Genomic DNA, 56,586 nt, shown 5'->3' with positions numbered 1-56,586 from the left:
GCGGCTACTTTCCGGGCCGCCGGCTCAAGAAGGTGGGCGACCTGCCGCGCGGCGTGATCCTGCAATGGCGGCGCTGGTGCCTCCATCCGCGCTACAGCGTGGGCGCCGAAGGCGATCTGGCGCTGCAGAGTTATGGGCGCGTGCGCTTCCCGGTGCTCGCGCTGTCGATCACCGACGACGAGCTCATGACGCTCGCCGGCACCGAAAGCCTGCTGAGCTTCTATGCCGGCGCGCCGCGCGCCATGGAGCGGATTGCGCCGGCCGACGTGCAGGCGCGGCGCATCGGGCACTTCGGTTTCTTCCGCGAACAGTTCAGCCGGAGCCTGTGGCCGAGCACGGTCGACAAGCTGCACCGGCTGGCCGCGCTTACCGCAGTGCAGCAAGCCGGCGTCCCGCACACGACTGCGTGACGCCATCCACCGGAGGCACACTGCAAATCATCATGAGCACGCAACACCCCTTCGACAAGGCCCTGGCCCTGCAGCACAGCGACATCCGCGCGGGTCACTTCACCGGTGCCACGAGCCCCGACTACTGGAACATGGTCGGCCCATTCGGCGGCGCCACGGCGGCCATTGCGCTGCAGTCGGTGATGCAGCATCCGGATGTGCTGGGCACGCCGATCGCGCTGACCGTCAACTTCGCGGCCGCGCTGGAGGCCGGCGCATTCGACGTGCAGGCCACGGCGGTGCGCACCAACCGCTCGACCCAGCACTGGACCGTGCAGATCACGCAGCCCGGCGCAGGCGGCGCGCCGAACATGACCACCACTGCCACCGTGGTGACGGCCGCGCGCCGCGACACCTGGGGCCAGAGCGACCTGCCGATGCCCGAGGCGCCCCGGCCCGAGACGGTCGAGCGCCTGAGCATCGGCCCGTCCGGCGTGGCCTGGCTCGACCAGTACGAGATGCGCCTGTTCAGCGGCCGCATTCCCGCGAAGTGGGACGCGAGCCTGCATCACAGCGAAAGCCGGCTCTGGCTGCGCGACGCGCAGGCGCGGCCGCTCGACTTTGCCTCGCTGGCCGCCATGAGCGACGTGTTCTATCCGCGCGTCTGGCTGCGCCGCGCCAAGCATGTGCCGGCCGGTACGGTGTCGATCACCACGTATTTCCATGCCGGCCCGGCGCAGCTGGCCGAGGTCGGCACGGGCTACCTGCTGTGCCGGGCGGCGGGGCAGCAGTTCTTCAACGGCTTCTTCGACCAGGCGGCGCATCTGTGGAGCGAGCAGGGCGTGCTGCTCGTCACCTCGAACCAGATCGTCTACTACAAAGAATAGCGATCGATGACTTCCATGCAAAAGACCGCACTCATCGTCGGCGCCGGCGACGCCACCGGCGGCGCCATTGCCCGCCGTTTCGCGCGCGAGGGCTATGCCACCTGCGTCACGCGCCACAGCCTCGACAAGCTGCAGCCGCTGGTCGCGCAGATCGAGGCCGTGGGCGGCCGTGCCCACGCCTTCGGCTGCGATGCGCGCAAGGAAGAGGAAGTGGTCGCGCTCGTCGAGCAGATCGAATCGACGATCGGGCCGATCGAGGTGATGGTGTTCAACATCGGCGCGAACGTGCCCGAGAGCATCCTGGCCGAGACCGCGCGCAAGTACTTCAAGGTGTGGGAGATGGCCTGCTTCTCGGGCTTTCTGAACGGGCGCGAGGTGGCCAGGCGCATGGTGGCGCGCGAGATGCCGAAGAGCGGGCATCGCGGCACGATCATCTTCACGGGTGCCACGGCCTCGCTGCGCGGCGCGGCCAACTTCGGTGCCTTCTCGGGCGCGAAGATGGCGCTGCGTGCGCTGGCCCAGTCGATGGCACGCGAGCTCGGGCCGCAGGGCATTCACGTCGCGCACGTGGTGGTCGACGGCGCCATCGACACCGAGTTCATCCGCAGCAATTTTCCCGAGCGCTATGCGCTGAAGGAAAGCGACGGCATCCTGAACCCCGAGCACATCGCCGACAGCTACTGGATGCTGCACTCGCAGCCGCGCGACGCCTGGACGCATGAGCTTGATCTGCGGCCTTGGTCGGAGAAGTTCTGAGATGATTTCGTGCTGTTCGATTCGTCGTGTTGTGTTTGAAGTTCTTCTTTCAGGGCGCGCTCCCGCCGACGGGGTACCTTGCTCCGCGAATGTCCTCCGGCCTGCGGCCTCCTCCTTTATTTCGCTGCGCAAGGCACCCCATCGACGGGAGCGTTGGACAGAGCGGTCGTTGATCGCAAGATCATTAGCAGCGTGCCCTGTGCACGCGCCCTGAACAACAGCGCCAAGAACAAGAGCACCTCATAAGGAGACCCCAATGACAAAAAAAGTCGAGTTCTATTTCGACTTCGGCAGCCCCGCCGCCTACCTGGCCGCCACGCAGCTGCCGCACGTGTGCGCCGACACCGGCGCCGAGCTGGTGTGGAAGCCCATGCTGCTGGGCGGCGTGTTCCAGGCCACCGGCAACCGGTCGCCGGCCGAGGTCGTGCCCAAGGCGCCGTACATGACCATCGACCTGCAGCGCTTTGCTAAACGCTACGGCGTGCCCTTCGTGCACAACCCGCACTTTCCCATCAACACGCTGCTGCTGATGCGCGGCGCCACCGGCATCCAGATGACGGAGCCGGCACGCTTCGGCGCGTATGTCGATGCCGTCTTCCATGCGATGTGGGTCGAGCCGAAGAACATGAACGACCCGGCCACCGTGGCCGCCGTCTTGCAGAATGCGGGCTTCGACGCCGCCGCCTTGCTTGCGCTGGCCGGCACGCAGGACGTGAAGGACCGCCTGAAGGCCGTCACGCAGGAAGCGGTGGCGCGCGGCGTGTTCGGCGCGCCCACCATGTTCGTCGGCGACCAGATGTTCTGGGGCCAGGACCGCCTGGATTTCGTGCGCGAAGCCCTCGACGCCTGATCGCGCCGCCATCAAAACCGTTTTATCCAAGGACCATTCCCATGAGCGACATCCTCGTCCACACCGAAGCCGGGGTGATGACCCTCACCTTCAACCGCGTCGACAAGAAGAACTCCATCACCAGCAGCATGTACGGCGAACTCGCCGATGCACTGGCCGCAGCCGAGGGCGATGCGGCCGTGCGCTGCGTGCTGATCCAGGGCGACCCCACCATTTTCAGCGCGGGCAACGACATCGGCGACTTCCTGAACGCGCCGCCCGCCGGCAAGGACTCGCCGGTGTTCCGCTTCCTGCGCGGCATCGCGGCCTTTCCGAAGCCCATCGTGGCTGCCGTGTGCGGCCCGGCCGTGGGCGTCGGCACCACGATGCTGTTCCATTGCGACCTGGTCTACGCGGGCGACAACGCGGCCTTCTCGATGCCTTTCGTGAACCTGGGCCTGTGCCCCGAGGCGGCGTCGAGCCTGCTGGTGCCGCAGATGCTGGGTTACCACCGCGCGGCCGAGGCACTGCTGCTGGGCGAGCCCTTCATGGCCGAGGCCGCGCTCGAAGTGGGCCTGGTCAACCGCATCGTGCCGCCCACCGAAGCCAATGCCATCGCGCAGGTGCAGGCCCGCAAGCTCGCGGCCAAGCCGCTGAGCGCGCTGGTCGAGACCAAGCGCCTGCTGAAGAAGGCGCAGATGCCTGCCGTGCTCGAACGTATGGACGAAGAAGGCGCGAGCTTCGGCCGCATGCTGCGCGAACCCGCCGCACGCGAAGCCTTTGGCGCGTTCATGGAAAAGCGCAAGCCCGATTTCTCCAAGGTTTGAGGCGCGTTTCGCGCTTGCCCGAAAACGGTGCATGCGTACACTGTCGCCGTGCAAGTTTTCGAGACAAGATCGCCGGCAACGTCCACCCGGCGCACGAATGATGCTACTGAAAAAGTAGCAATCGACACCACGCGCAGGCGTACTTTAGGCCTGCTCGCAGGCACCCTGGCCGCGCCTTCGCTGGCCTTGGCCCGCGTGCGGCCGCTGCGCATCGGCGTCATCGGTTCCTGGTCCGGCCCCTATGCCGCCGGGGGGCGCCAGTTCGATGCCGGCATGTCGGTCTGGCTCGCCGCCCACAACCAGCGCATCGCCGGGCGTCCGGTCGAGCTGCTGCGCCGCGACGTGCCCGGCAGCGCGCCCGAGCAGGCGCGCCGCCACGCGCAGGACCTGGTGGAGGGCGAACGCGTGGACCTGCTCGCGGGGCTGGACTTCAGCTCCAACGCCTATGCCGTGGGTGCCGTGGCCACGCAGGCCAAGGTGCCGCTGCTGGTGATGAATGCGGCGTCGTCGGGCATCACGGCGCGTTGCCCGTTCGCGGTGCGGGTGTCCTTCACCATCGCGCAGGTCACGATGCCGCTGGCGCGCTGGGCGATCCAGCAAGGGCTGCGCGACGTCTGCACCGTGGTGGCCGACTATGCCTCGGGTGTCGATGCCGAGAGCGCCTTCGTCTCGGCCGTCACCGCCGGCGGCGGGCGCGTCGGCGCGATGCTGCGCGTGCCGCTCAACACGCTGGACTATTCGGCCTACATGCTGCGGCTGCGCGAGCTCAGGCCGCAGGCGGTGTTCTTCTTCCTGCCTTCGGGCCAGATGCCCGCGACTTTCCTCAAGTTCTGGCGCGACCGCGGCATGGCCGACACCGGCATCCGCCTGCTCGCGACCGGCGACGCCACCGACGACCACTACCTCGAAGGCATCGGCGAGCTGGCCGATGGCCTCGTGACCAGCCACCATTATTCGTTTGCCCACGAGTCGGCGGCCAACCGCCGCTTCACCGACGTCTTCGGGGCCGAGTACGGCAGCCACCTGCGGCCCGGCTATTTCGCGGTGGCGGCGCACGATGCGCTCGCGGCGGCCGATGCCGCGATGAGTTCGCCGGCCGCGCGCAGCGGCTTGAGCGGCGAACGGCTGGTGGACGCTTTCCGGGGCCTCCAGCTCGAGAGCCCGCGCGGCCCGATCGAGATCGACGCCCACACGCGGGACATCGTGCAGGCCGTCTACATCCGCCGCACCGAGCGGCTCGACGGGCGCTGGGTCAACCGCGAGTTCGAACGCTTCGAGCGGGTGCGCGAGCCGGCGCTGTGAGCGCGCTCAGGGTTGCTGCTCGATCGGCCGGGGCCGGCCGTTGTCGTCGATGGCCACGTAGGTGAAGGTGGCTTGGGTCACCTTGACGTATTCGCCCTGCGCCTTGAAGCGCTCGGCGAAGACCTCGACCGTGACGGTGATCGAGGTGCGCCCGATGCGCACCAGCTTCGAATAGAAGGACAGGATGTCGCCCAGCCGCACCGGCTGCTTGAAGATGAATTCATTCACCGCGACGGTGGCCATGCGCCCCTTGGCGTAGCGTGCCGGAATGACCGAGCCGGCCAGGTCGCACTGCGCCATGACCCAGCCGCCGAAGATGTCGCCGTTGGCATTGACGTCGGCCGGCATCGGGATGACCTTGAGCACCAGCTCCATGTCGGTGGGCAGGCTCTTGAGGGTTGCGGCAGCGGCGGTGCTGGAAATATCGGACATGGGCACAATCTGGAACAAACGAAGCAACCACGATTGTCCCTCATGCGCCGCAGCGGCGAAGCCCTACCTCCTCCCCCCCACAGCGCCACCGGCCATGCGCCGGCGCGCAGCGACCGCTCCGACTGGGCGACGCTGCGCCGCCTTTTCCCCTATCTCTGGCAGTACAAGTGGCGGGTGATCGCCGCGCTCGGCTTCATGGTGGGCGCCAAGGTGGCCAACGTGGGCGTGCCGGTGCTGCTCAAGAACCTGATCGACACGATGACGCCCAAGCCGGACATGGCGCAGGCGCTGCTGATCGTGCCCATCGGGCTTTTGCTGGCCTACGGGCTGCTGCGCTTTTCGACCGCGCTGTTCGGCGAACTGCGCGAGCTGATCTTCGCCAAGGCCACCGAGGGCACGGCGCGGCAGATCGCGCTGGAGGTGTTCGGCCACCTGCATTCGCTGAGCCTGCGCTTCCACCTGGAGCGCCAGACCGGCGGCATGACGCGCGACATCGAGCGCGGTACGCGCGGGGTGCATTCGCTGATCTCGATGTCGCTCTACAGCATCGTGCCGACCCTCATCGAGCTGGCGCTGGTGCTCACCATCCTGGGCGTGAAGTTCGATTCGCTGTTCGTCTGGATCACGGGCGCGGCGCTGGTGCTCTACATCACCTTCACGGTCACGGTGACCGAGTGGCGCACCCAGTTCCGCAAGACCATGAACGAGCTCGACTCCATGGCCCAGAGCCGCGCGGTCGATTCGCTCTTGAACTACGAAACCGTCAAGTACTTCAACAACGAGGAGTTCGAGGCCAGGCGCTACGACGCCAGCCTGGACCGCTACCGCAAGGCCGCCATCAAGAGCCAGCGCACGCTGAGCATGCTCAACACCGGCCAGCAGCTGATCATCGCGACCAGCCTGGTGCTGATGCTGTGGCGCGCGACCTCGGGCGTGGTGGAAGGGCGCATGACGCTGGGCGACCTGGTGATGGTCAACGCCTTCATGATCCAGCTCTACATTCCGCTCAACTTCCTGGGCGTGATCTACCGCGAGATCAAGCAGAGCCTGACCGACCTCGACAAGATGTTCGTGCTGCTCGAAAAGGAGCGCGAGGTACGCGACGCGCCCGGCGCGCCGCCGCTCGCTGGCGCCGACTCCACCGTGCGCTTCGAGGACGTGAGCTTTGCCTACGAGCCCGCCCGGCCCATCCTCAAGCACGTGAGCTTCGAGATCCCGGCCGGCAAGACGGTGGCCGTGGTGGGCCCCTCGGGCTCGGGCAAGTCGACGCTCGCGCGGCTGCTCTACCGCTTCTACGACGTGCAGCAGGGCCGCATCACCATCGGCGGGCAGGACATCCGCGAAGTGCAGCAGTCGAGCGTGCGGCGCGCGATCGGCATCGTGCCGCAGGACACGGTGCTGTTCAACGATACGGTCGAATACAACATCGCCTACGGCCGCCCCGGCGCCACGCGCGAAGAGGTGGAAGGCGCAGCTCGCGCCGCGCGCATCCACGACTTCATCTCGGCCACGCCCAAGGGCTATGAAACCACGGTCGGCGAGCGCGGCCTCAAGCTGTCGGGCGGAGAGAAGCAGCGCGTGGCCATTGCGCGCACGCTGCTCAAGAACCCGCCGATCGTGATCTTCGACGAGGCCACCTCGGCGCTCGACTCGGCCAACGAGCGCGCCATCCAGTCGGAGCTCAGGAGCGCTGCGCAGGACAAGACCACGCTGGTGATCGCGCACCGCCTGTCGACCGTGGTCGACGCGCACGAGATCCTGGTGCTCGAAGCGGGCGTGATCGTCGAGCGCGGCACGCATGCCGAGCTGCTTGCGAAGCAGGGCCGCTATGCGCAGATGTGGGCTTTGCAGAAGAGCGAAGCCACGCCGCTGATGTAGCCCGACCATTTTTTGATATCGAGGAGTTCAGACGTGTCGACCAAGATTCCCCTGCTGGTGCTCAACAGCCTTTCGAGCGCCCACCAGGCCCAGATTGCCGAGGTCTACGACTTGACCTATGCCTTCGACCCCGCCGCGCGCGCCGCCGCCATTGCCGAGCACGGCAAGAAATTCCGCGCGGTGCTGACCATCGGGGTGATCGGCATCACGCCCGAAGAGATCGCGGCCATGCCGGCGCTCGAGCTGATCTGCTGCCTGGGCGCGGGCTACGAAGGCGTGCCGCTCGAAGTGACGCGCGCGCGCGGCATCGCCACCGCCAACGGCGCGGGCACCAATGACGACTGCGTGGCCGACCATGCCTTCGGCCTCTTGATCGGCATCGTGCGCGAGTTCCGCAAGCTCGACCGGCTGTGCCGCGAGGGCGTGTGGCGCGAAGCCATTCCGCAGCCGCCGAACGTGTCGGGCAAGAAGCTCGGCATCCTGGGGCTCGGCACCATCGGCCAGAAGATCGCGAAGCGCGCGGCTGCCTTCGACATGGAGATCGGCTATCACAACCGCAAGCCGCGCGAAGGCGCAGCGCACCGCTACTTCGATGACCTGAAGTCGCTGGCCGCCTGGGCCGATTTCCTGGTGCTGGCCGCGCCGGGCGGGCCTGCCACGCGCCATCTCGTGAATGCCGAGGTGCTCGATGCGCTCGGGCCGCAGGGCTACCTGGTCAGCATCGGGCGCGGCAGCGTGGTCGACACCGAGGCGCTGGCGTCGGCGCTGCGCGAGCACCGCATTGCCGGGGCCGGCCTCGATGTGTACGAGAGCGAGCCGAATCGTCCCGAGCCGCTGATTGGCCTCGACAACGTGCTGCTGACGCCGCACATGGCGGGCTGGTCGCCCGAGGCCACGCAGAAGTCGGTCGACCATTTCCTTGCGAATGCCGAAGGGCACTTCGCGGGGCGCGGCGTGTTGACCCCGGTCTGAGGCCTTGCTCCTTCCCCCGCTGGGGGAAGGCTGGGATGGGGGCGGGCAGGGCGCTCGATGGACGCGCCGCTTGCCCCCACCCCTGCCCTCCCCCGGGAGGGGAGGGAGTCACGCCAATACTGAAGGGCGATGAGAGCCCCAGCCGCAGGCCTGGTCGTACGCATGCCCCAGCCGCAGCACATCGAGGTCCGCATGGATCGGCCCCGCCAGCTGCAGCCCCATCGGCAGCCCGCCTTCGCCGAAGCCGGCGCGCACGTTCAGCGTCGGCAACCCGGCCAGCGTGAACGGCGTGACGATCTCCATCCAGCGGTGATACGTGTCGCTCGCCACGCCAGCGACTTCCTTCGGCCAGTGCAGTTCCGCGTCGAACGGGAACACCTGCGCGGTCGGCGCCAGCACGAAATCGAAGCGCTCGAACAACTTGAGGAATGCACGGTACACGTTCGAGCGGTAGAGCGAGGCCTGGTAGAGCGAGGCCGCATCGAGATGCCGGCTCTGCTCGATTTCCCACTGCGCTTCCGGCTTGAGCTGCGCGAACAGTTTAGGGTCGCTCAGGTAGGCGCCGAGCTTGCCGCCCACCAGCAGCTGGCGCAGCCGCAGCCAGGCGCTCCAGTTGTGCTCGCGCGGCACGTCGAGCGTGCAGGGCTCGACCTCGCAGCCGATGGCGCGGAAGGTGTCCAGCGCCTTCTCCCCGAGTTCGCGGATGCCGGGCGCGAGCGGCAACTCGGGCCAGAGGCTGCCGAGCCAGCCGATGCGCAGGCCTTTTCCATCGCCGTCAAGCGCGATGGCGTCGGGCGAGGGCAGCGCCTGCGGCGACGACAGCGGGACGCGCGTGTCGAAGCCCGCCTGCACCGCGAGCAGCCGCGCGGCGTCTTCCACCGTCCGAGCCATCGGGCCTTCGGTGCCCAGCTGCTGGAAGAACAGCTCCTGCTCGGGATCGCCAGGCACGCGGCCGCGCGAGGGCCGCATGCCGATCACGTTGTTGAACGCGGCCGGGTTGCGCAGCGAACCCATCATGTCGCTGCCGTCGGCCACCGGCAGCATGCCCAGGGCCAGCGCCACGGCCGCGCCGCCGCTGCTGCCGCCGGCGCTGCGCTCGGGCGCATGGGCGTTGCGCGTGATGCCGAACACCGTGTTGTAGGTGTGCGAGCCCAGGCCGAATTCGGGCGTGTTGGTCTTGCCGATCACGATGGCGCCGGCCGCGCGCATGCGCGCGACGTGCAGGCTGTCGGTGCGCGCCGGCGAGCGCGGCGACAGCGGCGAGCCCATCGAGGTCGGCAGGCCGGCCGCGTGGCTCAGGTCCTTCACCGCCAGCGGAAAGCCATGCATCCAGCCACGCCGTTCGCCGCGCGCCAGCTCGGCATCGCGCTCGCGGGCTTCGGCCAGCAGGGCCGCGGGCTCGCGCAGCGAAACGATGGCGTTGAAGCGCGGGTTGAGCGCCTCGATGCGCGCCAGCGAGGCTTGCATCAGTTCTTGGCAAGACACGCTGCGGGCCGCGATGCGGCGCGAGAGTTCGGTGGCGCTGAGGTCGAGCAGGTCGGCTGAAGGCATGGCGAATGCGGGAAAAGGAGGGGGAGCCCAGTATGGCGCGGCGCTCGCATAATCGCCGCGTATGGAAACAAAGTGGCTCGAAGACTTCATCAGTTTGGCGGAAACGCGCAGCTTCAGCCGCTCGGCCCAGTTGAGGCACGTGACCCAGCCCGCGTTCTCGCGCCGCATCCAGGCGCTCGAAGGCTGGGCCGGCACCGACCTGGTCGACCGCAGTTCCTACCCCACGCGCCTCACGCCTGCGGGCCAGACGCTCTACAGCCAGGCCATCGAGATGCTGCAGTCGCTGCAGAGCACCCGCGCCATGCTGCGCGGCCACTCGGCCGCCGGGCAGGACGTGATCGAGATCGCGGTGCCGCACACGCTGGCCTTCACCTTCTTTCCTTCGTGGGTGACCAGCCTGCGCGAGCACTTCGGCCCCATCAAGAGCCGGCTCATCGCGCTCAACGTGCATGACGCCGTGCTGCGCCTGGTCGAGGGCAGCTGCGACCTGCTGATCGCCTACCACCATCCGTCCCAGCCGCTGCAACTGGACGCCAACAAGTACGAGATGGTCAGCCTGGGCGAGGAAACCGTGGCGCCCTGGGTCAAGGCCGATGCCGACGGCGCGCCGCGCTTCCGGCTGCCCGGCCGGCCCGGCCAGCCGCTGCCCTACCTGGGCTATGCGCCCGGCGCCTACCTGGGGCGGGTGGTCGATCAGCTGCTGAAGGAGTCGGGCACCGCCATCCACCTTGACCGGGTCTATGAAACCGACATGGCCGAAGGCCTGAAGGTCATGGCGCTCGAAGGCCACGGCATCGCCTTCCTGCCGCAGAGCGCGGTGCGCAAGGAGATCAAGGCGCGCAAGCTCGTGAGCGCGCTGCCGCCCGAGATCGACAGCCTGGAGGCGACGATGGAGATCCGCGCCTACCGCGAGCGGCCCGGCGCGCCCGCGCCGGTGAAGACCGGCACAGGCCGCGCCGCGAAGGCTTCGGCCTCCGAGGGCCTGCAGCCCAAGCGCACGGCCGATGCGCTATGGTCGTATCTGGTTGGCGCCCAGCCCGGACGCTGACATCCATCGATTGACGCGCGGAATTTGTGCGCTGCACAATCTATAAATGCAGCGCATAACACTCCCCGCAAACGGCATTGGCGCCGCGGGCCGGGCGGTACTACAGTCGCGGCAGTTTTTTGCCGCTGTCACACAGCAATCTTTACGGCACGCGCCATCCGCGTGCTTTTTTTTAGCCGAGGAACCTGTATGAGCCCCAATTTCAGGACCGAACACGACTTTCTCGGCGAGAAGCAGATTCCTGCCATTGCCTACTGGGGCGTGCACACGGCGCGCGCGGTCGAGAACTTCGCCATCTCCGGCACCCGGGTGTCGGCCATGCCCGACCTGGTGCGTGCGCTGGCCTTCGTGAAGAAGGCCGCCACACGGGCCAATGCCGACCTCGGCGCCATCGACCGCGAGCGCGCAGCCGCCATCATCCTGGCCTGCGAGGACCTCATCGAGGGCAAGCTGCTCGACGAATTCGTGGTCGACGTGATCCAGGGCGGCGCCGGCACCTCCACCAACATGAATGCCAACGAGGTGATCTGCAACCTCGCGCTCGAGAAGCTCGGCCACGAAAAGGGCCGCTACGACGTTCTGCATCCCAACGACCACGTCAACGCCTCGCAGAGCACCAACGACGTCTACCCGACGGCGGTGCGGCTGGCGCTGTGGTTCGCCATCGACAAGCTGCTCGAATCCATGGCCGCGCTGCGCCGGAGCTTCGAGGCCAAGGCGCTCGAGTTCAAGGACATCCTGAAGATCGGCCGCACCCAGCTGCAGGACGCCGTGCCCATGACGCTGGGCCAGGAGTTCCTGACCTACGCCATCATGATCGGCGAGGACGAGGCCCGCCTGGGCGAGGCGCGCGCGCTCATCGAGGAAATCAACCTGGGCGCGACCGCCATCGGCACCGGCATCAACGCGCCGCACGGCTACGCCAACCTGGCCTGCCAGTACCTGGCCGAGCAGACCGGCGTGCCGCTCAAGCAGTCGGCCAACCTCATCGAGGCCACGCAGGACACCGGTGCCTTCGTGCAGCTGTCGGGCGTGCTCAAGCGCGTGGCCACCAAGCTCAGCAAGACCTGCAACGACCTGCGCCTGCTCTCCAGCGGGCCGCAGGCTGGCTTCGGCGAGATCCGGCTGCCCGCGCGCCAGGCGGGCTCGTCGATCATGCCGGGCAAGGTGAACCCGGTGATCCCGGAAGTCATGAACCAGGTGGCCTTCGAGGTCATCGGCAACGACATCACCGTGACCATGGCGTCCGAAGCCGGCCAGCTTCAGCTCAACGCCTTCGAACCGATCATGGGCTGGAGCCTGTTCAAGAGCATCAAGCATCTGGGCAATGCCTGCACCACGCTGCGGCAGAACTGTGTCGACGGCATCGAGGCGAACCGCGAATTCCTGGCCAAGCGGGTGCGCGAATCGGTCACGCTGGTCACAGCGCTCAATCCGCTGATCGGCTACGAGAAGGCGGCGCTGATCGCCAAAACCGCGCTGGCCACTGGCGGGCCGATCGACCTGGTGGCCGAATCGCTCGGCATCATGACGCGCGCCGAGATGGAGGCGCTGCTCGTGCCCGAGAACCTGACCCAGCCCGTGCGCCTGTCCGCGCCGGTGCCGCCGGCTGCCGAGCCCTCGGGCACAAAGGCTGCTTAGTGAAAGTCGGACAATGCCAATGGGTCCACCTGCACCACGACGGCGCTTCGATGCGCGTGGTCGGTGCTGTCGCCATCGAGAATGCACCGGGTTGGTCCGGGTATTCCCCATGACGTGAATGTCTAGAATTTCGTTGTATCTGTATCTTCCAGTCACCTCAGGAGTTTTCCGTATGAACAAGCAAGTATTGGCATTGGCAATCGCAGCCCTGGCTGCCGGCGGCGCCTTTGCACAGGCCAATGACACCCTGGCCAAGATCAAGGCCTCGGGCGCTATCACCGAAGGCGTGCGGGAATCCTCCGGCCTGTCGTACACGCTGGGCAATGGCCAGTACACCGGCTTCCACTACGACGTGTGCGCGAACATCATCAAGGACATCCAGAAGCACCTGGGCCTTGCCAAGCTGGAAACCAAGTACCAGCCCGTGACCTCGCAGAACCGCGTGCCCCTGGTGCAGAACGGCACCGTCGACCTCGAGTGCGGCTCCACCACCAACAACGCCACGCGCCAGAAGGACGTTTCCTTCGCGGTGACCACCTACGTGGAAGAAGTGCGCATCGCGGTCAAGGCCAACTCGGGCATCACCTCCATCAAGGACCTCAACGGCAAGACCGTGGCCACCACCACCGGCACCACCTCGGTGCAGACCCTGCGCAAGAACGAGCGCGCCGGCGGCATCGACTTCAAGGAACTCTATGGCAAGGACCACTCCGACAGCTTCCTGCTGCTCGAATCGGGCCGCGCCGACGCCTTCGTGATGGACGGCTCCATCCTGGCGTCGAACATCGCCAAGTCGAAGTCGCCCGCCGACTACAAGATCGTCGGCGAGGTGCTCAGCGTCGAGCCCATCGCCATCATGATCCGCAAGGACGACCCCGCCTTCAAGAAGGTGGTGGACGACAGCATCAAGGCGCAGATCAAGAACGGCGACCTCGCCAAGCTCTGGGACAAGTGGTTCCTGAAGCCGATTCCGCCGTCGAACGTCACGGTGAACCTGCCGCTGTCCGAAGCCACGAAGGCGGCCTGGGCCAACCCGAACGACAAGCCGATGGAAGACTACGCGGCCAAGAAGTAAGCACGGCAAGGTCATCTGCGCAACGCCCGCCGCCCCCGGCGGGCGTTTGTTTTCGCAAATGCGGCGCGCGGGCACGGCCTTAGCTAGCCAGCAGTCTGGAAATCTGAAAAAAGGAGAGTCCCCGATGGGATCAAACTGGGATTGGCAGGTCTTCTTGCAAGACCCGGGCGGGAAGTTCCCGACCTACTGGCAGTGGATGCTGTCCGCATGGGGCTGGACCGTGTCCGTGGCCCTGCTGGCACTGATCGTCGCGCTGGTGCTGGGTTCGCTCATCGGCATCATCCGCACCTTGCCCGACAGCCCGTGGCTCGTGCGCTTCGGCAATGCCTGGGTCGAGCTGTTCCGCAACATTCCGCTGCTGGTGCAGATCTTCCTCTGGTACCACGTGATCCCGGCGCTGGTGCCGGTCATGAAGGGCGTGCCCAGCTTCGTGCTGGTGGTGCTGGCGCTGGGCTTCTTCACCTCGGCGCGCATTGCCGAACAGGTGCGCTCGGGCATCCAGGCGCTGCCCAAGGGCCAGCGCTACGCGGGCATGGCGGTGGGCTTCACCACGCCGCAGTACTACCGCTACGTCATTTTGCCGATGGCCTACCGCATCATCATTCCGCCGCTCACGAGCGAGACGATGAACATCTTCAAGAACTCGTCGGTGGCGTTTGCCGTGTCGGTGACCGAGCTCACGATGTTCGCGATGCAGGCGCAGGAAGAAACCTCGCGCGGCATCGAGGTGTACCTGGCGGTGACGGGGCTCTACGTGATCTCGGCCTTTGCGATCAACCGCATCATGGCCTTCATCGAGAAGAAGACGCGCGTGCCGGGCTTCATCGTCTCGGCCAGCGGCGGCGGGGGGCACTGACATGATGAATCTCGACCTGTCGTTCTACAACTGGGACGTCATCAGCAACTTCGTCGTCAAGGGCTTCTACTTCAGCATCATGCTGACGATCGTCGCCACCATCGGCGGCGTGCTCTTCGGCACCGTGCTGGCGCTCATGCGGTTGTCGGGCAAGAAGTGGCTCGACGCGCCGGCCGCCATCTACGTCAACGGCATGCGCAGCATTCCGCTGGTGATGGTGATCCTGTGGTTCTTCCTGCTGGTGCCGGCCTCGTTCTACGCGGCCTTCGGCTCCGTCGGCTCGAACTACCGCTCGGAAATCTCGGCCGTGATCACCTTCATCGCGTTCGAGGCCGCCTATTTCAGCGAGATCATGCGCGCCGGCATCCAGTCGATCCCGCGCGGCCAGGTGTATGCGGGCCAGGCGGTCGGCATGACCTACGGCCAGAACATGCGCCTGGTGGTGCTGCCGCAGGCCTTCCGCAACATGCTGCCGGTGCTGCTCACGCAGACCATCATCCTGTTCCAGGACACCTCGCTGGTCTATGCCATCGGCGCCTACGACATGCTCAAGGGCTTCGAGACCGCGGGCAAGAACTTCGGCCGCCCGATCGAGGCCTACCTGCTCGCGGCCGTGGTTTACTTCATCATGTGCTATGCCTTGTCGTGGCTCGTCAAGCGCCTCCACAAGAAGATTGCCATCATTCGCTGATCGAGTGGCTGAACCGGAGAGAAAGAAATGTCCGAAAAAATGATTGAAATCAAGAACGTCTCGAAGTGGTATGGCCCGGTGCAGGTGCTCAACGATTGTTCGGTGAGCATCTCCAAGGGCGACGTGGTGGTGGTGTGCGGGCCCTCGGGCTCGGGCAAGTCCACCCTCATCAAGACCGTGAACGCGCTCGAGCCCTTCCAGAAGGGCGAGATCACCGTCAACGGCATTCCGCTGCACGACCCCAAGACCAACCTGCCCAAGCTGCGTTCCAAGGTCGGCATGGTGTTCCAGCACTTCGAGCTGTTCCCTCACCTGTCGGTCACCGAGAACCTCACGATCGCGCAGATCAAGGTGCTCGGCCGCAGCCCCGACGAAGCCAAGGCCCGCGGCCTCAAGATGCTCGACCGCGTGGGCCTGATGGCGCACAAGGACAAGTTCCCGGGCCAGCTCTCGGGCGGCCAGCAGCAGCGCGTGGCCATTGCCCGTGCGCTCAGCATGGACCCGATCGTGATGCTGTTCGACGAGCCCACCTCGGCGCTCGACCCCGAAATGGTCGGCGAAGTGCTCGACGTGATGGTGAGCCTGGCCAAGGACGGCATGACCATGATGGTGGTCACGCACGAAATGGCTTTTGCCCGCAAGGTGGCGAGCCGCGTGATCTTCATCGACGTGGGCGGCAAGATCCTGGAAGACTGCCCGAAGGACGAGTTCTTCAGCCATCCGGAGAACCGCCAGCCGCGCACCAAGGACTTCTTGAACAAGATCCTGCAGCACTGATCCGCTGCGGCGCAAGGACAAGAGCCACGCTGTTTTGCAGCGTGGCTTTTTTTTAATGCCTACGGCAGCCGTGCGATGTGCTCCGTCAGCAGGTCGAAGAAGCCCTGCGCATCGCCATCGGCGATCCAGTTCACGTTGGGCGTGCGATGCAGGCTGCCGTGCCAGTCGGCCGCCGTCTGGCCAAAGCCCATGCCCTCGCGGCTGTCGATCTCGACGTGGATGGGCCTGCCCTTGAAGAGCGAAGGCCGCAGCAGGTAGGCCGTGACGGTGGCGTCATGCACCGGCCCGCCGGGCATGCCGTAGTGCTGCATTTCCTGCGGCGCGTAGGCGTCCAGGATGTCGGCGACGATGGCGCCGGCCCGGTTGCCGAGGCCGCGCAGCCGCGCGATGCGCTCGTCGCTCGTGAGGATCTTGTGCGTGACGTCGAGCGGCAGCATGGTGATTGGCACGCCGCACTTCAGCACGGCCTCGGCCGCATGCGGATCCGCAAACACGTTGAACTCCGCCGTGGGCGTGATGTTGCCGCCGTTGAAGTGCGCGCCGGCCATGAGCACCAGTTCGCGCAGGCCGCGCGCGATGTCGGGCGCTTGTTCAAGGGCCAGCGCCAGGTTCGTCTGCGGCCCGAGCATCGCGAGCGTGATGCTCTTTTCGGGCGCGGCGCGCAGCGTGCGGACCAGGTAGTCGACCGCATGGCCTTCGGCCAGCGGTGCGGCGGGCTCGTGCACCTTCACGCCGGTGATGCCTTCGCGGCCATGGATGTTGGCCGCGTAGATCGGCGTGCGCCGCAGCGGCCGTTCGGCGCCCGCATACACCGGAATCTCCGGCCGGCCGGCCCATTCGCAGGCGAGCCGCGCGTTGCGCGAGGTCTTGGCCAGCGGCACGTTGCCGGCCACCGTGGTCAGCGCCTGGACCGCGAGCGATTCGGGCGCCGCCAAAGCGAACAGCAGCGCGATCACGTCGTCCGCGCCGGGGTCCGTGTCGATGATCAGGGTGTGCATGGCCGCATTGTCGCGGCCCCCGCCCCCGCCCCCGCCCCGGTCCACGGGGACGCGGGCTTTACTTCTGGCGCGCCGCGATGGCTTTCTCGGCCTTGGCCACGAGGTCCGCGCCCACGGTCGACTTCCACTTGTCGTACACCGGCCGCGTGGCCTTCACGAAGGCGTCGCGCTCGGCGGGCGTGAGTTGGGTCACGGTGACGCCCATGGCGGCAATGTCCTTGAGCACCGGCTTGTCGGCTTCCACCAGGCCCTTGCGCGCGAGCGCGATTTCCTGCTTGCCGGCGTCGACGGCGGCCTGGCGCACGATGGCCTGGTCGGCCGGCGTCCACGAGGCCCAGATCTCCTTGTTGACCACGAACACCAGCGGGTCGGCCACATAGCCCCAGGTGGTCACGAATTTCTGGCCCACGGTGTGCATCTTGAGCACGGTGAACAGGAACAGCGGGTTCTCCTGGCCATCCACGGCGCCGCTGGCGAGCGCGGGCTGCGCGTCGGCCCAGCTCATTTGCGTGGGGTTGGCGCCGAGCGCGGTGAACATGTCGGAATAGATCGGCGAGCCGACCACGCGGATCTTCATGCCCTTCAGGTCGGCCGGCGACTTGATCGGCTTCTTCGAGTTGGTGATCTCGCGGTAGCCGTTCTCGCCCCAGGCGAGCGGCACCACGCCGGCCTTGTCGAGGGTCTTGAACATGTCCTTGCCGACCTCGCCCTGGGTGAGCGCGTCGATGGCCGCGTAGTCGGGCATCAGGAAGGGCATGGAGAACAGGTTGAGCTGCTTGACCTGCGGCGACCAGTTGATGGTCGAGCCCACGGCCATGTCGATCACGCCCTGGCGCAGCGCGCTGAACTCGCGCGTCTGGTCGCCCTGGATGAGCGACACGCCGGGGTAGAGCTTGATGTTGATCCGGCCCTGGGTGCGCTCCTTCACGAGGTCGGCCCAGATCTTTCCGGCCTGGCCCCAGGGCGTGGGCGGGCCGAGCACCAGGGACATCTTGTACTCGGGCTTGTAGGCGGCCTGCGCCATGGCGCCGGTCGAGAACATGCCCAGGGCGATTGCTGCGGCGGCAAGGCCGAGCAGGGTGCGGCGGAATTTCATGAGAGGTCTCCTTGTTTTCTGAACACAACTAAGCGATGGATGTTTTCGGGAACGGTAGGGGCTGGAGGTGTTCTTGGCGGTGTTGTTCAGGGCGCGTGCACAGGCCACCGGGTACTCCCCTCCGCGAATGTCCCCCGGCCTGCGGCCTCCTCCTTGATTCGCTGCGGGGAGCACCCGATGCCCTGTGCACAGTGGACGCGGCTCTGGTGCTGGCCGATCAACGACCGCTCTGACCAACGATCACGTCGATGGGGTGCCTTGCGCAGCGAAATCAAGGAGGAGCCCGAAGGGCGGGGGACATTCGCGGAGCAAGGCACCCCGTCGGCGTGATCGCACCCTGAACAAAGCATCCAAACGCACCGCCCCATTTCAGTACCCCAGCTTCCTCGGAAGCCACAAGGCAAGTTCCGGGAACGCGATCACCAGCACCATCACCACGAACATCGAGAACAGCATCCAGCCGACCCACTGCACGGTCTCTTCCATGCGCACCTTGGCAATGCGGCACGACACCATCAGGTTGACCGCGAGCGGCGGCGTGAACTGACCGAGCGCCACCTTGAGCGTGAGGATCACGCCGAACCACACCGGGTCCCATTTGTAGTACTGCACGATCGGCAGCAGCAGCGGCACGAAGATCAGGAAGATCGATACGCCGTCCAGGAACATGCCGACCGTGATCAGCAGCAGGATCAACAGCGCCAGGATGCCGTATTCGCCCAGGCCCGAATTCACGATGGCGCGCGTCACCGGGTCGATGATGCCGAGCGTCGAGAGCGAGTACGCGAAGATGCCCGCGAGCGACACCACCAGCAAAATCACCGCCGAGAGCTCGCCCGATTCGCGCAGGATGACGAACAGGTCGCGCACCTTGATGGTCCGGTGCACGCACATGCCCACGAACAGGCCGTAGAACACCGCCACCACCGCGGCTTCGGTCGGCGTGAACCAGCCCGCGCGCATGCCGCCCAGGATCAGCACCGGCGCCGCCAGGCCCCAGCTTGCATCGCGAAAGCTCTTCCAGAACGGCGGGCGCGGCAGCGTCGCTTCGAGCGCGCCCATCCTGTGCTGGCGGGCCAGCAGCACGGCCGGTATCATCAGCGCCAGGCCGGCCATCACGCCCGGGATCATGCCGGCCGCGAACAGCGCCGGCACCGAGGCGCCTGGCACCAGCACCGAATACACGATGAACGCGACCGAAGGCGGAATGAGGATGTCGGTGGCCGCCGCGGCGCCCACCACGCTGGCCGAGAAGGCGGCCGGGTAGCCTGCGCGCGACATGGCCGCGATCATCACCGCGCCCACGGCGGCGGCATTGGCCGGGCCCGAGCCCGAGATGCCGCCGAGGAACATCGCCACCGCAATGGCCACCAGCGGCAGCATGCCGGGCCCGCGCCCGACGATGGCGACCGCAAAGTTCACGAGCCGCAGCGCCACGCCCGAGCGGTCGAAGATGGAGCCCACCAGCACGAACATCGGAATGGCCAGCAGCGGGTACTTGCCGAGGCCGGCATAGAAGTTCTGCGGCACGGCCAAGAGGCCGAACCACTGGGCGTCGCTGTTGGCCAGCGCGATGCAGGCGGCGCCCGCCAGGCCCAGCGCGGCGCCGATGGGCACGCCCACCAGCATCATCGCGACGAAGGCGACGAAGAGCAGGGTGGGGATCACGATGCGTCGCCCTTGCCGCCCGGGTTCTTCGTGTCGCTGCGGTATTCCTTGCGGCCGCGGCGGACCATGAGGCCCACCGCGCGCAGCGCGATGGCGAACGATACGACCGGCAGCCAGATCGAATACCACCAGGCCGGCAGGCCGATGCCCGGCGTGGTCTCGTCGAAGCGGTAGTCGTCCCACACCATGCGGATGCTGAGCGCGCCGATCAGCGTGAACAGGATGGCGATCATGAGCGCGCCGAACTGCGCGAGCCGCTTGCGCCTCGCCATGGAGCCGCTTTCGGAAAAGTATTCGATGCGGATGTGCCGGTCGCGCGCCACCGCGGCCGAGCCGGCCACCAGCGCCAGCATGATCATCAGGAAGACCGAGAACTCTTCGGTCCACGCGAACGAAGAGTCGGTGAAGTAGCGCACCAGCACGTTGGCAAAGGTGATGAGCGCCAGCGCGCCCATGATGATGACGGTGAGCCAGTCCTCGATGGCGAGCGGCACCCGGGTGGGCTCGTCGGCGGCTTCGATGTCGGGGGGAAGGGGGCTGGCGGCGTCCAGCAGGGGGCCGGACTCGTTGGGAGTGGTCATCGAGAGGGAGGGGGAAAGCAGCTATGGATGGTAACGATCCATGCCCATTCGTTCATCGGGGTTTTCCTAAGCTGCGGCCCCGCTCCGCTCCCCTCCGGCCCTCCCGGAACGGGCTACTCGAGCTTGGCGCCCGACTCCTTGATCAGGCGCTCCCAGACCGGGCTTTCCTTCTTGTAGATGGCGGCAAAGGCCTCGGGCGAGCTCTCCTTCAGGTCGAAGCCCATCGCCGCCACGCGCGCCTGCACGTCGGGCTGGCGCGTGGCCTTGCCCACCTCTTCGGCAATGCGCTGCACGATCGGCCTGGGCGTGCCGGCCGGCATGGCAATCGCGAGCCAGCCGGCCACGCGGTAGGCCTCGTCGTCCAGGCCCTGCTCGGCCAGCGTGGGCACGCCGGGGAGCGTGGCCATGCGGCGCTCGCCACTCACGCCGATGGCCTTGAGCTTGCCGGCCTCGATGTGCGGCTTGGCCACCAGCGCGCTGGCAAAGGCCATCTGGATCTGGCCGCCGATCAGGTCCTGCAGCATCGGCGCCTCGCCCTTGTAGGCGACGTGGTTCATCTCGGCCTTCTGCGTGAGGCTCATGTGCGCGCCGGCCAGGTGCGGATAGGCGCCCACGCCGTACGAACCGTAGGCCACCTTGCCCTTGTTGGCGGCCACGTATTTCAGGAGCTCGGCCCCGCTCTTCACGGGCACGCTGGGGTGCACCACCAGCACCAGCGGCGCGGTGGCGATCTGGTAGACCAGCGTGAGGTCGCGCTGCGTGTCGTAGGGCAGCTTCTGGTAGAGGAACTGGTTGGTGAGCAGCGAATTGCTCAGCGCCAGCACCAGGGTGTAGCCGTCGGCCGGCGCCTTGGCCACCGCGTCGGTGCCGATGATGCCGGCGGCGCCCGGCTTGTTGTCGATGATCACGGGCTGGCCCAGGCCCGCCGCCATCTTCTCGCCGATCACGCGGGCCAGCACGTCGGTGGCGCCGCCCGCGGCAAAGGGCACCACCATGCGGATCGGCTTGCTCGGATAGGCCTGCGCCCAGGCGGCCGTGGAAGTGGCCGCGATCGCGAGCGAGGCGATGCCGCAGTGCAGGGCGCGGCGGGTGACGCCGCGCATGGTGGTGGTGAAAGTTGCGCTCATGTTCGATGTCTCCGGCTGTCGTTGTTGTCTGTCGAAAAAAAGAAGCGGGCGCGCGGCTATTCGGCCAATACCTGGGTCTTGAAGGGAAGCGCCTCGAGCGCCGTGCGGATTCGCGCCTGCAGCGGCGCCGCGAGCGCGCCCGCGGCCGCGGCATCGATGCGCACCTGCACCAGGCTGTCGCCCTCGCTGCGCACGCGCGGCCGGGCGGCCGGCGCCACGCCGAGCTCGCTGCAGACCTGCGCCACCGCGTCTGCCACCACGCGGCTGGCGGCCATGGCGCGCAGCTCGGGCTTGTAGATCTTGCCGACGTTGGTCATCGGCATCTGCTCGATGACGGTCACCGAGCGGGGCCTGGCCGGCGCCTCGTCGACGCGGGCGGCGGTGAAGGCCAGCAGTTCGTCCTCGGTGGCCGAGGCGCCGGGCACCAGCGTGGCGAAGACCACCGGCAGCTCGCCCGCATAGGCATCGGGCGCACCCACCGCGGCGCACAGCTGCACCGCGGGATGCGCGCCCAGCGCGTCCTCGATCACCTTCGGGTCGATGTTGTGGCCGCTGCGGATGATCAGGTCCTTCGAGCGGCCGCTGAGGTTGAGCCTGCCCTCGCCGTCGATCCAGCCCAGGTCGCCGGTGGCGAGCCAGCCGTCGGCCGTGAAGGCCTTGGCGTTGTCGGCCGGATCGACGAAGCCCGAGAACAGGTTGGGCGACTTGAACAGCACCATGCCCTGCTCGCCGGGCGGCAGCTCGCGGTCGCTGGCGTTGCCGTTCTCGTCGAGCGCCACGATGCGCATCCGCATGTAGGGCAGCGCAAAGCCGACGCAGCCCGCGGGCCCGTCCACGCCCGGCGGCGTGATGGTCGAGATGCCGGCCATCTCGGTCATGCCCAGGCTCTCGTGCACATGCAGGCCGAACAGGCGCTCGAAGCGCGCGGCCAGCTCCGGCGAGAGCACGGCGGCGCCCGTGCGGCAGTAGCCGATCGAGGAGATGTCGGCGCCGTCCAGCGGCACGTTCGCGAGCGCCGCCAGCACCGTGGGCACGGCCGAGAGCGAGGTCGGCCGGAATTTTTCGACCAGCTTCCAGTAGTTGGCGAGCACCTCCTTGTTGCGCAGCAGCGAGGTGGTCGGAATGATCACTTCCATGCCCGCCGAGAGCGAGGCCAGCGAGGCCGGCAGCACGCCCGCCACGTGGAACAGCGGATAGCCGTTGATCGATATGCCCTCTTCGTTCATGCCCGCGACCTGCACGCTGGCCCAGGCCGTGAACACCTGCGCGCCGTGGCTGTGGCGCGCGAGCTTCGGCGCGCCGGTGGTGCCGCCGGTGTGGAAGTAGGCGGCGATGTCGGCCGGCGCGATGTCGCGGCCGCTCACGAGGCGGTCGGCCGGCTGTGCCGAACGCAGCAGGTCGAAGTCGGCCACGCCTTCAGGCAAGGGACCTGCTCCGCCCGGCGCTTCGTCATGCGGCGCCACGCGCAGCACGGTCGTCAGCGTCGGTACCTGGCCGCGCAGGCGCATCGCCTTCGACCACATGCCCGATTCGCCGTCCGAACCGTAGGCGACCAGCACCTTGGCGCGGCCGGCGGTCATCAGCGCCACCAGCTTCTCGTCGGTCAGCAGCGGATTGAGCGGCTGCACGATGCCGGCTGCCTCGCCGCCCCAGAGCGCGAGGTGGTATTCGAGGCAGCCCGGCAGCAGCACCGCCACCGCATCCTGCGGGCCCACGCCCAGGGCGTGCAGCATGTTCGCGGTCTGGTGGATGCGCGCCAGCAGTTCGGCGTACGACCAGCGGATCGGCGCGTCGGCCGGGTTGCCGGTGCGCAGGAAGGTCAGCGCGGTCTTGCCGCCGAAGGCCGCGCCCGCGTTGCGGAAGATCTCGTAGGTGCTGCGGACCGTCAGCGCCTCTTCGAGCGGGGTCTCCTCGAGCTTGCGGATGTCGGCAAGGCTGCGGACCGGGAGCGTCGGGCGGAAGGGTGCGCCGGCCGCGTTCGTCTTGTTGCTGTCTGCCATGGCGTGTCTCCTGGATATTGTTGTGTTGCCGGCCGCGCGCAAAAGCGCTGTTCTACTGGTTCGTGATCTTGTTGTCGCGGATGACCTTGCCCCAGCGCTCGAAATCCTGGCGCATGCGCGTGCCCGTCTGCTCCGGCGTGCCGTAGGCCGCGAAGGAACCGACGCCCTCGAGCTTGTCCTGCACTTCCTTGTCGGCGAGCGCGGCCTTGAGCTCGGCGCTCATGCGATCGACCACGTCCTTGGGCGTGCCCGCCGGTGCCAGCAGGCCGCCCCACGAGGTCGCATCGAAGCCCGGGAAGCCCTGCTCGGCGACCGTCTTCACATCGGGCAGCAGGCTCACGCGCTTGCCCGAGCCGACCGCGATGGCGCGCAGCGTGCCCGAGCGGATGTGCGGCATCACCGCCACCAGGTCCGAGAACATCGCAGGCACCTGCCCGCCGATCAGGTCGGTCACCGCCGGTGCGCTGCCGCGGTAGGGCACGTGCTGCATCTCGAACTTGCCGATGTTTTTGAGCTGCTCGGTCGTCAGGTGGCCGAAGCTGCCCGCGCCGGCGGTCGTGTAGTTGAGCTTGCCGCCCTCGGCCTTGGCCTTGGCGATCAGGTCCTGCAGGCCGTTCACGCCGGGCAGTACCTTGGGGTTGACCACCATCACGATCGGCAGGTCGTACACCGTGCCCACGGGCGTGAAGCTCTTGAAGATGTCGTAGGGCGTCTGGCCGTACAGGTGCGCGGCCAGCAGCGTGGGCGTGGCCAGCATCACGAAGCTGTAGCCGTCGGGCGCGGCCTTGGCGGCCGCCGCCGCGCCGATGGTGCCCGAGGCGCCGCTGCGGTTGTCGATCAGGATGTTCTGCTTCAGGCCCTGCGACATCTTCTGCGCCACGATGCGCGTGGCGACGTCGGTCGGTCCGCCGGGCGGAAAGGGCACGATGACGGTGATCGGCTTGGCCGGCCAGGCCTGCGCGAAGGCAGCGCCGGCGACGAGCGGAAGGGCGAGTGCGAGAAGGGCGCGGCGAACGGGACTGCGGGGGGAGGAAAGGGATGCCATTGGGTCTTGTCTACTTTGGAAATGCGGGCGCCTGTCTTGTTCAGACGACACCACTTGTCTTCAATGCCGCCAGCTTCTCGTCCGACAGGCCGAGCAGGGACTGCAGCACCTCGTGCGTGCCTTCGCCCAGTTGCGGCGGCGCGCTGCGCACGGGCAGGCGCTCGCCGTCGAAGCGGTAGGGCGGCGCCAGCACGTTGACCTTGCCGGCCACCGGATGCGGCTGCTCGGTGACGAGGCCGGCATCGGTCGCGCGCCTGGAGTTGAGCGCTTCGAGCAGGCCCAGCACTTCGCCGCAGGGAATGCCCGAGGCGCTGAGCTTGGCCAGCAGGTCGGCGCGCGGGCGCCTGGCGAGCTCGGCGTGCAGCTCGGGCAGCAGCACCGCGCGGTTCGCCGAGCGCAGGATGTTGGTCTTGAAGCGCTCGTCGGCCGCAAGGTCGGGCCGCTCGATCACCTCGGTGCAGAAGCGTGCGAACTGGGCGTTGTTGCCCACCGTGATGACCAGCGGGCCGTCGGCCGCATCGAACACGCCGTAGGGCACGATCGACGGATGCGAGTTGCCGTAGCGCGGCGGGTCTTCGCCCATCAGCAGCGCTTCGAGGCCGTAGTAGGCGGTGATCATCAGGCCGCAGTCGAACAGGGCCATCTCCACATGGCGCCCCTTGCCGGTCTTCTCGCGCTGGTAGAGCGCCGCGAGCACGGCCTGCGCCGAGTACATGCCGGTGAACAGGTCGACCATGGCCACGCCGAACTTCAGCGGCGGCTGGCTGGCCTCGCCGTTGAGCGCCATCAGGCCGGCCTCGCCCTGCACCACGAGGTCGTAGCCCGGGCGCGCGGCCTCGGGGCCGGTGCGGTCATAGCCCGAGATCGAGCAGTAGATGAGGCCCGGATGCTCCTTGCTGAGCTGCTCGTAGCCCAGGCCCAGCTTGTCGATGCCGCCGAACTTGAAGTTCTGGATCACCACGTCGCACTGCTTGGCGAGGTCGCGCGCGATCTGCTGGCCTTCGGGCGTCTGCAGGTCGAGCGTGACCGAGCGCTTGTTGCGGTTCACGCTGTTGAAGTAGGCGGTCTCGGTCTTGCCGACGCGCAGCCCCCAGTCGCGCGTGTCGTCGCCGCGGCCCGGATGCTCGACCTTGATGACCTCGGCGCCCATGTCGGCCAGCACCATGCCGCACCAGGGGCCCGCAAGGATGCGGGACAGATCGAGGACACGCACGCCGGCCAGCGGCAGCGAGGAATTCAGCATGGGCATGAGAGCAGCTCCCTTGAAACGAGAAAGCCCCGCGGCGTGCGCGAGGCGTGAAAGTGGGGTCGTGCGGCCGGCGTCAGGGTGCGTCCTGCTTCTTGCGGCGCAGCGCGGAAAAGTCCGCGCGGCGCTTGCCGAGGAAGGCGCCGATGCCTTCGGCCGCCTCGTCGTCGGCCTGCGACTCGACCATGAAAACGGCCTCGGCTTCGAGCTGCTGCTCGAGCGTGGCGCGGTGCGCCTGGCGGCACAGCGCCTTGATGCGTGCGCTTGCGCGCTCGGGACCGTCGGCCACCTTGGCCGCGAGCGCGATGGCCTCGGCCAGCGCGGCGCCCTTGTCGGTCAGGCGGTTGACGGCGCCCAGCGCATGCAGGCGCTCGGCCGTCATGCGGTCGCCGGTCAGGCACATCTCGGTCAGCACCTGGCGCGAGACGAACTCCGCGAGGAAGGCGGTGGCGCCGCCGTCGGGCGTGAGGCCGACCTTGACATAGGCGACCGTGTAGAACGCGTCGCGCGCCGACACCAGCATGTCGCAGGCCAGCGCCATCGACAGGCCCGCGCCCGCTGCACCGCCTTCGACGGCCGCAATGACCGGCTTGCCGAAATCGCGGATGTCGCGGATCAGGTCGTGCAGGCCTTCGAGCTTTTCGCGGCGTTCCGCAGCGGGCAGTTCGCGGCGCTTGGCCAGCAGGTTCAGGTCGCCGCCCGAGCAGAAGAAATCGCCCGCGCCGGTGAAGACGACGGCGCCCACTTCGGGGTCGTTTGCGGCATCGGCGAGCGCGGCGCTCAGCTCCGCGTACAGCGTTGGCGTGATCGCATTGCGCGCGCCGGGATTGCTGTTGGTCAGGATGCGGACGGCACCCTGCTGCGAGATCAGGACGGTCTTGTCCGTCATGCGCTCATCTCCTTGCCCAGCGCAATGTAGCGCTGCAGGTGGTGGTCTTCGTCGCCGAGCTGATGGTCGATCATCACGAGCCGCTTGGCGTAGTGCGGCAGCGGCAGCTCCCAGGTCATGCCGATGCCGCCGTGCATCTGGATGCTCTCTTGCGCCACCAGCGCGCCGATGCGGCCGATGCTGAACTTGGCAGCCGACAGCGCGCGCTCGCGCGCCACGCGGTCGGTGCCGTCGATGGCGGCGGCGGCGTTGATCACGGCCGAGCGGGCCTGTTCGATCTCGAGCAGCAGGTCGGCCATGCGGTGCTGCAGCGCCTGGAAGCTGCCGATCAGCATGCCGAACTGCTTGCGCGTGCGCAGGTAGTCGAGCGTGGCGGCCTTGGCGGCTTCCATCGCGCCCAGCGCTTCGGCGCAGAGCGCGAGCACGCCGCGGCCGATGGCGCGTTCCAGCGTGGCATGGCCCTGGCCTTCGGCGCCCAGCAGCGCATCGGCGCCCAGCTTCACGCCGTCGAGCGTGAGCTCGGCGACCCGGCCGCCGTCGATGGCGGGGCAGCCGCGTACCGAAAGGCCTGCGGTCTTCGCGGGCACGAGGAACAGCGAGATGCCGGCTTCGTCGTCGACCTTGCCCGAGCTGCGGGCCGAGACCAGGAACAGGTCGGCCTGCTCGCCTTGCGGCACCACGGCCTTGGCGCCATGCAGCACCCAGCCCTCGCCGCTGCGCTCGGCACGGGTTGCCACGCGCGTGCGTTCGTAGTGCGTGTCGGGCTCGTCATGTGCGAAGGCCGCGACGGTCGCGCCATTGATGATGTCGCCGAGCATTTGCTTCTGCGCATCGCTGCCGGCCGCGCTGATCGCCTCGCCGACCATCACCGCACCCAGCAGCGGCTCGACCACGAGCCCGCGGCCCAGCGCCTCGAAGACCACCGCAATGTCGAAGCCCCCGCCGCCGAAGCCGCCATCGGCCTCGCTGAACAGCGCGCCGATCACGCCCAGTTCGGCGAACTGCTGGAAGATCTCCTTGCTGAAACCGTGCTCGGACTTCGCGATGCGGTCGCGCGCATCGAAGGCGTACTGCTCGGCGATGAAGCGGTTCAGACTGTCGGCGAGCATGCGCCGGTCTTCGGTGTGTTCGAAGTTCACTGCATGTCTCCTTTACAGGCCCAGGATCATCTTGGAGATGATGTTCTTCTGGATTTCATTGGAGCCGCCGAAGATCGACAGCTTGCGGTTGTTGAAGTAGCGCGCGGCTGCGGCCGATGCATAGGCCGGGCCGACGGTCTCGCCCTCGAAGCCGTCGTGCAACGCTTCCTCGATGAAGGGCCGGCCGTAGACGCCCATCGCGCGGCGCGCGAGCGACGAGATATCCTGCCGGATCTCGGTGCCGCGGATCTTGAGCATCGAGCTTTCCGCGCCCGGCACGCCGCCGCCGGCCACCGCCGCGATCACGCGCAGGTTGGTGGTCTTCATGTTTTCCAGGTCGATCTCGACACGCGCCATGCGCGCGGCAAACGCCGGGTCTTCGGCCAGCGGCTTGCCGTTCTTCGTCTGCGTGGCCGCAATGCCCTTGAGCTGTTCGAGCGCAGCCACCGAGAAGCCCACGCCCGCGATGTTGGTGCGCTCGTAGGTCAAGAGGTACTTGGCGCAGGTCCAGCCCTTGTCCTCTTCGCCCACGAGGTTCTCGGCCGGCACGCGCACGTCGGAGAAGAACACCTCGTTCACTTCATGCTCGCCATCGAGCGTGATGATCGGCCGCACTTCCACGCCGGGCGATGTCATGTCGATCAGGAGGAAGCTGATGCCTTCCTGCTTCTTCGCCTCGCGATTCGTGCGCACCAGGCAGAAGATCATGTTGGCGTGCTGGCCCAGCGTGGTCCAGGTCTTCTGGCCGTTCACGATGTAGTGGTCGCCCTGCGCGTCGATGCCGCGCACGGCCGAGGTCTTCACGGCAGCCAGGTCGGAGCCCGCGCCGGGTTCCGAATAGCCCTGGCACCACCAGTCGTCGCCGTTCAGGATGCGCGGCAGCCAGTACTTCTTCTGCGCCTCGTTGCCGTACTTGATGAGCACCGGGCCCAGCATGTTCACGCCGAAGGGCACGATGCGCGGCGCGAAGGCCAGCGCGCATTCGTGCTCGAAGATGAACTTCTCCACCGCCGTCCAGCCGGGGCCGCCGTACTGCTCGGGCCAGTGGTTGGCGAGCCAGCCGCGTTCGTTGAGGATGGCGTGCCATTCCTGCATGTCGGCCTTCGCGAGGATCTTGCCGCTGCGCACTTTCTCGGACAGCCGCACCGGCAGCTTGGCCGCCAGGAAGGCGCGCACCTCGCTGCGGAAGGCTTCTTCTTCGGTCGTGAAGTTCAGGTCCATCGCAGGCTCCTCAATAAATTTCGAACAGGCCCGCGGCGCCCATGCCGCCGGCAATGCACATCGTGACCACCGCGTACTTCACGCCGCGGCGCTTGCCTTCGATCAGCACATGGCCCGTGAGGCGCGCGCCGGTCATGCCGAAGGGGTGGCCGATGGAGATTGCGCCGCCGTTCACGTTGAGCAGTTCCGACGGAATGCCCAGCTTCTCCTGGCAGTAGATCGACTGCGAAGCGAAGGCTTCGTTGAGTTCCCACAGGCCGATGTCCTCGACCTTCAGGCCGTGGCGCGCGAGCAGCTTGGGCACCGCGAACACCGGGCCGATGCCCATCTCGTCGGGTTCGCAGCCGGCCACCGCAAGGCCGCGGAAGGCGCCCAGCGGCTGGAGGTTGGCGCGCTCCGCATCCTTCGCTTCCATCAGCACGCAGGCCGAGGCGCCATCGGACAGCTGCGAGGCGTTGCCGGCGGTGATGAACTTGTCGTCGCCCATCACCGGCTTGAGCTTGGCGAGCGCCTCGTAGGTGGTGCCGCGGCGGTTGCAGTTGTCTTCGGTGGCGGTGACTTCGCGGTAGCTGACTTCCTTGGTTTCCTTGTCGGTCACCGCCATGGTGGTGGTGCAGGCGACGATCTCGTCCCTGTAGCGGCCGGCCAGCTGCGCCTCTTCGGTCTTGCGCTGGCTCTCGGCCGAGAAGCGGTCCTGCGCTTCGCGGCTGATGCCGTAGCGCTGGGCCACGATGTCGGCGGTCTCGATCATCGCCATGTAGAGCGCGGGCTTGTGCTGGACGATCCACGGGTCCATGCCGCTGTCGCCGGCATCGGTGGCGCTGCGCGAGCGGATCTGCGAGATGCTTTCCACGCCGCCCGCGATCATGGCCGGCGCGCCGTCCACCACGATGCGGCCCGCCGCCATCGCGATCGCCTGCAGGCCCGAGGCGCAGAAACGGTTGACCGTGGTGCCGGCGATGGAGATCGGCAGACCCGCGCGGATGATGGCCTGGCGCGCGATGTTGCGGCCCGTGGTGCCTTCGGGGTAGCCGCAGCCGAGGATCGCGTCCTCGATCAGCGCGGGGTCCAGGCCGGAGCGCTCGACCGCGGCCTTCACCGCAAAGGCCGCGAGCGTGGGGCCCGGGGTGATGTTGAACTCGCCGCGGTGCGCCTTGGTGAGCGGGGTGCGGGCGGTGGAAACGATGACGGCTTCGCGCATGGGGATGGCTCCTGGACGGCTGGCTCTGGTTACTCGGATTGATTCAGGCTGGCGAAATCGGCACCGCGCTCGACCAGTTCCACCAGCAGCGGCGAAGGCTTCCAGAAGATCGGGTCTTCTTTCGCGAACTCGCGGATGTCGGCCAGCACTTTCGGCAGGCCCACGGTGTCTGCGTACTTCATCGGGCCGCCGCGGTGCCGCGGAAAGCCGTAGCCATAGAGGAAGGTCACGTCCACGTCGAGCGGGCGCAGCGCGATGCGCTGGAGCACCACGTTGGCGCCCTCGTTGATCATCGCGGCCATGTAGCGGCGCATGATTTCTTCCTCGGTGAAGGCGCGCGGCGTGATGCCGGCGCGCTCGCGCTCGGCGTCGATGATGGCCAGCACCTCGGGGTCGGGCTGGCCGGTGCGCGCGCCTTCGGGGTACAGGTAGTAGCCGCGCTGCGTTTTCTGGCCGAACCAGCCGCGCTCGCAGATGCGGTCGGCCACCTGCACGTAGCGCGCCTGTGGATCGCGCGTGGCGGCCTTGCGCTTGCGCGTGGCCCAGCCGATGTCGCCGCCCGCGAGGTCCGACACCTGGAACGGGCCCATCGGGTAGCCGAAGTTGCGCACCGCCTCGTCGATCTGGTAGGGAGACGCGCCGTCTTCCATCATGTGGTCGGCGGCCTGGCGGTACACCGCGAGGATGCGGTTGCCGATGAAGCCGTCGCACACGCCGGCGCGCACCGGCACCTTCTTCAATTTCTTCGCGAGCTCGAAGCCGGTGGCGACCACGTCGGCGCTGACCTTGGCGGGCACCACGATCTCGAGCAGCTTCATGATGTTGGCCGGCGAGAAGAAGTGCAGGCCCACCACGTCCTGCGGACGCGAGATGCTGTCGGCGATCTCGTCGATGTCCAGGTACGAGGTGTTGGTGGCGAGCACCGCGCCGCGCTTGCACACGCGGTCGAGTTCGGCGAACACGGCCTTCTTGACGCCCATCTCTTCGAACACGGCCTCGACCACGATGTCGACCTGTGCCAGCGCGTCATAGCTCGTCGAGCCCGAGAAGCGCGCCATCACGCTGTCCTTGGCCTCGGGCGTCATGCGGCCCTTCTTGATCAGGCCGTCGTACACCTTCTCGACATTGGCGCGGCCGCGCGCGAGCTGGGTATCGTCGCGCTCGATCATGGTCACGGGCAGGCCTGCGTCGAGCATCGCCACCGCAATGCCCGCTCCCATGGTGCCGCCGCCGACGATGCCGGCCGATGCGAGCGCGCGCGGCGCGGCGGACCGGGTCTCGGGCGCCTTCAGCACTTCGCGCTCGGCGAAGAAGGCGTGGATCAGGCCGGCGCGTTGCGGGCTGTCGATGCATTGCAAAAACAGCTTGCGCTCCAGCGCCATGCCTTCGTCGAAGGACAGCGTGAGCGCGGCTTCGACGGCCTCGATGATCTTCATCGGTGAGAACAGGCCGCGGCTCTTCTTGGCGGTTTCGGCGCGAGCGGCTTCGAGGGCGGCGCGGCTGGCTTCCTTGTCGACCAGGCCGGCGGCCTCGCGCGTGCGGCGCACGGGCGCCTTGGCGGCGACCAGTTCCTTCGCATAGGCGAGGCCTTCGGCGCGCGCGTCGGCGTCGTTGCCGAGGCGGTCGACCAGGCCGAGCGACAGCGCTTCCTTCGCGCCCGCATGGCGGCCGCTGAGCATCAGTTCGAGCGCGGGCTTCACGCCGATCAGGCGCGGCGCGCGCTGCGTGCCGCCCGAGCCGGGCAGGAGTCCGAGCTGCACTTCGGGCAGGCCAAGCTTGGCCGACGGTGCGGCCAGGCGGTAGTGCGCCGACAGCGCCACTTCGAGCCCGCCGCCGAGCGCGGCGCCGTGGATGGCGGCGACCACCGGCTTGCTGCAGTTCTCGATCTTCAGGCACACCTCGGGCAGCGAAGGCGGCTGCGGCGTCTTGCCGAACTCGCGGATGTCGGCTCCGGCGATGAAGTTGCGGCCCGCGCCGACGATCAGCACCGCGGCAGCGGCGCCGTCGGCCTCGGCCGCCTCGATGGCGGCCACGAGGCCGCGGCGCACATCCACGCCCAGGGCGTTGACGGGCGGGTTGTCGATGGTTACCACGAACACGTCGCCAAGACGCTCGAAGCTGACGGGACCGGAAGACGTGGAGGGGCTGGAGGATGTGGTGGCCATGTGCTTTGTCTCTTGCGTGGCGAGCCCTGCTGCAAACGCGAGGGGCCCGAGGCTCTGGGGTGAACCCCGCATTCTTGGCCCGTGCCGGTGCTTTGACAATTGCATAGGCCATTGACAGACTGTCAAAGGATTTTTGACACAATCCGCTGCATGGACCTCCAATCGCTGACCCTGCTGGTGGAAATCCTTGACGCCGGCAACCTGAGCGCGGCCGCGCGCCGGCTCAAGATGAGCCGCGCCAACGTCAGCTACCACCTGAACCAGCTGGAGCGCTCGGTCGGCGCCCAGCTGGTGCGGCGCACCACGCGCCGCGCCGAACCGACCGAGATCGGCCTGCGCCTGTACCAGCACGGCGTGGCCATCCAGGCCGAGCTGCTGGCCGCAAAGGAATCGGTCACGACGCTGGGCCAGGGCCTGCAGGGCCGCGTGCGGCTGAGCGTGCCCAGCGGCTACGGGCAGCTGGTGATGGCCGGCTGGCTGATCGACTTCAAGCGGCAGTACCCCGGCATCGTGCTGGACGTGGTGTTCGAGAACCGCATCGAGGACCTGCTGCGCGACGAGGTCGACATCGCGATCCGCGTGATTCCCGAGCCGCCGCAGAACCTGGTGGCGCGCGAGATGGGGCCGGTGCGCTACGTGGCCTGCGCGTCAAGCGGCTATGCGCAGAAGCATCCGCTGCCGGTGCAGCTCGACGAACTGCAGGGCGCGCCCGTGGTCACCGCCGCGGTCATCGGCCGGCAGCTGCGCGTGTCGGCCTACCAGGGCCAGAATCTGGGAGAGGTGCGGCGCGAGGTGATCCTGGAGCCGACGCTGATCTCGGAGAATTTTTTATTCCTGCGCCAGGCCATCCTCGCGGGCCTGGGCATTGGCCTGGTGCCCGACTACGTGGTGCAGGAGGACGTGCGCAAGGGCGACGTGGTGACCACGCTGGACGATTGGCGCCTTTCGATCTTCGGCACGCAGATGTTCATGCTCTACATGCCCAACCGGCAGCACACGCGGGCGATCCGCACCTTCATCGATTTCATCCTGGAGCAGGTGCGGGCGCCCGGCACGGAACCGGGCGATCAGTCGCAGCGGTAGCTGACTTCGCCCGCCGGCGCGCCGGTTGCCGCCGCCTTCGGATCGAGGAAGCGCATCGGCGCGCCGAAGTTGCGGCAGTAGGCTTCGGCCTCCTGCACGGTGGGCGACTCGAATACACCGTCGCCGAGCCAGCTGACGCGCGGCGCGGGGCCCGATGCGCACGCTGCGACAAGAAGAGCGGCTGGAACGGGGAGGCAAAGGATGAGGGAGCGTCGCATCGGGAAGCGCTGGCTGCGCAGGTGAGGGCGAAAGAGAAAAGGGGCCCGCGGACTGTAGCGCCTGGTGACCATCGGCATGTTTTCTGCTGTACTCCGCCGCATGAACGATGCTGCTCCCCAAGCCCCGGTAATGCTCGCGGCGCAAGCGCTGACACCCGAGGCCTTCGCGCCCTACGGCACGGTACTGGCCGCGCCCGCCGGCGCGGGACGCCTGATCAATGGCGGCAATGCCGAACGCTTCGACCTCGTCGGCGACCTGCAGCTCGGCGCGCAGGGCGGCCGGCCGATGCTTGCGCTGTTCCGCGCGCAGGCGCGGCGTTTTCCGCACGAAGTCGCGGAGTTGGAGCGCCACGCGCTGGGCAGCCAGACTTTCGTGCCGCTGGGCGAGCGGCGCTTCGTCATCGTCGTGGCGCCGGCCGGCGAAGCGCCCGCGCCTGGTGCGCTTGCTGCGTTCGTCACCGACGGGCTGCAAGGCGTGACGCTCGCGCCCGGCACCTGGCACCACGCGCTGCTGGCGGTGGATGCGGGCGACTTCGTGGTGGTGGAGCGGGCTGCGGCGAGTGTCGATTGCGATACCTGCGCGCTGGCGGCGCAGGTGGTCGTCGACTGGCACAACTAGGCGCTCTTGCCGGCCGGTTTCTTTTTCTTCAGGCCTTGCGCCGCGAGAACGGATTCCCTTGCCAAGGCGGCCAGCGCCTCATGGTCCTCGATGATCTCGATGGGCACCTCGAAGTACTTCCTGACCTGGACCCGCCGCGCCCTGGTGTCGTAGGCAAAGCAGGTGCTGCCGAGTTTCTCGTACCTGGGCCGGGTGTTCTCGTCCACGACGAAGTAGAGGCTGCCGCCCATGACCATCGCGAACTGCGTGGCGTGGGCCGAGAGGCCGGTGCCGCCGAAGAAGCGGTTCGTCGTGATGCCGCCGATTCCAGAGAGCCGGTCGACGATGAAATCCACGAATTGCGGCGAGGCCTGCGACATGTTGCTGTTCCTGCGCTCAACGCATGATGGAAGGCAGCAGTGTCGCCCAGTTCAGGGCGCAATCGGCTCGTCAGCCGCCGGCAATGCGCTCCGCCAGGGCGATCAACGACCGGTCCGACCCCGCCGGCCCGAGCAGCGAAATGCCGAGCGGCGCACCGTGGCGTTGCGCGAGCGGCATCGACAGCTGCGGAAAGCCGGCAAGGCCCGCGATGCACAGCATCTGGATCGCGCGGTTGCGGTAGTCCTCCAGGCCGGCCTCGCCTTCGCTGCGCAGCGGCGCGATGTCGGGCATGGTCGGCATCAGCAGCACGCCGTCGCTGCCGAGCAGCTTGGCCAGATGGCTGCGGAAGGCGGCGCGGAAGGCGCGGCCGGCAACGATCTGCGCATCGGTCACGCCGCGCGACCAGGCAAAGCGCTCGGCCACGCCCGGGCCCAGCGGCGGCGCGTAGCGCTCGATCAGCGGACCGTCGGTCAGCCAGGCCTCGTGCGCTTGCACGTAGCGGAAGTTCCAGTACATCGCATCGAAGGAGTCGAGCGCGACCTCGATGCCTGCCGCATCGCCGAGCACGCGCTGCACGCGCGCGGCGGCATCCGCCAGCGCATCGGCCGCGGCCGGCACCGCGAGCGACCACACGTCCTCGGGGCGCAGCAGCCGCACGCGCGCGGGCAGCGCGGCCGTGTCGGCGCCCAGCAGCACGTCCGCCACGCGCGCGAAGGTGCCGATGTCGCGTGCGAACCAGCCGCAGGTGTCGAGGCTGGGCGCGAGGTCCAGCGCGCCTTCGAGGCTCACGCGGCCGTGCGTGGGCCGCAGGCCGTACAGCCCGCAGTGGTTGGCCGGCGCGCGCACCGAGCCGCCGGTGTCGGTGCCGAGCGCGAAGTCGCACAGGCCCGAGGACACGGCCGAGGCCGAGCCGGACGACGAACCGCCGGTGATACGGTCCTTCGCGGCGCCGTTGACCGGCGCGCCGAAGTGCGCGTTGTTGCCGTTCATCGAGAACGCGAGTTCGTCGGTCACGGTCTTGCCCGCGAAGCGCGCGCCCGCATCGAGCAGCTTCTGCACGGTGGGCGCGGTGCGGGTCTTGATGCCCGACATCGCGAGCACGATCGGGCTGCCGCCGCCGGTGGGATAGCCGGCCACGTCGAACAGGTCTTTCGCTGCAAAGCGCAGGTCGGCCAGCGGACCGGTGGGCGCATGCGGCACCGGTGCGTCGGGGTAGGGAACGAAGGCGTGGGCGGGGTCGTGCAGGGGCATGGCGTGTTGTCGTGTGTGTGCAGGGGCGGGTCAGGCCACCAGCGTGGGTGCGATGGCGGCGGCGGCATCGGTATGGATGCAGCGCGCGCGGTGGTTCGGCGCGAGCTCGACCACCGGCGGCTGCGCGGCGCGGCAGGCATCGGTGGCGAGCGTGCAGCGTTCGGCAAAGGCGCAGCCGGGCGGCAGCGCCGAGAGATCGGGCGGCGCGCCGCCGATGGTCTCCAACCGCGCGCCGCGCGCCAGTGCGCCATGCGCGCGGCTCTTGAGCAGCGCGATGGTGTAGGGGTGGCGCGGCGAGCGGATCAGCTCGCGCGCGGTGCCTTCCTCGACGATGCGGCCGGCATACATCACGGCAATGCGGTCGGCCACCTCGACCGCGGCGCCGATGTCGTGCGTGACGAAGATCACCGACAGGCCGAGGTCGCGCTGCAGCTCGCGCAGCAGCAGCAGGATCTGGATCTGCACCGTGGCGTCGAGCGCGGTGGTCGGCTCGTCGGCCAGCAGCAGCTGGGGCTTGCAGGCCAGCGCGAGCGCGATCATCGCGCGCTGCCGCATGCCGCCCGACATCTCGTGCGGATAGGCCGCCAGGCGCCGCTCGGGGCTCGGGATGCGCACGCGCTCGAACAGCGCGAGCGCACGCTGATGCGCCTCGGCCTTGCTCACCGACTCGTGGCGGCGGATCGACTCGACGATCTGCGCGCCGACCGAATACACCGGGTCGAGCGCGAGCAGCGGCTCCTGGAAGATCATCGAAGCGACCTTGCCGCGGAAGTCGTCGAGCTCGCGCGCGGGCATCGCGAGCACGTCGCGCCCGGCCACCTGCACCTGCCCGCCGATGCGCGTGCGGCGCTCGGGATGCAGGCGCAGCAGCGTGCGCAGGGTCACGCTCTTGCCGGAGCCCGATTCTCCGATCAGCGCGACCACCTCGCCGCGCCGCACCTCCAGGCTCACGCTGCTGACCGCTTGCACGGGCTTGCGGCCGCCGCTGAAGCTGACGCTGAGATCGCGCAGGCGGACCATCGGCTCGGAGGAGGAAGAAGTCGGGTTGTTCATGGTCGTCATGCGTTCACGCCGCCCTGGCCAGCGGCACGGCCATCGGATGTCCGCTGCCGGCCTCATGGACCAGGCAGCTCGCTGCATGCCGCGCCCCGGTGGCGATGGGCTCGGGCACCACCTGGCTGCACACCGGTGCGGCCAGCGCGCAGCGCGGATGGAAGCGGCAGCCCGTGGGCGGGTTGATCGGATTCGGCGGGTCGCCGGCCAGCGCTGCCTCTTCGGTGCGGTGGTCGGGGTCCATCGAGGGCATCGACGAGAGCAGGGCGCGGGTGTAGGGATGCGCCGGCGCATCGTAGAGCGCGTCGGCCGGCCCGATCTCGGCCACCTGGCCCAGGTACATGACCATCACGCGGTCGCTCACGTAGCGCACCACGTTGAGGTCGTGGCTGATGAAGAGGTAGGTCAGGCCGAACTCGGCCTTGAGGTCGAGCAGCAGGTTGATGACCTGCGCCTCCACCGACTTGTCGAGCGCCGACACGGCCTCGTCGAGGATCACCATGCGCGGCTGCAGCGCGAGCGCGCGCGCGATGTTGACGCGCTGGCGTTGGCCGCCCGAGAGTTCATGCGGATAGCGTTCGGCAAAGCGCTGCGGTTCGAGCCCGACGCGCGCGAGCAGGTCGCGCGCACGCGCCACGGCCTCGCGCCGTCCGACGCCGTGCACCTGCGGGCCGAAGGCAACGGAGTCTTCGATGGTCAGGCGCGGGTTGAGCGAGGCATAGCTGTCCTGGAACACCATCTGCACCTGGCGCCGGAATTCCTTGAGCGGCAGTTCGCGCCCGCCGACCTCGCGGCCGTCGAACACCACTTCGCCCCGCGTGGGGGCAATCAGCTGCATCAGCAGCCGCGCGGTGGTCGACTTGCCGCAGCCCGATTCGCCGACCACGCCGAGCGTCTCGCCCTTGAGCACTTCGAAATCGACGCCGTCGACCGCGCGCACCACGCCACCGCCGCGGCCCAGCGGATCCTTCTTGAGCGGAAAGTGCTTGACCAGGCCGGTGATGGTGAGCAGCGGCTGTGCGGGGCCGCCGATGTCTTTCAGTGCGTCCATGTTGTCACGCTCCTTCGTTGCTTTGTTCTTGGCGCTGTTGTTTCAGGGCGCGTGCACAGGCCACCGGGTACTCCCCTCCGCGAATGTCCCCCGGGCTTCGCCCTCCTCCTTTATTTCGCTGCGGGGAGCACCCGATGCCCTGTGCACGATGGGCGCGGCGCTTGTGCTGGCGGATCAACCACCGCTTTGTCCAACGATCCCGCCGATGGGGTGCCTTGCGCAGCGAAATCAAGGAGGAGCCCGAAGGGCGGGGGACATTCGCGGAGCAAGGTACCCCATCGGCGGGAGCGCGCCCTGAATAACCCGCATCAAACACAACGCGCAGAACAAAAAGAAACCCCATCCCTACCCCTTGTTGTCCATCGCCGACCGCAACCCATCGGACAGAAGATTGAAGGAGATCGAAGTGATGAAGATCATCGCGCCCGGCAATGCCGCGACCCACGGCTGCACATAGATCGCGGTGCGCAGCGTGTTGAGCATCAGGCCCCACTCCGGCTCCGGCGGCTTCACGCCCAGGCCCAGGAACGACAGGCCCGAGGCCAGGATCATCGACACCGCGATCAGGCTCGTGGCGTAGACGAAGATCGGACCGAGCACGTTGCCCAGCACGTGCACCCGCACGATCGTGAACGGGTTCGCGCCCGAGGCGCGCGCCGCCTCCACGTAGTCGCGCGTGCGCACCTGCGTGGTCACGCTCTCGGCCACGCGCGCGATCTGCGGAATGAACACGATGGTCAGCGAGATCAGCGAGTTGACCACCCCCGCGCCCAGCGTGCCCGACAGCGCAATCGCCAGCAGCACCGAGGGAAAGGCGTAGAACACGTCGATGGTGCGCATGATCAGCGTGTTGGTGAAGCCGCCCGCGTAGCCCGCGACGATGCCGATCACCGTGCCGAAGACGAAGGCGCAGATCACCGGCGTGATGCCGATGAACAGCGACAGCCGCGCGCCGACGATCAGGCGCGACAGCATGTCGCGGCCCAGTTCGTCGCTGCCCAGAGGCAGGCCCTCGGTGCCGATCGGCTTGAGCCGCTTGAGCATCGAGGAGGCGTAAGGGTCGGCCGGCGCGAGCCACGGCCCGAACACGGCCAGGCCGATCAGCAGCAGCACCACGAACGCCGCACCCATGGCGACCGGATCGCGCGTGAAGCGCAGCAGCGCCGAAGTCCAGTAGCCGCGCGAGCGCTGCATCGGCAGCAACGGCTTCACGTCGGCGGTGGCCGAGGAAGAAGAGGGGAGGGGCAGTGCGCTCATGGTCGTCAGGCCCTTGCAATCCGCGGGTCGAGCAGCGTTTGCAGCACGTCGACCAGCAGGTTGAGCACCACGAAGAACAGCGCCAGCACCAGGATGGTCCCCTGCAGCAGCGGCAGGTCGCGCTGGAAGATCGCGGAGTTCAGCAGAAAGCCGGTGCCGGGCCATGAGAACACGGTCTCGATCAGGATCGAGCCGCCCAGCAGGTAGCCCAGCTGCAGGCCCATCACCGCGAGCGCCGTGGGCGCCGCGTTCTTCACCATGTGGCGGAACACGCCCAGGTGCGTGAGGCCCTTGGCGCGCAGTCCGACGATGAATTCCTGGTCGAGGATGTCGGCCACCAGCGCACGCACGGTGCGCGCGACGATGCCCATCGGGATCACCGACATCGTGAGGGCCGGCAGGATCAGGAACTGCACGTGCGCCCAGTCCCAGGCCCAGTCGCTGGAGCCGCCCGGGCCCGCGCCGGTGGCCGGCAGCCACATGAGCTGCGACGAGAACACGATCACCATCACCATGCCCAGCCAGTAGTGCGGCACGCTCACGCCCAGCACCGACAGCATCGAGGCCAAGCGGTCGAGCCACGAGTTGCGGAAGTAGCCCGCCACGAAGCCGAACAGGCAGCCCAGCACGAAGCCGATGAAGGTCGCCACCACCGCGAGCCGCAGCGTGTTGCCTACGGCCGTGAACACCTCGCCCGCCACCGCGCGGTTGCTCGCGATGGACACGCCGAGGTCGCCATGCAGCGCGCGCCAGACCCACATCGCAAACTGCTCGGGCAGCGATCGGTTGAAGCCGTAGAGCTCGCGCAGCTGCGCCTGCAGATCAGCCGAGGCGTCGGGCGGCAGGATCGACACCAGCGGATCGCCGGGCGCGATGTGCACCAGCAGGAAGCACACGAGCGCCACGCCGACCATGATCGGCACGGCGTAGATGATGCGGCGCAAGAGGTAGGCGAGCATGGTGGCTGGCTGGGATGAGGTCAGTCCATCGCCATCGTCGCGATGTCGATGAACCAGCTCTTGGGCTGCACCACGTTCTTGACCTTGGCCGACATCGCGCGCGGCCCCACGTCGTGCGCGATCCAGACGAAGGGCGCGTCGTCCACGATGTGCGTGTGCAGTTTGGCGAGCGCGGCGTCGCGCGCCTTGTCGTCGAAGCTGGTGCGCGCGTCGGCCACCAGCTTGTCGACCTCTGCGCTGCCATAGTAGCCCCAGTTGTTGGACACCGGCGGGAAGGCCTTGGTGCTCACGAAGCGCACCATCGCGAAAAACGGGTCCATCGCCGCAAAGCTGATGTTGACCGCATTCGCACCGTTGGCCGACGGGTCCTTCGCGCCCTTGCGCCAGTTGGTGAAGAGCGTGTTCCATTCGATCACGTCGAACTGCACGTCGAAGAAGCACTGCTTGAGCGATTGCTGCGCGAACTCGTTCATCGGCAGCGGCTGCATCTGGCCCGAGCCCGAGGCCGAGATCTGCACCTTCACCTTGATCGGCTTGGCGGCCGAGTAGCCGGCCTGCGTCATCAGCGCCTGCGCGGCCTTCACGTCGTAGCGGATGTCGAAGCCCGGCTTGCCGAACCATGGATGGCCCGGCGGCACCGTGCCCTTGGGCTCGGCCATCATGCCGCCCAGCAGCTGCTTCATGCCGCCGCGGTCGATGCAGAGGTTGGCCGCCTGGCGCACGCGCTTGTCGAGCCAGGGCGAGCCTTCGGCGAACGACAGCTGCCACGGCCACACGTGCGGCTGCGCGTTCGAATAGATCTTGAAGCCGCGCTGCGTGATCTGCGCCATGGCGTCGGGTGCGGGCGCCTCGATCCAGTCGACCTGGCCGCCGAGCAGCGCGGCGGTGCGCGCATTGGCCTCGGGCATCGGCAGCATCACGACCTTGTCGATCTTCGGCACGCGCCTGGCGTCCCAGTAGGCCTTGTTGGCGGCCAGTTCCAGGCGCTCGCGGGCCACGAAGCGGGTGACCTTGAACGGGCCCGAGCCCGCGGGGTCGGCCGCGAAGGCGGTCCATGCGGCCTTGGACTTGTCGGCGGGCGTGGCGCCGGCCGCGGCGTCGAACTTCTTCTGCCAGTGGGCGGGCGAGGCCATGAACAGGTTCGTGAGGTTGATCGGCAGGAAGGCGTCGGGTTCGCTGGTGGTGAGCTCGACCGTCATGTCGTCGATCTTGCGCGCGGTGCGCAGCGTGGGCATGCGCGAAGCGGTCACGCCGACCTGGCTCGGGTCGAACTGCGGGGCGTCCTTGTCGAGCACCTTCTGCACGTTCCACACCACAGCGTCGGCATTGAAGGCGGAACCGTCGTGGAACTTGACGCCGGGGCGCAGCTTGAAGACCCACTTGGTCTTGTCCTTGGCGTCGACGGCCCACGAGGCGGCCAGCGCCGGGATCAGCACGCTCGGCGCATCGGCCTTGGACAGGTCCCACTGCGTGAGCGAGTCGTAGATCGGGATGCCGGTGAAGCGGTTGCCCTCGAAACCCTGGTCGGGCTGGCCCAGCGTGCGCGGAATGTCGGCCGCGGTCATGGCGATGCGCAGCGTTTTCTCCTGGGCCAGGGCCGGTGCCACGAAGGCCAGGGTGGCGAGCGCCGCGCAGGCGGCCAGGGGTTTCAGGATCGAGGCAGGGGCGGCACGCTTCACAGGAGCTCCTAGGGGTGAAAGGGCGAAGGGATCAAACCGGTGGTGAAGCACGACGTGTGCCAGCCGCAAGGCCGCGATGCGACAATGGCCTTCCCATGACAGACACCCTCACCATCACCCGCCCGGACGACTGGCACCTGCATGTGCGCGACGGCGCCGCCCTCGAAGCCGTGGTCCCGCACAGCGCGCGCCAGTTCGGCCGCGCGCTGGTCATGCCCAACCTGCGCCCCCCTGTGACCACCGCGGCGCAGGCCATGGCCTACCGCGACCGCATCCGCGCGGCGGTGCCGCCGGGCACGGCCTTCGAGCCCGTGATGTCGCTCTACCTGACCGACAGGCTGCCGCCCGAGGAAATCGCGCTGGCCGCGGAAGCCGGCGTGCGCGCGCTCAAGCTCTACCCGGCCGGCGCCACCACCAACAGCGATGCCGGCGTGACCGACATCCGCCACACCTACAAGACGCTCGAGGCCATGCAGAAGCACGGCCTGCTGCTGCTGGTGCATGGCGAGGTCACCGATCCGGCGGTCGACCTGTTCGACCGCGAGGCCGTCTTCATCGACCGCGTGATGATCCCCCTGCGCCGCGACTTTCCCGAGCTCAAGGTGGTGTTCGAGCACCTCACCACGAAAGAGGGCGCCCACTACGTGCGCGATGCCAACCGCTTCACGGCCGCCACCATCACCGCGCACCACCTGCTGTACAACCGCAACGCCATCTTCACCGGCGGCATCCGCCCGCACTACTACTGCCTGCCCGTGCTCAAGCGCGAGACGCACCGCGTGGCGCTGGTGGAGGCGGCCACCAGCGGCAGCGACCGCTTCTTCCTCGGCACCGACAGCGCGCCGCATCCGGCCCACCTGAAGGAGCATGCGCTCGGCTGCGCCGGCTGCTACACCGCGCTGACCGCCATCGAGCTCTATGCCGAGGCCTTCGACAACGCCGGCGCGCTCGACAAGCTCGAAGGCTTCGCGAGCTTCCACGGCCCCGACTTCTACGGCCTGCCGCGCAACAGCGGCACCATCACGCTGAAGCGCGAAAGCTGGACTGTGCCGGAAACCGTGCCCTACGGCGACGCCACGCTCAAGCCGCTGCGCGGTGGTGAAACGCTGAACTGGCGCATGGGCTGAGTTCGACCGTCGCCCCGTGCGTCAGGGGGGATCGCTCAATTGCCGGCCCCCCATAACAAGTTGCAGATAGCCTTGCGTGGCTGGATTGCCGGAACGGCCCACCACCATCAGCAATGCACTGGGCTCGACGGTAGCATCGTATTGGTCTGCGGGCGAGGCAGTGTCCCATCCGATGCGAATGCCGCTCGCGTGGGGGCGCGCAGTAGGGTAGGTTGATATGGGCTCAAGGGTGATGGAAAAGGGAAGTGAGCTGCCGTCGGGCTGATTGAAAACCGTGTTTATCGCGTTGACGGAAGTTCCACCGCTACCATAGCCGCCGAGCGTCGATACCGTCAGCGGAAATGAGTTTGCCGGCCACTGGAAGGGTGCCCAAGTCGTGAGGCCAACCTCAAAGACCGCGCGGTTCGATGAATCAACGGCGGCGCGCAGGTAAACATTTTTGCCCCCGATGCGTGCCACGGAGAAATGGAAGTTGTCGCTCGCGTTCGCCGTGTTGGTGGCGACCCAATCTCCGGCTTCCGAGCCCTTGGTGACTGAGTAGTTCCGATCTGGCGTACACATTGGCTTCAACGGATCTGTGGAACAGACGCCAAGCGTGGGCGTGTTGGCACCGCTGTAGTACAGATCGAACGTGCTGGTCGTCGAGTCGGCTATTCCTGCGCCACGCGCCACGCTAAACATGTTGAAACGCGGGAGACTGCCAACAAGATGAAATTCTGTTGCGTCAATGACCAGATTGCGAGCCGCGACGAATGGTTGGAGCGCATAGCGACCCGAACCGTTCGACTCCAGAAATGGAAAGGCGCCGATGACAGCGTCAATAGTGACCTGGAAGCGCGCAGCTGACGAAGGGGCTACCCTATCTGTGGCAAATACATAGACATTTTTTTGCACCGGATCGGCAGCGAAGGGCCCGCGAACCGAGTGGCCTGACTCATCCACCATCTCGTATTGATGCATGTCGAAATCAAGTCGCAAGCGCTGCTTGGTGCCATTGGAGGCGAACACCGTGTAGCTGTCGTTGCGTGGATCCACGGCCACCCCTTCGCCGGTTCCCCATAAGCCGATCACTCCATTCTGGTAAGGCTCGCTAGTACCCGGCCGCGGGAGGGCTACCATGGCCCACAGTCCGGCGCCGCGTGCACCGTACAGCGTCGAGTTACCCGATTGGAGTCCGCGCGCACCGATCGGTGCATCGTTGGCTAGCGTGACCAGCGGGCGCTGTTCGACGGTCCAATTACCGTCTGCATACACAGCGGATTGTCGGACACTGTCCGCACGCACGCTTGTTCGGGTCCACGCGTCACCGACTTGGAGCGCAGGCTCGTTTCCGCTGGTGCTACTCGCGGTAAAAGCGCCGTACATCGTGGCGGCTGTCCATTCGGTAGTTTCTGGCAAGCCGATACGAAACTGGAGATCAAGGTTCGGCAGCCGGCCGGCAGCCAAATAGACGTTCTGCCCCCCCACTCGGGCCACTGAAAAAACGATCTGCTCTGTTGTGTCGGCCGTTGTTAGACGCCAGATGCCGGGACGCTCTGTAGCGACGATGGCATAGGTCTTCAAGAGCTGCGTGGGACAAACCTCGAGTCGGTAGAAACCGGTATCCGAGCGGCACACCCGCAGTTGCGTCCCGCCGCCGGAAATGCTGATTTGGTGTGCCAGCGAGTAAGCGACGTTTTGAAACGGTGTACCGTAGGTGAAGCGGTTGTAGGTGCCGTCCATTGCGGACTGGGCGCTAACCAGGTTCGTAACGCCCAAGAAGGGATAGGAGATGCCAACCGTGCCTTCCAAGGCTGTCCGAGCCAATGGAAACGTACCGACGATGGCATCACCGAGAAGACGAAAGCGAGCGAGGTTGACTACGGAATTGACTTTGCTACGCTGAAGCACAAAGGTGCCTGGCTGCATAGGATCATCAGAAAACTCACCAGATGCGATCATGCCAACAACGGGCGAGTTGATCGGCTGTAGTACGTTGCTATTTCCTCCATCGCTTGGAGCAAATACGTAGCGTCGATTGCTGAAATCGAGGTCAAGGGTGTACTGCCCTCCGTTGGCGGAAAAAACCCGATAGCGGCGCTTAAAGGGACTTTTCGCGAGCGGACGCAGAGGCGTGGCCAGTTCCTTGTTGGCAACGGGATCCTCGATGAGCGCGCTAGCCTGCGTCTGCCCTGACGCTGTGATTGAAGCGGGGAGCACGGAACCATCCCCTCCGCCGTTCCCGCCACAACTTGTGAGACATATCGCCGAGAACCCGCCAAACAGTATGCGATGCACTTGCACGCTTCCTCCGTTTTGAGATTTATCCGATCAATCGTAACTGAATGTCTTTGATGGATGCGACATGCTGCGCGGGACTGCCTCATGGGCCGCGCAGGTGGGTCTGCATAGAGGAAGCGGGAGATACTCGTCCTTCGACTTTGATAGGAACTTCATATGACTTCCACGCCGTGCGTGATGCTCCTGATCGACGCCGACAACGTCTCCTCCGACGTGATCGAGCAAGCCGTGCAGCGCACGCTGACGGAGCACGGCGCCGTGCACGTGCGCCGCGCCTATTGCAACGCCGAGACGGCGGTCAAGCAGCAGGCGCTCTTCAAGCGGTTGTCGGTGCGGCCGATGGTCAATATTTCGGCCGGCAAGAACAGCACCGACATCGCGCTCGCCGTGGATGCCATCGATCTCGTGATCGCCGAGCGCCCCGACGTGGTGGTGCTGGTGTCTTCCGATTCCGACTTTGCGCCGCTCGTGATCCGGCTGCGCGAGAAGGGCTGCCGCGTCTGCGGCCTCGGCCAGCAGGGCAAGACCGGCGAAGAGACCGTGGCGGTCTACGACGAGTTCACCGACCTGCAGCACCACGGCGCGCCGCTCGCGCCCCGCAGCGCGCCCGCGAAGAAGGCCGCGGCCAAGGTGGCCGCGAAGCGTGCGCCGGCCAAGACGGAAAAGACGGAGAAGAGTGCGGCCGCGCCGGCCCGCAAGACCGCGGCCAAGGCCCCGGTCCGAAAAACCGCCAAGGCCGCAGCGAAGCCGCTCGCGCCGCAGCCGCCTTCTGAAGCCGCCGAATTCATCCTGCGGGCGGCACCTGCGCTGCGCAGTGGTGCCGACGTGCCGCTCAACGACGTGGCCCAGGCCCTGCGCGCGGCCGGCCTGCTCGGCAAACACGGCAGTTCGCTCAAGCTGTTCGACAAGCTCCCGGCGGAGTTCGCCGTGCTGCAGCACCCCGACCGCATCCGCTGGACCGGAGCCGCCACGCCTTGAGCCTGGCGGCGGTCGACTGGGCGCAGCCCTGGCTCGCGCCTTATCGCGCCATCGGCCAGGCGGCGGCGCAGACGGCGCTCGACACCTCGGTCGCTGCCGCGCTGCAGCGGGAAGCAGCGCCGGGTTTCAGGCCCGCCTTCGTGCCGCAGTCGGCGCTGCCCGCGGGGCAGGCCTACGAGGCCCACATCTTCCAGACCGGCACCGTGCCGACGCGCGACAACCTGCACGACTTCTTCAACGGCCTCGTCTGGCTCGCCTTTCCGGAGGCCAAGCGTCGCCTGAACGAACTGCAGGCCGCCGAGATCGCCCGTGCGGGCATCGGCGCCACGCGCGGCCCGCTGCGCGACGCGCTCACGCTGTTCGACGAGAACGGCGCCGTGCTCGATGCGCCCGAGCCGCTGTGGCAGGCGCTGGCCGCGCGCGACTGGCACACCCTTTTCGTGGCGCAGCGCGCGCTGTGGTCCCGGGCGCGCCTCTGGATCTTCGGCCATGCGCTGCTCGAGAAACTCGCCACCCCGCGCAAGGCGCTCACCGCGCATGTGCTGCGGCTGCCGCCACCCGCTGCCGGCGGATCGGCGGCGCCCTGCGATCGGGCGCTGGCACGCAGCCTCGATCCGCATCAGCTGGCGCAAAAACCCTTCGTTCCGCTGCCCGTGCTGGGCGTGCCGGGCTGGTGGGCCGGCAACGAGGAGGCGAATTTCTACGACGATCCCAAGGTCTTCAGGCCCGGTCCGTAGAACTTTTGCTCCTATCATCGCTCTACCCGCGAGCCGCGGTGCGGCTCCTCCAGAATCCAAACAACAACACAGGAAGAGCGCCATTCCTGCACGGCTTGAAGAGGGCCATCCGGTCCTCATCTAGGCGGCAGCATTCCCCCACGGAGAATTCAACTTGAAACGTATCCTTCTGTTCGTTTTGACCAATGTGATGGTCGTTGCAGTGCTCGGCATCGTCGCCAGCCTGCTCGGCGTCAACCGCTTTCTGACGGCCAACGGGCTGAACCTCACGGCGCTGCTCGGCTTCGCGCTCATCATGGGCTTCGGCGGCGCGATCATTTCGCTCCTGATCAGCAAGCCCATGGCCAAGTGGACGACCAAGCTGCACATGATCGACAACCCCCAGTCGCCCGACGAGGCCTGGATCGTCGGCACGGTGCGCAAGTTCGCCGACAAGGCCGGCATCGGCATGCCCGAGGTCGGCATCTTCGAAGGCGAGCCTAATGCCTTCGCGACCGGCGCGTTCAAGAACTCGTCGCTGGTGGCGGTGTCCACCGGCCTGCTGCAGAACATGACGCGCGAAGAAGTCGAGGCCGTGATCGGCCACGAGGTGGCGCACATCGCCAACGGCGACATGGTCACCATGACGCTGATCCAGGGCGTGATGAACACCTTCGTCGTGTTCCTGTCGCGCGTGATCGGCTATGCGGTCGACAGCTTCCTGCGCCGCGGCGACGACCGTTCGTCGGGCCCGGGCATCGGCTACTACGTGAGCACCATCGTGCTGGACATCGTGCTGGGCTTTGCCGCCGCCATCGTGGTGGCCTGGTTCTCGCGCCAGCGCGAATTCCGCGCCGACGCCGGCTCGGCCGCGCTCATGGGGCAGAAGCAGCCGATGATGAATGCGCTGGCCCGCCTGGGCGGCCTGCCGGCCGGCGAACTGCCCAAGGCGGTGGAAGCCATGGGCATCACGGGCAGCATCGGCAAGCTCTTTGCCACGCACCCGCCGATCGAAGAGCGGATTGCGGCGCTGCAGAACGCGCGCGGCTGATCGATCGAATCGCACTGCAACAGCAAAAGAAAAGCCGCCACGGGTTGCCGTGGCGGCTTTTTCATTGGGGCCGGCGCGGGCGTGGCGGCCCGGGCGATCAGGCCGCCGGAGCCGCCGGCTGCCGCTCGGCCCGTGCGCGGGCGAGCGTGCGGCCCACTTCGCCGGCATCCATGCCGTACATCTCGGCGAACTCGTGTTCGCTGCTGCGGCCGCTGGCCTCGAAGGCGCGCAGCAGCGCCTCGCGCTTGGCGGCCTGGCGGGCCAGCTCGGCCAGCGCTTCGTCGAGCACGGCGTTGGTTTCCTCGTCGCGCGAGCGCACCAGCACCGCGTAGGCCTCGCGGTCCAGGCCCGAGGCTTCCACGGCACGGGCGATGCGCGCCACGAGCTGCGCACGCAGGTCCTCGCCGGGCTTGCGCTGCACGCGGCGGCGGTGCAGCTCGAGGATGGCGTGGTGCACATGCTCGGGCGCGACCGGCTCCACTGCGTTGCCGTCGAGGTCGTGGCGCGCAAGGCCCGCGGCCACCGCCTCGAGGTAGCGCGTGGAGCGTGCGTGCAAGCCCAGCGCAACCTTGAGCTCGTCCTTCTTGAAGTCGTCGGGGTGCTTTTCGAGCAGGTCCTGGAACACGCCGAGCTTGAGCGGCAGGAAGCGCGCGCCGAACATGTTGGGGTACAGCTCGAACAGTTTCTCCAGCGCGGGGTGCACCTTGCGCGCGCGCTGCGGCTGTTGCTGCTGTGCCGCCTGCTTGGGCTTCTGCTTTTGTGTCTGCTGCTGCCGCGGCTGGCGCGGCGCGCGCGGCGCCCGGGGCGGGCGTCCGTCGGCGCTCGGCTGCTGCTGCGCAGCGGTGCCCTCGGCTTCCGCCGGCTGGACTTCCTGGATTTCTTCTTGGGGCGTGGCGGTGTCGGTCATCGGTCGGTCTTGTCTGGTTGGCTGGCAGCGGCGGAAAAAATGGATGCCGCGCGTTCAGCGCGGGCGGAACATCTTGAAGAGATTGTCGGGGCTGATCTCGAAGTAGTCGGCCGGGCCGCCGCCGCGCAGGATGGGCTGCGCCGCGGCGGTGTCGTAGATGCCGTTCTTCAGCAGGTGGCGCGCGATGTGCACGCCCACCACTTCGCCGAGGATCAGCCAGGTGGGCACCGGCACGCCGTCCACGCCCTCGAGCTGCAGCAGTTGCGTGAGCCGGCATTCGAAGGACACCGGGCTCTCGGCCACGCGCGGCACCGCGATGCGGCGCGACGCCGCGGGCGTGAGGCCGGCGAGCTCGAACTCGTTCACCTCGGGCGGCACGGGGGCGCACGACTGGTTCATCTGCTCGGCCAGCGGCCGGGTGGCCAGGTTCCAGCCGAACTCGCGCGTCTGGCGGATGTTGTGCAGGCTGTCCTTGGCGCCGATGCTCGCAAAGCCCACGATGGGCGGCGTGTAGTTGAAGGCGTTGAAGAAGCTGTAGGGCGCGAGGTTGAGCCTGCCGTTCTCGTCCTGCGACGAGATCCATCCGATCGGCCGCGGGCCGACCATCGCATTGAACGGATCGTGCGGCAGGCCGTGGCCCTTGGCGGGTTCGTAGAAGTGGAAATCGTCGTTCGGCACGGCCATCGGTTCCTTGCTCATGTTCCGGCGACGCTGCGCGCCACGGCTTCGGCGACCTTGATGCCGTCGACGCCGGCCGACAGGATGCCGCCTGCATAGCTCGCGCCTTCGCCGGCAGGATAGAGGCCGCGCACGTTGAGGCTCTGGAAGTCGTCGCCGCGCGTGATGCGGATCGGCGAGGAGGTGCGCGTTTCCACGCCGGTGAGCACCGCATCGTGCAGGTCGAAGCCCTTGATCTTGCGGCCGAAGGCGGGGAAGGCCTCGCGCATCGCCTCGATGGCGTAGGCCGGCAGCGCCTGGTTCAGATCGGTGGGCGTGACGCCGGGCTTGTACGAAGGCAGCACGCTGCCGAGCGCGGTAGAGGGCCGGCCCGCGATGAAGTCGCCCACCAGCTGGCCGGGCGCGCGGTAGTCGCCGCCGCCGAGCACGAAGGCCTTCGACTCGAGCTCGCGCTGCAGCGCGATGCCGGCGAGCGCGTCGCCCGCGGCCTCGGGCGTCCAGCCGGGAAAGTCGCGCGGGTCGATGCCCACCACGATGCCCGCGTTGGCGTTGCGCTCGTTGCGCGAATACTGGCTCATGCCGTTGGTGACCACGCGGCCCGGCTCGCTGGTGGCCGCGACCACGGTGCCGCCCGGGCACATGCAGAAGCTGTAGACCGAGCGGCCGTTGCTCGCGTGGTGCACCAGCTTGTAGTCGGCCGCGCCGAGCAGCGGATGGCCCGCATGGCGGCCCCAGCGCGCGCGGTCGATCAGGCCCTGCGGATGCTCGACGCGAAAGCCGATGGAAAAGGGCTTGGCCTCGATGTGCACGCCGCGCGCATGCAGCATCGAAAAAGTGTCGCGCGAGCTGTGGCCGAGCGCCATCACCACGTGGTCGGCGCGCAGCTCGCTCGCCTGGCCGGTGGCCTGGTCGAGCACGGTGAGGCCGCGAAGCTGGCCGTTCTCGATCTGCACGTCGGTCACGCGCTGCTCGAAGCGGATCTCGCCGCCGAGCGCCACGATCTGCTCGCGGATGTTCTCCACCACCTTCACCAGCTTGAAGGTGCCGATGTGCGGATGCGCGACGTAAAGGATCTCGGGCGGGGCGCCGGCCTTCACGAACTCTTCCATCACCTTGCGGCCGAGGAAGCGCGGATCCTTGATCTGGCTGTAGAGCTTGCCGTCGGAGAAGGTGCCGGCGCCGCCTTCGCCGAACTGCACGTTCGACTCGGGGTCGAGCACGCTCTTGCGCCACAGGCCCCAGGTGTCGCGGGTGCGCTGGCGCACGGTCTTGCCACGCTCCAGCACGATGGGCTTGAAGCCCATCTTCGCGAGCATCAGCGCCGCGAAGATGCCGCAGGGGCCGAAGCCGATCACCACAGGCCGAGGCGCGCCTTCGGGCGCCTGCGCGGGCGGGGTGTAGCGCATGTCGGGCGCGGCCTGGATGTGCGGATGCGCAACGTGCTTTGCGAGCAGCGCGGCTTCGAGCCCGGCGTCGGCGATCTGCACGTCGGCGATGTAGACCGTGAGCAGGTCGGCCTTGCGCGCATCGAAGCTGCGCTTGAAGACGGTGTGGGAAGCGATCGCTTCGAGCGGGACGTCCAGCGTCCGGGCGATCAGGGCGGCCAGCGCGTCGGGGGCGTGGTCCAGCGGGAGTTTGAGTTCGGAGAGTCTCAGCATGTCGTGGGGCTTGTGTTTATCAAGCAGGCCACGGATTTTACGCGCCGAGGCGCTATGAAAGGGATAGCTGGGTCAGGCTGGCAGGAAGCCTTCGACCGAGAGATAGCGCTCGCCGGTGTCGTAGTTGAACCCCAGCACCACCGCATCGGGCGCCAGCGAGGGCAGCTTCTGGGCGATGGCCGCGAGCGTGGCGCCGGAGGAAATGCCCACCAGCATGCCTTCCTCGACCGCGCAGCGGCGGGCCATTTCGCGCGCCGGTTCGGCGTCGACCTGCAATACGCCGTCGAGCAGCGAGGTGTCGAGGTTCTTCGGGATGAAGCCCGCGCCGATGCCCTGGATCGGGTGCGGCGAGGGCTGGCCTCCCGAGATCACCGGCGAGGCCACCGGCTCCACCGCGAACACCTGCAGCTTCGGCCACTTCTTCTTGAGCACCCGCGCCACGCCCGTGATGTGGCCGCCGGTGCCCACGCCGGTGATCAGCACGTCGATGCCGTCGGGGAAGTCGGCCGCGATTTCCTCGGCCGTGGTGCGCACGTGCACGTCGATGTTGGCGGGGTTGTTGAACTGCTGCGGCATCCAGGCGCCCGGCGTGCCGGCCACGATTTCCTCGGCCCGCGCAATGGAGGCCTTCATGCCGCCGGCGCGCGGCGTCAGGTCGAAGGTGGCGCCGTAGGCGAGCATGAGGCGGCGGCGTTCCACCGACATGCTGTCGGGCATCACGAGGATCAGCTTGTAGCCCTTGACGGCGGCGACCATCGCCAGGCCGATGCCGGTGTTGCCCGAGGTGGGTTCGACGATGGTGCCACCGGGCTTCAGCGCGCCGGACTTCTCGGCGTCTTCCACCATCGACAGCGCGATGCGGTCCTTGATGGAGCCGCCGGGGTTGGCGCGCTCGGACTTGATCCACACCTGCTGCTTCGCATTGCCGAACAGGCGGTTGATGCGGATATGCGGCGTGTTGCCGATGGTCTGGAGGATGTTCTGGGCCTTCATGGGATCTCCTTGGGCTTTTGTCGGGGCAGGGCTGGTCGGTCGAAGCGCCATTGTGGAGCGGACGGCCGGCGCCTGCGAGGGTATCGAGCGATAATCCCCCTCGTGAAGCACGCCAGACCGCCGCTGGTGCAAGCCCGCAAGGGGCGACGCCGCAAGGCGCCGCGTCGAAAGACCGCACTGGAGGAACGTCCGGACTGCACAGGACAGCGCAGGAGTTAACGACTCTCCACCGTGAGGTGAGGATCAGAGCAACAGAGACGAGCCGATTCAGTTCGGGTGAAACGGGCAATCTCTGCGCGCAGCAACACCAAGTAGGCCAGTATCGAGGTGGTTCCGCTGAGCTGGCGGGTAGGTGGCATCGAGCCGTTTGGCGACAAGCGGCCCAGAGTAATGGCGGTCACGTTGGGGGCAACTCCAACGCACAGAATCCGGCTTATCGGCGGGCTTCACACTTTTCTTTTTCCTTCTCCCTGATTCGCCGTGGGGTTCTTCCATGGGGCAGCAGCGGTGCCGCGGCTTTTCTCCTAAAATAGATAGCAAGCTAACTAATTGGAGAGAAGCCATGGCCCATGTCTCGAAGACGCGCGAAGCCGCGCTGATGTCGCTCGGCATGGCGCTCTCGCTGCTGCAGCGCGGCTACCGGGCCGCGGCCGACAAGGCGGTGGCGCATGTCGGACTTTCGCAGTCGCTGGCGTGGCCGATCGTGATGATCGGCCGGATGCACGGCGGCGTGCGCCAGGGCGTGCTCGCCGAGGCGCTGGGCATCGAGGGGCCTTCGCTGGTGCGCTCGATCGACCAGCTGGTGGAGGCCGGTTTCGTGGAGCGCCGCGAAGACCCGGCCGACCGCCGCGCCAAGACGCTGCACCTCACGCCGGCCGGCGAGGCCGCCTGCCAGCCCATCGAGGCCGCGCTGCGCGGCATGCGCGCCACGCTGTTCGAAGGCGTGGCCGACGAGGACATCGCCGCCTGCCTGCGCGTGTTCGCGGTGCTCGGAGAACGGCTCGGCCGCGCAGCGCCGGGGCCGCAGGAAGGGCGCAGGTAGATGGCCGCGTTCCGGCTGCCGCGCTTCAGCCGCGCGGAGCTTCTCTTTTCTGCCAAGAGCTTTGCCGCCGCGATGCTGGCCATGTACCTGGCCAGCCGCGCCGGCCTGCCGCGGCCGTTCTGGGCCTTGATGACCACCTATGTCGTGGCCCATCCGCTGGCCGGCGCGGTGCGCTCCAAGGCCCTCTACCGCTTCTGCGGCACCTTGATCGGATGCGTGGCCACGGTGCTGCTGGTGCCCGCGCTGTCGAATGCGCCGGAGCTGCTCACGCTGGTGCTCGCGCTGTGGGTGGGGCTGTGCCTGTGCATTTCGCTGTTCGACCGCACGCCGCGCTCGTATGTCTTCATGCTCGCGGGCTACACCGCCGCGCTGATCGGCTTTCCTTCGGTGCAGACGCCGCTCGCGCTGTTCGACACCGCGGTGGCGCGGGTGGAGGAAATCGGCCTGGGCATCCTGTGCGCCACGCTGGTCCACAGCATTGCGTGGCCCACGGGCCTGGCGCCGACCGTGCTGGGCCTGCTCGACCGCACGCTGCTGGATGCGCGCCAGTGGCTCACCGACCTGCTGCAGCCCGCGGGCCGCAGCACCGACGCCGATCCGCAAACGCTTGCTGCCGACCGCCGCCGGCTGGCCGGCGACATCACCCAGCTGCGGCTGCTGTCCACCCACGTGCCGTTCGACACCACGCACCTGCGCTGGACCGCCGGCGCCATCCGGGCCATGCAGGACCGCGTGGCGGCACTCACGCCCGCGCTGTCGGCCGTGGAGGACCGGCTGCTGGCGCTGGAACAGGCCGAAGGGGCGCTCGCGCCGGACGTTGCGGCGGTGCTTGCGCAGGCCGCGCAATGGCTGCAGGAAGACGATGCCGCGCGCGCGCAGTCGCTGCAACTGCTGCGCCGCTCGATCCAGGCGCTGGGCGCCACGCCGCAGCACAGTCCCTGGAGTCGCGCCTTGCGCATCGGGCTCGCGGGCCGGCTCGAGGAACTGGTCGAGGGATGGCGCGCCTGCGCGCGGCTGCGCATGGACATCGACGAGGGCCTCCAGGGCGCGCTGCCGCCGCGCCGCACGGCCGCGCTCGGCAGCCGCGTGCTGCACCGCGACTACGGCATGGCGCTGCTGTCTGCGCTGGCCGCGGTGCTCGCCATCTGCCTGTGCGGCGCCTTCTGGATCGTGACGGGCTGGCCCATGGGCTCGGCCGCCACCATGATGGCCGCGGTGTTCTGCTGCTTCTTCGCGACCATGGACGACCCGGTGCCCGCGATCCACGGCTTCCTGAAGTACACGCTGTGGTCGATTCCCGTCTCCGCGCTCTATGTGCTGGTGCTGATGCCGCTGGTGCAGGACTTCGGCATGCTGGTGGCGGTGTGCGCGCCGGTCTTCCTGCTGCTGGGCGTCTACATGGCGCGGCCGGCGCATTTCATGGCGGCCATGGCGCTGCTGTTCGGCGTGGCCGGCACGCTGGCCCTGCACGACACCGCCAATGCCGACCTGGTGAGCTTCATCAACAGCATGCTCGGGCAGGTCATCGGCGTGGTGGTTGCTGCGCGCGTCACGCGGCTGGTGCGCTCGGTGGGCGCCGACTGGAGCGCACGGCGCATCCAGCGCGCCACCTGGCGCGAGCTCGGCGAGATGGCCGGCGTCTCGCAGCGCCAGGGCGCGCAGGGCGACGCCTACGCCGTGCGCATGCTCGACCGCATCGGCCTGCTCGCACCGCGCATCGCGCAGGCCGGCGGCAGCATCGAGGGTGTGGCCGCCAACGACGCGCTGCGCGACCTGCGCACCGGCGCCGACATCGACGTGCTGCAGCGGGTGCGCGCGCAGCTGCCGCCGGCGTCGGCCTCGGCGCTTCTGGGCGGCATCTCGCAGTTCTTCCTCCAGCGCGGCAGGGGCCGCATGCAAGCGCGCCCCGCCAGCCTGCTGCCGCAGATCGACGAGGCGCTGTCGGCGGTGCTTGGCGCGCAGCATGCGCCGTCATCCGCATCGCGCAGCGCAGTGACCGCGCTGGTGGGCCTGCGCCGCAATCTTTTCCCCGATGCACCGCCGCGCCTCGCCGTGGCCGGACAAGGAGCCTCCAGATGATTGGCGAAGCAAGTTTCTACGGCCTCTACGTGCCATGGCTGCTGGTGCTGGCCGGCATTGCGCTGGCCGCCCTCTGGGGCGTACGCCATCTGCTGGCCCTGGCCGGCCTCTACCGCTGGGTGTGGCATCCCGCGCTGTTCGACATGGCGCTTTATCTGCTGCTGCTCTACGGCATCAGCCGCGCGGCCTCCTTCCTTCAATGACGAGATCCAGATGAAAGCCCCTTTTCCCATCGACAGCTCCTGGCCGATGCGCCTCGGGCGCATTCTTCTCACCGCGGCCGTGGTGGCGGCCGCCGCATGGGCCGGCCTGCAGCTCTGGGACCATTACGAGCTCGCTCCCTGGACGCGCGACGGCCGCGTGCGCGCCAACGTGGTCCAGATCGCGCCGGACGTGTCCGGGCTGGTCACCGCGGTGCCTGTGCGGGACAACCAGGCCGTGCAGGCCGGGGCCCTGCTGTTCGAGGTGGACCGCGCGCGCTACGACCTTGCCGTGCGCCAGGCCCAGGCCGCGCTGGCGGCGCAGCGTGCCGCCAGCGCACAGGCGCAGCGCGAGAACGCGCGCAACGCGGGGCTCGATGCGCTGGTGTCGCAGGAGGCCCGCGAACAGGCCCGCGCCCGCGCGGAGCAGGCGCGCGCCGCCGTCGCACAGGCCGAGGTGGCACTCGATGCGGCGCGCCTCAACCTGCAGCGCGCCGAGGTGCGCGCGCCGGCCGACGGCCTGGTGACCAACCTCGACCTGCGCACCGGCAGCTATGCATCGGCCGGGCGGCCGGTGCTGGCGCTGGTCGATGCGCATTCCTTCTTCGTCGAGGGCTACTTCGAGGAAACCAAGCTGCCGCGCATCCACCTGGGCGATCGCGTACGCGTGACCCCGATGGGCGGCGGCGCAGTGCTCGAAGGCGCGGTCGACAGCGTGGCCGCCGGCATTGCCGATCATGACCGTTCGACCAGCGCCAACCTGCTGCCCAGCGTCAACCCGACCTTCAACTGGGTGCGGCTCGCGCAGCGCATTCCGGTACGCATCAGGCTCGATCCTTTGCCGCAGGGCGCGCGGCTCGTGGCCGGCCAGACCGTGACCGTGCAAGTGCTCGAGCATCCGCCGGCGCGCCATGCGGGTGCACCGGCCGCCGAGCCGAAGAAGGGATGAGCGCCATGTCACCTGCTTTTCGCATGGCTTCGCTCATGGTTGCGGCGGGGCTGGCGGCCTGCGCGGCGGTCGGCCCCGACTACCGCCAGCCGCCCGAGGCGCTGGCCAGCC

General features: G+C 67.9%; 52 protein-coding genes and 1 other RNA gene (1 of these 53 only partly in view). 25 read left to right on the top strand and 28 right to left on the bottom strand.

Going from position 1 to position 56,586, the window contains the following annotated elements; all coding sequences use genetic code 11:
- The 6 genes from IB278_RS21165 to IB278_RS21140 all read left to right on the top strand — a co-directional run.
- Positions 1-410: the final stretch of an alpha/beta fold hydrolase gene (locus IB278_RS21165; protein WP_192325246.1), read on the top strand. The gene continues 496 nt to the left of window position 1, outside the view; only the last 410 of its 906 coding nucleotides appear in the window; its start codon lies off the left edge, out of view; it ends in the stop codon at positions 408-410.
- A 32-nt stretch (positions 411-442) separates the two neighbouring features.
- The gene (locus tag IB278_RS21160; RefSeq protein ID WP_192325245.1) at positions 443-1,276 is read left to right on the top strand and encodes an acyl-CoA thioesterase; all 834 of its coding nucleotides are present in this window, start codon (positions 443-445) and stop codon (positions 1,274-1,276) included.
- 6 nt (positions 1,277-1,282) lie between these two features.
- The gene (locus IB278_RS21155; protein WP_192325243.1) at positions 1,283-2,032 is read left to right on the top strand and encodes an SDR family oxidoreductase; all 750 of its coding nucleotides are present in this window, start codon (positions 1,283-1,285) and stop codon (positions 2,030-2,032) included.
- 256 nt (positions 2,033-2,288) lie between these two features.
- Positions 2,289-2,882: a 2-hydroxychromene-2-carboxylate isomerase gene (locus IB278_RS21150; RefSeq protein ID WP_192325241.1), complete on the top strand. Its 594-nt coding sequence runs from the start codon at positions 2,289-2,291 to the stop codon at positions 2,880-2,882.
- Between the two features lie 41 nt (positions 2,883-2,923).
- Positions 2,924-3,688 carry an enoyl-CoA hydratase gene (locus tag IB278_RS21145; protein WP_192325239.1) on the top strand — a complete coding sequence of 255 codons (765 nt, stop codon included), beginning with the start codon at positions 2,924-2,926 and terminating at the stop codon, positions 3,686-3,688.
- Positions 3,689-3,883: 195 nt separating this feature from the next.
- Positions 3,884-4,990: an ABC transporter substrate-binding protein gene (locus tag IB278_RS21140; protein WP_192325392.1), complete on the top strand. Its 1,107-nt coding sequence runs from the start codon at positions 3,884-3,886 to the stop codon at positions 4,988-4,990.
- Between the two features lie 6 nt (positions 4,991-4,996).
- Here the strand turns inward: IB278_RS21140 and IB278_RS21135 are convergent, their stop codons facing one another.
- Entirely contained in the window at positions 4,997-5,422 is a 426-nt protein-coding gene (locus IB278_RS21135; RefSeq protein WP_192325237.1) for an acyl-CoA thioesterase, read from the bottom strand.
- Between the two features lie 42 nt (positions 5,423-5,464).
- On the opposite strand from IB278_RS21135, the gene IB278_RS21130 reads away from it, so the two are divergent.
- Both IB278_RS21130 and IB278_RS21125 read left to right on the top strand, forming a co-directional pair.
- Positions 5,465-7,300, top strand: a complete 1,836-nt coding sequence (locus IB278_RS21130; RefSeq protein ID WP_192325390.1) for an ABCB family ABC transporter ATP-binding protein/permease — start codon at positions 5,465-5,467, stop codon at positions 7,298-7,300.
- Positions 7,301-7,333: 33 nt separating this feature from the next.
- Positions 7,334-8,272, top strand: coding sequence for a 2-hydroxyacid dehydrogenase (locus IB278_RS21125; RefSeq protein ID WP_192325235.1), 939 nt, complete (start codon positions 7,334-7,336; stop codon positions 8,270-8,272).
- Positions 8,273-8,380: 108 nt separating this feature from the next.
- On the opposite strand, the gene IB278_RS21120 is transcribed toward IB278_RS21125, so the two are convergent.
- Positions 8,381-9,823 carry an amidase gene (locus IB278_RS21120; protein ID WP_192325233.1) on the bottom strand — a complete coding sequence of 481 codons (1,443 nt, stop codon included), beginning with the start codon at positions 9,821-9,823 and terminating at the stop codon, positions 8,381-8,383.
- Positions 9,824-9,884: 61 nt separating this feature from the next.
- Here IB278_RS21120 and IB278_RS21115 point away from each other — a divergent pair, with 61 nt between their 5' ends.
- From IB278_RS21115 to IB278_RS21090, 6 genes are all read left to right on the top strand, one after another.
- Positions 9,885-10,871: a LysR substrate-binding domain-containing protein gene (locus IB278_RS21115; RefSeq protein WP_192325231.1), complete on the top strand. Its 987-nt coding sequence runs from the start codon at positions 9,885-9,887 to the stop codon at positions 10,869-10,871.
- A gap of 189 nt (positions 10,872-11,060) precedes the next feature.
- Complete coding sequence (locus IB278_RS21110) at positions 11,061-12,512, top strand: aspartate ammonia-lyase (RefSeq protein ID WP_192325229.1); 1,452 nt, start codon at positions 11,061-11,063, stop codon at positions 12,510-12,512.
- Positions 12,513-12,684: 172 nt separating this feature from the next.
- Positions 12,685-13,587, top strand: a complete 903-nt coding sequence (locus IB278_RS21105; protein WP_145742111.1) for an amino acid ABC transporter substrate-binding protein — start codon at positions 12,685-12,687, stop codon at positions 13,585-13,587.
- Positions 13,588-13,711: 124 nt separating this feature from the next.
- A complete protein-coding gene (locus tag IB278_RS21100; protein WP_145742109.1) occupies positions 13,712-14,443 on the top strand; it encodes an amino acid ABC transporter permease in 732 nt (243 codons plus the stop codon).
- Between the two features lies 1 nt (position 14,444).
- Positions 14,445-15,134 carry an amino acid ABC transporter permease gene (locus tag IB278_RS21095; RefSeq protein WP_145742107.1) on the top strand — a complete coding sequence of 230 codons (690 nt, stop codon included), beginning with the start codon at positions 14,445-14,447 and terminating at the stop codon, positions 15,132-15,134.
- Between the two features lie 39 nt (positions 15,135-15,173).
- Positions 15,174-15,911, top strand: a complete 738-nt coding sequence (locus IB278_RS21090; RefSeq protein ID WP_145742959.1) for an amino acid ABC transporter ATP-binding protein — start codon at positions 15,174-15,176, stop codon at positions 15,909-15,911.
- 59 nt (positions 15,912-15,970) lie between these two features.
- Here IB278_RS21090 and IB278_RS21085 read toward each other — a convergent pair whose 3' ends face one another.
- The 13 genes from IB278_RS21085 to IB278_RS21025 form a co-directional block, all read right to left on the bottom strand.
- The gene (locus IB278_RS21085; RefSeq protein ID WP_192325227.1) at positions 15,971-16,909 is read right to left on the bottom strand and encodes a nucleoside hydrolase; all 939 of its coding nucleotides are present in this window, start codon (positions 16,907-16,909) and stop codon (positions 15,971-15,973) included.
- A 58-nt stretch (positions 16,910-16,967) separates the two neighbouring features.
- The gene (locus IB278_RS21080; protein WP_192325225.1) at positions 16,968-18,005 is read right to left on the bottom strand and encodes a DctP family TRAP transporter solute-binding subunit; all 1,038 of its coding nucleotides are present in this window, start codon (positions 18,003-18,005) and stop codon (positions 16,968-16,970) included.
- Positions 18,006-18,374: 369 nt separating this feature from the next.
- Positions 18,375-19,673 carry a TRAP transporter large permease gene (locus IB278_RS21075; RefSeq protein ID WP_192325223.1) on the bottom strand — a complete coding sequence of 433 codons (1,299 nt, stop codon included), beginning with the start codon at positions 19,671-19,673 and terminating at the stop codon, positions 18,375-18,377.
- A complete protein-coding gene (locus IB278_RS21070) occupies positions 19,670-20,254 on the bottom strand; it encodes a TRAP transporter small permease (RefSeq protein WP_145742099.1) in 585 nt (194 codons plus the stop codon). The genes IB278_RS21075 and IB278_RS21070 overlap by 4 nt, the downstream gene beginning before the upstream one ends.
- A 113-nt stretch (positions 20,255-20,367) precedes the next feature.
- Positions 20,368-21,381 carry a Bug family tripartite tricarboxylate transporter substrate binding protein gene (locus IB278_RS21065; protein WP_192325221.1) on the bottom strand — a complete coding sequence of 338 codons (1,014 nt, stop codon included), beginning with the start codon at positions 21,379-21,381 and terminating at the stop codon, positions 20,368-20,370.
- 56 nt (positions 21,382-21,437) lie between these two features.
- Positions 21,438-23,381, bottom strand: a complete 1,944-nt coding sequence (locus tag IB278_RS21060) for an acyl-CoA synthetase (protein ID WP_192325219.1) — start codon at positions 23,379-23,381, stop codon at positions 21,438-21,440.
- 52 nt (positions 23,382-23,433) lie between these two features.
- The gene (locus IB278_RS21055; RefSeq protein WP_192325217.1) at positions 23,434-24,426 is read right to left on the bottom strand and encodes a Bug family tripartite tricarboxylate transporter substrate binding protein; all 993 of its coding nucleotides are present in this window, start codon (positions 24,424-24,426) and stop codon (positions 23,434-23,436) included.
- Positions 24,427-24,466: 40 nt separating this feature from the next.
- Positions 24,467-25,675, bottom strand: coding sequence for a CaiB/BaiF CoA transferase family protein (locus IB278_RS21050; protein ID WP_145742092.1), 1,209 nt, complete (start codon positions 25,673-25,675; stop codon positions 24,467-24,469).
- A gap of 73 nt (positions 25,676-25,748) precedes the next feature.
- On the bottom strand, positions 25,749-26,561 hold the full coding sequence (locus IB278_RS21045; protein ID WP_145742090.1) for an oxepin-CoA hydrolase, alternative type: 813 nt from the start codon (positions 26,559-26,561) through the stop codon (positions 25,749-25,751).
- On the bottom strand, positions 26,558-27,700 hold the full coding sequence (locus tag IB278_RS21040; protein WP_192325215.1) for an acyl-CoA dehydrogenase family protein: 1,143 nt from the start codon (positions 27,698-27,700) through the stop codon (positions 26,558-26,560). Before IB278_RS21040 ends, IB278_RS21045 begins: the two co-directional genes overlap by 4 nt.
- 12 nt (positions 27,701-27,712) lie before the next feature.
- Complete coding sequence (locus IB278_RS21035) at positions 27,713-28,921, bottom strand: acyl-CoA dehydrogenase family protein (RefSeq protein WP_192325213.1); 1,209 nt, start codon at positions 28,919-28,921, stop codon at positions 27,713-27,715.
- Between the two features lie 10 nt (positions 28,922-28,931).
- Positions 28,932-30,122 carry an acetyl-CoA C-acyltransferase gene (locus tag IB278_RS21030; RefSeq protein WP_192325211.1) on the bottom strand — a complete coding sequence of 397 codons (1,191 nt, stop codon included), beginning with the start codon at positions 30,120-30,122 and terminating at the stop codon, positions 28,932-28,934.
- 29 nt (positions 30,123-30,151) lie between these two features.
- A complete protein-coding gene (locus IB278_RS21025) occupies positions 30,152-32,287 on the bottom strand; it encodes a 3-hydroxyacyl-CoA dehydrogenase NAD-binding domain-containing protein (RefSeq protein ID WP_192325209.1) in 2,136 nt (711 codons plus the stop codon).
- A 150-nt stretch (positions 32,288-32,437) separates the two neighbouring features.
- Here IB278_RS21025 and IB278_RS21020 point away from each other — a divergent pair, with 150 nt between their 5' ends.
- The gene (locus tag IB278_RS21020; RefSeq protein WP_192325207.1) at positions 32,438-33,370 is read left to right on the top strand and encodes a LysR family transcriptional regulator; all 933 of its coding nucleotides are present in this window, start codon (positions 32,438-32,440) and stop codon (positions 33,368-33,370) included.
- On the opposite strand, the gene IB278_RS21015 is transcribed toward IB278_RS21020, so the two are convergent.
- Entirely contained in the window at positions 33,355-33,588 is a 234-nt protein-coding gene (locus tag IB278_RS21015) for a hypothetical protein (protein WP_192325205.1), read from the bottom strand. The two genes, IB278_RS21020 and IB278_RS21015, sit on opposite strands and share 16 nt — an antisense overlap.
- Before the next feature lie 100 nt (positions 33,589-33,688).
- Between IB278_RS21015 and IB278_RS21010 the strand changes: the two genes are divergently transcribed.
- Positions 33,689-34,207 carry an ureidoglycolate lyase gene (locus IB278_RS21010; protein WP_192325203.1) on the top strand — a complete coding sequence of 173 codons (519 nt, stop codon included), beginning with the start codon at positions 33,689-33,691 and terminating at the stop codon, positions 34,205-34,207.
- Here the strand turns inward: IB278_RS21010 and IB278_RS21005 are convergent.
- From IB278_RS21005 to IB278_RS20975, 7 genes are all read right to left on the bottom strand, one after another.
- Positions 34,204-34,566, bottom strand: a complete 363-nt coding sequence (locus IB278_RS21005) for a TfoX/Sxy family protein (protein ID WP_145742076.1) — start codon at positions 34,564-34,566, stop codon at positions 34,204-34,206. The genes IB278_RS21010 and IB278_RS21005 overlap by 4 nt on opposite strands.
- A gap of 70 nt (positions 34,567-34,636) precedes the next feature.
- Positions 34,637-35,818, bottom strand: a complete 1,182-nt coding sequence (locus IB278_RS21000; RefSeq protein WP_192325201.1) for an amidase — start codon at positions 35,816-35,818, stop codon at positions 34,637-34,639.
- A 30-nt stretch (positions 35,819-35,848) separates the two neighbouring features.
- On the bottom strand, positions 35,849-36,838 hold the full coding sequence (locus IB278_RS20995) for an ABC transporter ATP-binding protein (protein WP_192325388.1): 990 nt from the start codon (positions 36,836-36,838) through the stop codon (positions 35,849-35,851).
- A gap of 46 nt (positions 36,839-36,884) precedes the next feature.
- Entirely contained in the window at positions 36,885-37,922 is a 1,038-nt protein-coding gene (locus IB278_RS20990; protein ID WP_145742072.1) for an ABC transporter ATP-binding protein, read from the bottom strand.
- A gap of 345 nt (positions 37,923-38,267) precedes the next feature.
- Complete coding sequence (locus IB278_RS20985) at positions 38,268-39,179, bottom strand: ABC transporter permease (protein ID WP_192325199.1); 912 nt, start codon at positions 39,177-39,179, stop codon at positions 38,268-38,270.
- A 5-nt stretch (positions 39,180-39,184) separates the two neighbouring features.
- A complete protein-coding gene (locus tag IB278_RS20980) occupies positions 39,185-40,138 on the bottom strand; it encodes an ABC transporter permease (RefSeq protein WP_145742068.1) in 954 nt (317 codons plus the stop codon).
- Between the two features lie 20 nt (positions 40,139-40,158).
- Positions 40,159-41,817 (bottom strand): ABC transporter substrate-binding protein, encoded by a 1,659-nt coding sequence (locus IB278_RS20975; RefSeq protein WP_192325197.1) that lies wholly within the window; start codon positions 41,815-41,817, stop codon positions 40,159-40,161.
- 95 nt (positions 41,818-41,912) lie between these two features.
- Between IB278_RS20975 and pyrC the strand changes: the two genes are divergently transcribed.
- Positions 41,913-42,944, top strand: a complete 1,032-nt coding sequence (gene pyrC / locus IB278_RS20970; protein WP_145742064.1) for a dihydroorotase — start codon at positions 41,913-41,915, stop codon at positions 42,942-42,944.
- 21 nt (positions 42,945-42,965) lie between these two features.
- On the opposite strand, the gene IB278_RS20965 is transcribed toward pyrC, so the two are convergent.
- The gene (locus IB278_RS20965) at positions 42,966-45,143 is read right to left on the bottom strand and encodes a hypothetical protein (protein WP_192325195.1); all 2,178 of its coding nucleotides are present in this window, start codon (positions 45,141-45,143) and stop codon (positions 42,966-42,968) included.
- 237 nt (positions 45,144-45,380) lie between these two features.
- Here IB278_RS20965 and IB278_RS20960 point away from each other — a divergent pair, with 237 nt between their 5' ends.
- The 3 genes from IB278_RS20960 to htpX all read left to right on the top strand — a co-directional run bounded on the left by IB278_RS20960 (position 45,381) and on the right by htpX (position 47,969).
- Positions 45,381-46,202, top strand: a complete 822-nt coding sequence (locus IB278_RS20960; RefSeq protein ID WP_192325193.1) for an NYN domain-containing protein — start codon at positions 45,381-45,383, stop codon at positions 46,200-46,202.
- A complete protein-coding gene (locus tag IB278_RS20955; RefSeq protein WP_145742058.1) occupies positions 46,199-46,939 on the top strand; it encodes a DUF3025 domain-containing protein in 741 nt (246 codons plus the stop codon). The genes IB278_RS20960 and IB278_RS20955 overlap by 4 nt, the downstream gene beginning before the upstream one ends.
- A gap of 154 nt (positions 46,940-47,093) precedes the next feature.
- Positions 47,094-47,969: a protease HtpX gene (gene htpX / locus IB278_RS20950; protein WP_145742056.1), complete on the top strand. Its 876-nt coding sequence runs from the start codon at positions 47,094-47,096 to the stop codon at positions 47,967-47,969.
- 97 nt (positions 47,970-48,066) lie between these two features.
- On the opposite strand, the gene IB278_RS20945 is transcribed toward htpX, so the two are convergent.
- The 4 genes from IB278_RS20945 to cysK all read right to left on the bottom strand — a co-directional run bounded on the left by IB278_RS20945 (position 48,067) and on the right by cysK (position 52,205).
- A complete protein-coding gene (locus tag IB278_RS20945) occupies positions 48,067-48,876 on the bottom strand; it encodes a ProQ/FINO family protein (RefSeq protein ID WP_192325192.1) in 810 nt (269 codons plus the stop codon).
- 54 nt (positions 48,877-48,930) lie between these two features.
- A complete protein-coding gene (locus IB278_RS20940; RefSeq protein ID WP_145742953.1) occupies positions 48,931-49,560 on the bottom strand; it encodes a flavin reductase family protein in 630 nt (209 codons plus the stop codon).
- Positions 49,561-49,571: 11 nt separating this feature from the next.
- Positions 49,572-51,212, bottom strand: a complete 1,641-nt coding sequence (locus tag IB278_RS20935; RefSeq protein ID WP_145742052.1) for an NAD(P)/FAD-dependent oxidoreductase — start codon at positions 51,210-51,212, stop codon at positions 49,572-49,574.
- A gap of 72 nt (positions 51,213-51,284) precedes the next feature.
- The gene (gene cysK / locus IB278_RS20930) at positions 51,285-52,205 is read right to left on the bottom strand and encodes a cysteine synthase A (RefSeq protein ID WP_062363213.1); all 921 of its coding nucleotides are present in this window, start codon (positions 52,203-52,205) and stop codon (positions 51,285-51,287) included.
- Between the two features lie 104 nt (positions 52,206-52,309).
- On the opposite strand from cysK, the gene rnpB reads away from it, so the two are divergent.
- The 5 genes from rnpB (at position 52,310) to IB278_RS20905 (ending at position 56,475) form a co-directional block, all read left to right on the top strand.
- Positions 52,310-52,657: RNase P RNA component class A (gene rnpB / locus IB278_RS20925), an RNA gene on the top strand.
- A 110-nt stretch (positions 52,658-52,767) separates the two neighbouring features.
- Positions 52,768-53,247 (top strand): MarR family winged helix-turn-helix transcriptional regulator, encoded by a 480-nt coding sequence (locus tag IB278_RS20920; protein WP_145742050.1) that lies wholly within the window; start codon positions 52,768-52,770, stop codon positions 53,245-53,247.
- A complete protein-coding gene (locus tag IB278_RS20915; RefSeq protein ID WP_192325190.1) occupies positions 53,248-55,326 on the top strand; it encodes an FUSC family protein in 2,079 nt (692 codons plus the stop codon).
- Positions 55,323-55,529 (top strand): DUF1656 domain-containing protein, encoded by a 207-nt coding sequence (locus tag IB278_RS20910; RefSeq protein ID WP_145742046.1) that lies wholly within the window; start codon positions 55,323-55,325, stop codon positions 55,527-55,529. The genes IB278_RS20915 and IB278_RS20910 overlap by 4 nt, the downstream gene beginning before the upstream one ends.
- Before the next feature lie 10 nt (positions 55,530-55,539).
- Entirely contained in the window at positions 55,540-56,475 is a 936-nt protein-coding gene (locus tag IB278_RS20905; protein WP_192325188.1) for an HlyD family secretion protein, read from the top strand.
- Positions 56,476-56,586: the final 111 nt, after the last annotated feature.

The sequence above is a fragment of the Variovorax sp. VRV01 genome, assembly GCF_014852545.1.
GTDB classification, from domain to species: domain Bacteria; phylum Pseudomonadota; class Gammaproteobacteria; order Burkholderiales; family Burkholderiaceae_C; genus Variovorax; species Variovorax beijingensis_A.
This window is presented reverse-complemented; position numbering and strand designations above follow the sequence as displayed.

Coding starts and splice junctions, on each gene's coding strand:
- IB278_RS21160 (WP_192325245.1), top strand. CDS start 443: ATGAGCACGCAACACCCCTTCGACAAGGCCCTGGCCCTGCAGCACAGC.
- IB278_RS21155 (WP_192325243.1), top strand. CDS start 1,283: ATGACTTCCATGCAAAAGACCGCACTCATCGTCGGCGCCGGCGACGCC.
- IB278_RS21150 (WP_192325241.1), top strand. CDS start 2,289: ATGACAAAAAAAGTCGAGTTCTATTTCGACTTCGGCAGCCCCGCCGCC.
- IB278_RS21145 (WP_192325239.1), top strand. CDS start 2,924: ATGAGCGACATCCTCGTCCACACCGAAGCCGGGGTGATGACCCTCACC.
- IB278_RS21135 (WP_192325237.1), bottom strand. CDS start 5,422: ATGTCCGATATTTCCAGCACCGCCGCTGCCGCAACCCTCAAGAGCCTG.
- IB278_RS21130 (WP_192325390.1), top strand. CDS start 5,465: ATGCGCCGCAGCGGCGAAGCCCTACCTCCTCCCCCCCACAGCGCCACC.
- IB278_RS21120 (WP_192325233.1), bottom strand. CDS start 9,823: ATGCCTTCAGCCGACCTGCTCGACCTCAGCGCCACCGAACTCTCGCGC.
- IB278_RS21115 (WP_192325231.1), top strand. CDS start 9,885: ATGGAAACAAAGTGGCTCGAAGACTTCATCAGTTTGGCGGAAACGCGC.
- IB278_RS21110 (WP_192325229.1), top strand. CDS start 11,061: ATGAGCCCCAATTTCAGGACCGAACACGACTTTCTCGGCGAGAAGCAG.
- IB278_RS21105 (WP_145742111.1), top strand. CDS start 12,685: ATGAACAAGCAAGTATTGGCATTGGCAATCGCAGCCCTGGCTGCCGGC.
- IB278_RS21100 (WP_145742109.1), top strand. CDS start 13,712: ATGGGATCAAACTGGGATTGGCAGGTCTTCTTGCAAGACCCGGGCGGG.
- IB278_RS21095 (WP_145742107.1), top strand. CDS start 14,445: ATGATGAATCTCGACCTGTCGTTCTACAACTGGGACGTCATCAGCAAC.
- IB278_RS21090 (WP_145742959.1), top strand. CDS start 15,174: ATGATTGAAATCAAGAACGTCTCGAAGTGGTATGGCCCGGTGCAGGTG.
- IB278_RS21085 (WP_192325227.1), bottom strand. CDS start 16,909: ATGCACACCCTGATCATCGACACGGACCCCGGCGCGGACGACGTGATC.
- IB278_RS21080 (WP_192325225.1), bottom strand. CDS start 18,005: ATGAAATTCCGCCGCACCCTGCTCGGCCTTGCCGCCGCAGCAATCGCC.
- IB278_RS21070 (WP_145742099.1), bottom strand. CDS start 20,254: ATGACCACTCCCAACGAGTCCGGCCCCCTGCTGGACGCCGCCAGCCCC.
- IB278_RS21065 (WP_192325221.1), bottom strand. CDS start 21,381: ATGAGCGCAACTTTCACCACCACCATGCGCGGCGTCACCCGCCGCGCC.
- IB278_RS21060 (WP_192325219.1), bottom strand. CDS start 23,381: ATGGCAGACAGCAACAAGACGAACGCGGCCGGCGCACCCTTCCGCCCG.
- IB278_RS21055 (WP_192325217.1), bottom strand. CDS start 24,426: ATGGCATCCCTTTCCTCCCCCCGCAGTCCCGTTCGCCGCGCCCTTCTC.
- IB278_RS21050 (WP_145742092.1), bottom strand. CDS start 25,675: ATGCCCATGCTGAATTCCTCGCTGCCGCTGGCCGGCGTGCGTGTCCTC.
- IB278_RS21045 (WP_145742090.1), bottom strand. CDS start 26,561: ATGACGGACAAGACCGTCCTGATCTCGCAGCAGGGTGCCGTCCGCATC.
- IB278_RS21035 (WP_192325213.1), bottom strand. CDS start 28,921: ATGGACCTGAACTTCACGACCGAAGAAGAAGCCTTCCGCAGCGAGGTG.
- IB278_RS21030 (WP_192325211.1), bottom strand. CDS start 30,122: ATGCGCGAAGCCGTCATCGTTTCCACCGCCCGCACCCCGCTCACCAAG.
- IB278_RS21025 (WP_192325209.1), bottom strand. CDS start 32,287: ATGGCCACCACATCCTCCAGCCCCTCCACGTCTTCCGGTCCCGTCAGC.
- IB278_RS21020 (WP_192325207.1), top strand. CDS start 32,438: ATGGACCTCCAATCGCTGACCCTGCTGGTGGAAATCCTTGACGCCGGC.
- IB278_RS21015 (WP_192325205.1), bottom strand. CDS start 33,588: ATGCGACGCTCCCTCATCCTTTGCCTCCCCGTTCCAGCCGCTCTTCTT.
- IB278_RS21010 (WP_192325203.1), top strand. CDS start 33,689: ATGAACGATGCTGCTCCCCAAGCCCCGGTAATGCTCGCGGCGCAAGCG.
- IB278_RS21005 (WP_145742076.1), bottom strand. CDS start 34,566: ATGTCGCAGGCCTCGCCGCAATTCGTGGATTTCATCGTCGACCGGCTC.
- IB278_RS21000 (WP_192325201.1), bottom strand. CDS start 35,818: ATGCCCCTGCACGACCCCGCCCACGCCTTCGTTCCCTACCCCGACGCA.
- IB278_RS20995 (WP_192325388.1), bottom strand. CDS start 36,838: ATGGTCCGCCTGCGCGATCTCAGCGTCAGCTTCAGCGGCGGCCGCAAG.
- IB278_RS20990 (WP_145742072.1), bottom strand. CDS start 37,922: ATGGACGCACTGAAAGACATCGGCGGCCCCGCACAGCCGCTGCTCACC.
- IB278_RS20985 (WP_192325199.1), bottom strand. CDS start 39,179: ATGAGCGCACTGCCCCTCCCCTCTTCTTCCTCGGCCACCGCCGACGTG.
- IB278_RS20980 (WP_145742068.1), bottom strand. CDS start 40,138: ATGCTCGCCTACCTCTTGCGCCGCATCATCTACGCCGTGCCGATCATG.
- pyrC (WP_145742064.1), top strand. CDS start 41,913: ATGACAGACACCCTCACCATCACCCGCCCGGACGACTGGCACCTGCAT.
- IB278_RS20960 (WP_192325193.1), top strand. CDS start 45,381: ATGACTTCCACGCCGTGCGTGATGCTCCTGATCGACGCCGACAACGTC.
- IB278_RS20945 (WP_192325192.1), bottom strand. CDS start 48,876: ATGACCGACACCGCCACGCCCCAAGAAGAAATCCAGGAAGTCCAGCCG.
- IB278_RS20940 (WP_145742953.1), bottom strand. CDS start 49,560: ATGGCCGTGCCGAACGACGATTTCCACTTCTACGAACCCGCCAAGGGC.
- IB278_RS20935 (WP_145742052.1), bottom strand. CDS start 51,212: ATGCTGAGACTCTCCGAACTCAAACTCCCGCTGGACCACGCCCCCGAC.
- cysK (WP_062363213.1), bottom strand. CDS start 52,205: ATGAAGGCCCAGAACATCCTCCAGACCATCGGCAACACGCCGCATATC.
- IB278_RS20920 (WP_145742050.1), top strand. CDS start 52,768: ATGGCCCATGTCTCGAAGACGCGCGAAGCCGCGCTGATGTCGCTCGGC.
- IB278_RS20915 (WP_192325190.1), top strand. CDS start 53,248: ATGGCCGCGTTCCGGCTGCCGCGCTTCAGCCGCGCGGAGCTTCTCTTT.
- IB278_RS20910 (WP_145742046.1), top strand. CDS start 55,323: ATGATTGGCGAAGCAAGTTTCTACGGCCTCTACGTGCCATGGCTGCTG.
- IB278_RS20905 (WP_192325188.1), top strand. CDS start 55,540: ATGAAAGCCCCTTTTCCCATCGACAGCTCCTGGCCGATGCGCCTCGGG.